This is a genomic window from Chryseobacterium luteum, assembly GCF_000737785.1.
Taxonomy (GTDB): Bacteria; Bacteroidota; Bacteroidia; order Flavobacteriales; family Weeksellaceae; genus Chryseobacterium; species Chryseobacterium luteum.
In genome coordinates, this window is sequence record NZ_JPRO01000003.1 from 173,015 (window position 1) to 230,685 (window position 57,671).

Here is a 57,671-nt window from a genome sequence, read left to right on the forward strand (position 1 = left end):
AGTATTCTATAAGGGTAGTAAAAAAAGAGACATGTCCAGATAATAGCATGTCCGGGGCCGGTGAAATTGATCCGGCAATTATATTAGGTTGGCACGAACGATATTCTGAAATTAAGGGAATGGAATTTAAGTATTTGCCTTCTATAGAAATAACAAGAGAAATTGCTCAAGAACTTTTCACAGATAGTGCTACAACTAAAACAAAGATATATCTGGGAGAAGATAATTGTGGATTGGTGTTTTTAACTGCAAATGAGAGTGAAGGGAAATATGCTATAATAAGTAATACACTCGAAAAAACTGTTTTAAATAGAGTTCAATATGATGACTGTAGAGCTAAATATAACTCAGGATTGAAATCATCACTTGATGATTATATTCGCTATAAAACTAAGGATTCTATGGCTAACAATACTAGGAGATTTATTTTGGGCAGAAAGATGTATGAAAATTTTATTAAAGCTTGTGGTAGTACTGCAAACTCTGTTATTGCTTTTTATCCCGTTATTTATCTTGAGAACGATTATTTGCAATATCCAGATGATGATGGCATATGTGTAAAGGTTAAGCATAAACATAGATTAACATTTTTGATGACATCGGAGCATCACACTAAAGAAGGAAGAGTTGCATTTCAAAAAGAATCTGTTTACGATAGAAATGGTCTTTGTCCTCCTCCTGATAATTCAAACTGCTAAATGAACTTTTTAGACTATTTATACTATATAATTATATTTATATGCTTTATTGTTTCCATGGGTTTTAGAAATCTGTGGAAACAATTTTTTTGGTTGTATTTTGGAATTACGATTCTTGTAGAGTTGATGGTCACATTTAAGGTTAATTTTATTACTACCCGGATGTATAATTATTTAGACTTATTTTGTATTTGTTTTTTTGGGTACATTTATTTCAAAGAACTTGATAATAGTAAAACCATTAAATTGATTACTATCATTAGCTGTTTGGCAGGAATATTTTTTATTTTGATTTCTACTACAAATTATTCTATTATTACTGGATTTCTTTACTCTATTTTTTTAATTTTCATTTCTATATTCTGGTTTTATATGAAAATATCGAATAAAAACAGAGAAGATAATATTTTACATCTTGCCTTTTTTTGGTTTAGCAGTTCATTATTACTGTGGGCAGTGTTTTATATTTTCAGAATGTTTCCTATGTACATTTTTGTTAAAACAGACATAGAATTTTCTTATATGCTGAAAATAACTTTCCAAATTATTACTGTTATTTCTTATTTTATTTTTCTTAAAGGTTTACTGTGTAAAAAATGAAAGAACTTCCATTTGAAATAAAATTTATATATGTTACTGCATTTATCCTAATATTAGTCTTTGCAGTATTTATAATTTTTGTTGTACTAATGTATAACAAAAAGCAGATTCTTTATTTGAGAGAAAAACAGTTAAATATTGAACACCAAAACCAACTCCTGCAAAAAGAACTAGAAAAGCAAAAATCCATAGAACAGGAACGGGAACGCATCTCCCACGACATGCATGACGATCTGGGAGCAGGTATTTCAGCATTAAAACTTCAGGCAGAATTCTTAAAACAGAAAGCGGAAGATGATGATCTGCAAAATGATATAGACGAACTTCTGAAAACCTCGGAAGAAATGAACCTTTCCATGCGCGAAATGCTCTGGAGTCTGAATTCAGGAAATGATACCCTGGGAAGTTTTATAGATTATGCCATACAATATACAGCTAACTTTCTGAAAAGAACAAAAATAGAATTCTGGTCAGAAAGCGAAGATATTGTACCAGAAACCCCGGTTTCTACAGAACTGAGGAGGAACATGTTTTTATGCTTAAAAGAGGCAGTTAATAATGCCTATAAACATAGCCGGGCAAATACATTGAGGCTTTCCTTTTTGCAGGAAAAAAATGTCTTTACAATGAAAATTTCAGATAACGGTGAAGGAATTCCTGAAGAACATCCCGAGGGAAATGGTCTCCGCAATATGAAGAGAAGAATGCAGGAACAGGAAGGTGAATGCCAGATCATAAAAGAAAGTCCGGGAACCCAAATCCTTTTTCGAACTATGGTGTAAAATCCGAAAACATCATACAGATAACGTCTATTGAATGTAAGTTGTTGTTTTCAAAAATGGAAACAATAAAAATTGCTATGGAATAATAAAAAGGATGTCATTTGTATAAGTGAAATATTATTTAAGGGTAAAATTAAACTGCAAACCTTCTGTGTCATAAAAAATACCGTAGAATTTTTATGTATTACCAAATATTAAAGCCCACTTTTTTCATCAGGTTAGTTTTTTCATTAAATTTGTGATCAAGTATAATTTTAAAAATAAACAACTTGAAGCTTTTGCGGATGGTTTAAAACTAAACAATATGAGTGCAATTTCTTTCATAGAAGCGAGACAAATTTTGGATTCCAGAGGTAATCCTACCATTGAAGTAGATGTATTTACAGAAAGCGGAGCCATGGGGCGCGCTGCCGTACCTTCAGGAGCATCTACAGGTGAACATGAAGCAGTGGAATTACGTGACGGTGGTTCAGATTATATGGGTAAAGGAGTCCTGAAAGCTGTTGAAAATGTAAAAGAAGTAATTGCAGAAAACTTAATTGGGCAGCCGGTTTTTGAGCAGAACTTTATTGATCAGATCATGATTGATCTTGACGGAACTCCAAACAAAGGAAACCTTGGTGCTAATGCAATCTTAGGAGTTTCTTTAGCCGTAGCCAGAGCAGCAGCTGCTGAATTAAGAATGCCTTTGTACAAATATGTAGGCGGTGTTAATGCTAACACCCTTCCTGTTCCTATGATGAATGTCATCAATGGAGGATCACACTCTGATGCACCTATCGCATTCCAGGAATTTATGGTGATGCCGGTAAAAGCGGATTCTTTCTCTCACGCTTTGAGAAAAGGAACTGAAATTTTCCATAACCTGAAATCTATTCTTCATTCAAGAGGTCTTTCTACAGCAGTAGGGGACGAGGGAGGTTTTGCGCCTACTTTCAAAGGAACTGAAGATGCTTTGGATACATTACTTCAGGCTATCGAAAAAGCAGGTTACAAACCTGGTGACGACATCATGCTGGCGCTTGACTGTGCCGCTTCAGAATTTTACAAAGACGGAATTTACGACTACAGAAAATTCCAGACTCCGGATGCCGCTCAGTTCTCCAGCAGCGAGCAGGTTTCTTACCTTGCTGAATTGGCTGCTAAATATCCTATCATCTCTATCGAAGACGGGATGCAGGAAAATGACTGGGAAGGATGGAAAATGCTTACTGATAAGATTGGTGACAGAGTACAGCTTGTAGGTGATGATTTATTCGTAACCAACGTAGAAAGATTATCAAGAGGAGTAAAAGAAGGTATTGCGAATTCAATCCTTGTAAAAGTAAACCAGATCGGTTCACTTTCCGAAACAATGGATGCTGTACAGATGGCTCAGAATAACAAATTTACTTCAGTGATGTCTCACAGATCCGGAGAAACTGAAGATTCTACAATTGCTGACCTGGCAGTAGCTATGAACTGTGGCCAGATCAAAACAGGATCTGCTTCAAGATCAGACAGAATGGCGAAATACAACCAATTATTAAGAATCGAAGAAGCATTGGGTGATACTGCATTTTTCCCAGGTTTAGACGCATTTAAAATCAAAAGATAATTGAATTTATAAATAACGGCAAGCGATAATTTTTGTTTGCCGTATTTTGTAATAAGTAGTATATTTAAAAAAAATAAATAAATGTCAGACAACAAAGTAATATTGAATTATGACGGTAATTCATATGAATATCCAATCGTGGATAGTACTATCGGAGACAGAGGGATTGATATTTCAAAATTAAGAGACCAAACAGGTTTGATCACTCTGGATTTAGGGTACAAAAACACAGGAGCTACTCTTAGCGACATCACTTACTTAGACGGAGATAAAGGAGAATTGTTCTACAGAGGATATCCAATTGAGCAGATTGCTGAAAAATCTAACTTCACAGAAGTAATGTACCTTTTATTAAACGGTGAATTACCTAACCAGGAGCAATTCGGTTCTTTCAACAACAACATCAAAAAATATAACTTTATAGCAGAGGAGATGAAAAAAATCATCGATGCTTTCCCTCGTTCTGCACATCCTATGGGAGTTTTATCTTCTTTAACTTCCGCTTTGACCGCTTTTAATCCAAAAGCAGTTAACGTAAACTCCAAAGAAGAAATGGACCACGCTGCAGAATTGATGATTGCTAAATTCTCTCATCTTTGCGCATGGACCTACAGAAAAACTCAGGGTCTTCCGCTTAACCACGGAGACAACAGCCTGAACTACGTAGAAAACTTCTACAAAATGGCATTCAGATTACCGAACGAAGAATTTGAAGTAAACCCGGTAATTGTAGATGCTCTTGATAAATTATTAATCCTTCACGCTGACCACGAACAAAACTGTTCCACTTCTACAGTAAGAATGGTAGGTTCTGCTCATACAGGTCTTTTTGCTTCCATCTCTGCTGGTGTTTCTGCACTTTGGGGCCCTCTTCACGGAGGAGCTAACCAGGCTGTGATCGAAATGCTTGAATTGATCGAAAAAGATGGTGGAGACGTTAATAAATGGGTTGAAAAAGCTAAAGATAAAAATGACAGCTTCCGTCTAATGGGCTTTGGACACAGAGTGTACAAAAACTTTGACCCAAGAGCGAAGATCATTAAAAAAGCAGCGGATGATATCCTTAGCGCATTGGGAATTCAGGATAAAGCTCTTGACATTGCAATGCAGTTAGAAAAAGTAGCTCTTGAAGACGAATACTTCGTAGAAAGAAAGCTATATCCGAACGTAGACTTCTATTCAGGTATTATCTACAGAGCATTAGGAATTCCTACAGAAATGTTTACAGTAATGTTTGCATTGGGAAGACTTCCGGGATGGATTTCTCAGTGGAAAGAAATGAGAATGAAAGGAGATCCTATCGGAAGACCGAGACAGGTTTACCAGGGTGCTCAAAAAAGAGATTACATCGATATTACAAACAGATAATTGCTGTTTTTATCATAAACAAAATCCCAAGGCTTGCTTTGGGATTTTTATTTTAATTGGTTGTGTCTTTTTATAAAATTGGAATCAATAATTTTATTAAATTTACTTCCATAAGTTGATCACTTTCAATAGGTTTTGGCTAAAGCCCGGAGGATAGAGATCATTGCTAAACGGACTAAAGTCCATTCCTGTTGAAAATCAGAAATAGTGATTGATAAAAGCAGTCATTATTTATCTTTATACCAAAAAATAAAAACAATTACAATGACTTTCGGACAGCAGATGTTATTTTTCTTCAGTGCGGTAGGAGCCTTTAATGGGTTGCTGCTTGGGATCTACCTTCTATTTGTCAAAAAGCTCAGATACATTCCCGATTTCTTTTTAGGCTTGATTTTATTGACTTTAAGCATCAGAGTTGGGATTTCGGTTTGTATCTATTTCTATCCGGACTGGCCGCGGATTATTCCGCACTTCGGAATGTCGGCGCTGTTTTTTACGGGTCCGGCTTTATATTATTACATTACGTCATCATTCCGGAAGGAAGAATTTGATTTAAAACAATGCAGAACATCTTTCGGTTTGTTGACGTTGGTTCTTGGGACAGTCGGACTGTTATATTTGTTCTTCCCGGTTACATGGGACAGATATTTTGGGACCTTTATTTATACGGTTTGGTCAGTATTTGTCTTACTTGCTGTCTATCAGTATTATATATATTCAAAACAGGTTCCTAAGAACCCCAATAAATTTATCCTTCCGGTACTCATCAGCAATGCAATCATTTTCCTGGCATATCAGTTAATTTCTACCGGCTGGGTACAGGTTTACTGTGCAGGCGGAAGCCTTGTCTTCTCGTTTGTGCTGTATGCCAATTTTTTAATTCTCTTCAGTAAAAAGAATGATCAGGATTCTGTAAGAGAGATTCCTAAATATACCAATAAAAAAATCTCAGAAGAACTTGCGGAAAGCTTTGTTTCAAAACTTGAACGGCTGATGGATTCCGAAGAATTATATAAAAATCCGAACCTGAAATTAAGTGATCTGGCGGCCAGGCTGAATATGTCTGCCCATCAGCTTTCCCAGTTGCTGAATGATAATCTCGGTAAAAGCTTTTCCACATACATCAATGAATACAGGATCAGCGAAGCCTGCCAGAAAATAGAAAACGGCTCCTTCCTTAAGATCGAAGAGATCGGGTATGAAGTTGGGTTTAATTCTAAGTCTACTTTCTTTTCCACGTTCAAAAAAATTAAAAATACAACACCGCTTTTGTACAAACAGTCACAAATCCCTTCTGAAGCCAGGTTTCAGAGTTCAGAATTATAATTTCGTACTGCGGAATTTAAACTTCAAAACCTTATTTTTCTTTCAGCCTGCTACTTTTGGTTTCATAAAATTTAAAATTTATGAATATCAGATTATGGATTTTCCTGTTGCTCTTATTTCTTTCCTGTTTTGGAAAAGCTCAGGAAACATTACACGGAAAGGTGTTGGATTCAGAAACTAAAAAGGCGGTTTTTCAGGCTGAAATATCTCTGTTAAACAAATCAGACCAAAGCGTCCTTCAAAAAGTTCAGACGGATTCCTTAGGCTTTTTCCAGCTGAATAATATAGCTGCTGATTCTTACTTGGTGATCCGGAAAAAGGAATATGAAACGAAAGAACTGGATAAAACCGGAGACTTTTCTTCGATTGAGCTGAAACCTGTAACTGAAAATATCTCAGAAGTGGTAATCCGTTCAGTGGCCAGAAGTATCAGGCTCAACGACGGAAATATTGTCATGAGTGTTTCCGGAAATAAAGACTTCAAAACATCAGCCAATCTTCTTGAAGTTTTAAAAAAGACACCGGGTGTTTCCATAGATCAGGAAGGTGGTATTTTTATTGGCGGAAGAATTACTCCCGCCATATTTATTGACGGAAAACCAGTCACCATGAGCAGCCAGGAACTGCAGGCCTATCTTCGTTCATTACCGCCGGAAATGGTAGAAGCTATTGAAGTGAATGCCAACCCTTCTTCAAAATATGATGCAGAATTTAAAGGAATCATCGATATCAGGCAGAAAAGAAACGGCAATCTCGGCTGGAAAGGAAATTACAACGGAAATGCATATGCCAATAAGTTCAGCTATAGGGAAAATTCTTTAAACCTTTCTTATAATACAGAAAAAACAGCCTACAGCCTGCAGGCCGGTTACAATAACGGTATTTCCACATATCGCTATAATGCAATACAGAAACTTGCCGATACCAATGTCATGCGAACCAACACATATCAGGAAGATGAAGGAAAAGTGTACAGCATTCAGGCCGGAGCAGATTTCAGGATCAATGATAAAAACAGGTTAGGTGTCAATTTAAGAGGAAATTTCAGAACCAGTGACCGGATCCGTTCAGGCTCACTGTATACCACCAATAAAGATAAATCACAGCTGATCTTTAACACCGAAAGTAAAAACCCTACCCATTATTCCCAGGAAAATTATGGGGTAACTGCAGATTATTCATTTCAAAATAAAGGTTTTAAACTGAGTTTTTTAGGGAATTATCTTTCCGTGGAAAATAAGCAGAAGGATGATTTTATCAATAAAGATAAACCTACGTCTCAACTTTTATCCTACTGGCGATCTGACCTGCTTAATAAAATTGATATCCAGACTGCACAAACCGACATTTCCCAAAAAATAGGAAATGCAGACATCGAAGCCGGAATGAAATACAGCCGTTCCAATACCCATAATAATATCCGCTACGATACGCTCTCTGTGAATGACCGTTTTACCTTTGATCCAGAACGCAGCAATATATTTTCGTACAAAGAGAAAATATGGGCAGGCTACATTTCCTACAGGCAGAAGTTTGGAAAACTTCTGGTGAATGCAGGACTGAGGTTTGAGAATACGCAGAGTATTTCGGATGCTGTTACCAAAGATTCTGTAGTTTCAAGGAATTATCTCGAATGGCTACCGTCTTTCAGTACAACATATACGTTCGATAAATCTAATGAACTGTCACTTTCGTACAGCAGAAAGATAACACGGCCTGTATTTTCCCAGCTCAATCCGTTCCGGGTTTATTTCAGCCCTCTGAATTACTGGATTGGAAATCCCTATCTGCAGCCTTCTTTTACCAGCCAGATCAAACTTACGTACCGTTATAAGAATTGGGTGACCAGTTTTATTGCGGGAAAAGAAAAAGATGTGATGACCCGTTATCCGCTTTACAACCCCAAAACCAATGTCCTGGAATACCTTGGGACCAATCTTCCTTACCGGAAATTTGCTTCCATAGAAACCAGCTTTCCTGTGAAACTGACCAAATGGTGGAACGTTACCAGCCAGATCGCTGGATACTATAACGATGAGTTCAGGCCATATCTGGATGAAGTTTTTGCTTTGAAAGTCTATAATTATGAAATAAGGGTAAATCAGGTTTTCACTTTGCCTAAAAGATATACCGTTAATCTCTTTGCAAATTATGAATCTAAAACCGGAAACAGCCTGTACATTATAAAACCCAGATATACAGTAGATCTGTCTGTGCAGAAATCATGGTTTGACAGTAAACTGAATACAAAGATCAGCTATAACAATATTTTTGATTCTTACGATCAGCGTCTGGAGTTCAGACATAAGCAGATCATGGACAACCGTTTTACGCATTGGTGGGACAGCAGCCGTCTGATCCTTTCTATCGGTTACAGCTTTGGAAGCTCAAAATATCAGGCTAAAGAACTTCAGAAAACAGAAGAAGAAAACAGGGCAAGATAAAAAGAAAACCTGCTTGTCGTAAGCAGGTTTATTGATTTTTTGATTACGGGCAGGCACAGTTTCCGCATGTCCAGATCGTACACTTTCCGTTCTCGTCCCATTCGCAGCAGTATCTTGGTCTGGTTGGACCAACACCTCCTACGATTAATTTTTGCTCGTTTCTTCCTAATTTTTGTGCATTTTTCAACACAGGATTTTTCTTGTTCATGATTTTGATTTTTTGATGTTAATAGTTAAATTTTAATTTATAATTTCATTGAAATTATATCACTAAGGTATGAATTTATTTTATAAAATCTACAGTTTTTTATTTCTTATGTAGATGAAAAATAGTCAGTTGTAGATTAATTATGCATTCGGATTCAATATGAGGCTTTAATAAACGGGAAAAAAAGGATGAGAAATAGGAGCATATTCCAGACATTAAATGCTATTAAAATCAAATTTGATGCATAAAACAAATCAAAAGTTTTCCAGATAGAGACCTTTACTTATATTTGTAGTATTGCATAAATCTTTATGAGACTAAACATTAAAAACGAAACGGGCAGGCTGAAATCAGTAGTTCTAGGCCAGCCTAATTCAATGGGAGCTGTTCCCACATTAGAGGAGAGTTATGACGCCAAGTCATATTACTCCATCGAACATAATAGGTATCCTAAAGAAGAGGATATTGTCAACGAAATGAATGCTTTTGAAGCCGTATTGAAAAAATATGACGTAGAAGTGCTTCGCCCAAGCATTATCAAAGATTATAACCAGGTTTTCGCAAGAGATGTGGCTTTTGTGATTGATGATAAAATGATCATCTCCAATGTGATTGCAGACAGGGCCGACGAGCAGGAAGCCTATAAAAAAGTGTTTGAAAAAGTGTCGTGGAGAAAGATCATCAATCTCCCGGAAACAGCACATATTGAAGGCGGTGATGTAATCGTATGGGACGATTTCCTTTTTATAGGAACCTGTTTCAGCGAAGATTACAGAAATTATAAAACCGCAAGAACGAACGAATACGCTATTGAAATCCTGAAAGAATATTTTCCGAAGAAAAGAATTATCGACCTGGAATTAAAGAAAAATGATAAAATTCCGCTTGAAGGCATCTTACACCTGGACTGTACATTCAATCCGGTAGGAAAAGACAAATGCCTGATCTATAAAAACGGGTTTGTAGATGAAAGCGATTACCGCCTGATCATCGATATTTTCGGGGAAGAAAACTGTTTCCATCTCAATGATGAAGAAATGTTTGAAATGTTCCCGAATATCTTCTCCATTTCTCCGGAAGTTATAGTATCGGACAAAACATTCACAAGAATGAACAACCACCTTAGAAACGAGTGGGGAATGACCGTAGAAGAAATTCCTTACAGGGAAATCTCTAAAATGGGAGGGCTGTTGAGGTGTTCTACAATGCCTTTGGTGAGAGAGTAGAAATGTATTAGAGTATTAGTGTAGGAGAGTGGGAGTCTTTTTTCTTGCTAAAATAAATTGTACATATGCCAACAGTTAAATTTCATCAGGATTTAAAAGTTTTTCAAAGATCTTTTGAAATGGCTATGCAGGTTTATGAACGCTCAAAATCCTTTCCTAAAGAAGAGCTCTATTCTCTTACAGATCAGATCAGAAGATCATCAAGATCAGTCTCTGCTAATATAAGTGAAGCTTGGGGGAAAAGAAAATATGAGAAATCTTTTATTGCTAAATTAACTGATTCTGAAGGTGAAGCAAGAGAAACTCAGACATGGCTTCAATTTGCTCTTGCCTGCAACTATATTAGTGAAGAAGAATTTAATAATTTAAATAATCAGTATAACCAAATCATAGGGATGTTGGTGCCAGTCTGAGAAATGGTGTTCATTTTTATCTATCACCGGCGAAGGTAAAGATGATAAAACTCTCTGACTCTAAAACCCTAAAACTCAAAACTCAGAAAATGCAAACAACAGATACCGTATTAATGATAGAGCCGATTGCATTCGGTTACAACGCTGAAACAGCAGAGAATAATTATTTTCAGGTAGAACAGAAAGGTTCTGATATTCAGTCTAAAGCTTTGGCAGAGTTCAACACTTTTGTTGGAAAACTGAGAAGCAAAGGCGTAAATGTGATCACCATAAAAGATACATTGGATCCGCATACTCCGGATTCTATTTTTCCAAATAACTGGGTAAGTTTTCATAAAGATGGTAAAGTGGTTCTATACCCTATGTTCGCTTCCAACAGAAGAGTGGAAAGAAGAGAAGATATCATTGAAAGCATCGGAAGTCAGGGATTTGAAGTGGCTGAAATTGACGACTGGTCGTTTCCTGAAACCCAGGGACACTTCCTGGAAGGAACCGGAAGCATGATCTTTGATCACGATAATAAGATAGCTTATGGCTCGGTTTCTCTGAGGCTTGACGAAGGTTTATTCAGAGAGTTTTGTGCAAAGTACGGCTTTACACCTATAATTTTTCATTCTTACCAGACTGTAGGAGCGGAAAGGCTTGCCATTTATCACACCAATGTCATGATGTGCGTGGCGGATCAATTTGTAGTCATTTGCTTAGACTGTATTGATGATGAACTGGAAAGAGAGAAAGTGATTGAAACCATCAAAAACTCAGGAAAAGAGATCATCGAAATTTCAGAAGAGCAGATGCAGCAGTTTGCCGGAAATATGCTTCAGGTTCAGAATAAAGATGGAGAGAAGTTCCTGGTGATGAGCCAGACAGCGTACCAGTCTTTGACCTCTGAGCAGGTGGCAGCCATTGAAAAATGCTGTGAAATCATTTATTCAGATCTGAATACCATCGAAGTGAATGGAGGAGGAAGCGCAAGATGTATGCTTGCTGAGGTTTTCCTTCCGAAAAAATAATATATTTACAAAAAAAATAATTGAAACCATTATCAAGCAAAGGTCTGCATATCCTTCTGACTTTGGAAACACAGTCAGAAGATTTGTTATTGAACTGCAGAAGCTTTTTGGAATATACAGAATCCATTTTAGAAACTAAAGAAGTGGAAATTGTTGGAATTACAGAGCATATTTTTGACAATCAGAGCTTCACCGCTGCTGTATGTCTTAAAGAATCCCATCTCTGCATCCATACCTGGCCGGAGTTTAAACAGCTTACATTTGATGTTTTTCTGTGCAACTATACTCAGGATAATACCAGGAAAGTGGAGCAGATTGCTGATGAAATAGTTCAGTATTTCAATGCTGAGATCATCCAAAAACACAAAATTCACCGTTAAAAAAATGTATTACGTTTGTCCCGTCTGCAAAAAAAACAATGAGCTGTCAATAGATTTTTCTGTTGAAGAATACATCTGCGATTCATGTTCTTCCCTTATTGGAAGAGAAAAAAATGCTTCACGGAAAATCATTAAAAAACCTGTTGAAAATGTAGTGCTGAAAGTCGGACAGAAGGGCACGGTTTATGGGACAGATTACTGTGTTATTAATATTGTTGTTAAAAAATATGGTGAAAATATCTTCTGGCGCGAATACACCCTGAAAGATCCATCCGGAAATAATGTATACCTGAGTGAAAGTGACGGGCATTGGGTGCTTCTCCGTCTGCTGGACTCTGAATTTAAAGACTTCAAACATTATGCAGAAACTGCTGATGGCCGGAAGTACAGATGGTACGAAACCACGCCCTGCAGTATTCATTCCGCAGCAGGTTTCTTTGAAGATAAAATAGATTTTAAACTTGCCAAATATAAAGAATTTGTCAACGGTACCGAAATGATCTCGAGGGAAGAATGTGGCAACTCAGTACAGTTCTTTAAAGGGGATCATATCTCAAAATATACAATCAGGAAAGCTTTCAGCTTAAAAGAGCTTCCCTATTATTCAGGGGTAGGAATTGTCGAGCCCTTTTTCTTTAATGTAAAACAGGGTATCAATATTATCGGAATTTCAGCCCTGTTGATCTGTCTGATCCAGCTTTATGTGGTAATGTCAAGGACCAATCAGACTATTTTTGAACAGGAAATTAAATTTGCCGATATAAATGATAAAGAACTGGTGAGCAAAAGCTTCAGCCTTTCAGGAGCTTCCGCTCCGTTAGAAGTGAATGCTTATTCAGATGTAGACAACTCCTGGGCCAATGTAGGAGTAAGCCTTGTCAATGAAAAAACCAATGAAATAGCTTATACCTCCAAAGATATAGAAAAATATTCCGGTTATGAAGGTGGGGAAAGCTGGAGCGAAGGAAGCCAGAGTGAAAAATTTAATTTTTGCGGTGTAGCGCCCGGAAGCTATCATTTCCTGATTTCTGCAGAAAAAGAAGGCGGTGCCGCAGATCCGTTCAAATCCGGGTATCAATTGCAGAATGGAGAATTTTCAGTGATTAAAAACGACCTGGGAATTTTTTATATGCGGAATAATAAAGACCAAAGCATCAGCCAATACACAGAAAAAGGAATACTGAAAAATGAAATTAGCGGAATAAACAATCTGACAGAAAAACCGCTGGAAATTAAAAAACTGGACTCTGTCCTTACCAATATGAGCCCGCAGCCCGGCTACCCGGAAAAATATGAAAAAAACAGCTCTGTAAAGATCAAGGCCGCATGGCAGCCCGTTTCGTTCTGGAATTTTGCTATTGTGATCATTTTCTCACTCATCTTTATAGGAGCCAGCCTTCTGGGAAGACGCATTTTCGAGTTCAGTAAATGGAGAAACAGTTCCAATTCACCTTACCCCACCAATTAAGCTATGGAAAAAATAACCAACTATATCAGGACCAATTGGGTACTGTTTCTTATCGGAAGCTTTTTCGTGAGCGGGTTCGTTTATCTTACTTTTACAGGAAATAAGTTCTGTGATTGTGCCAAGACAGAAACGTACCGGGACGGAACCACCAGAAACCATTCCACAGGAATAGGATTTTACAGATATTACCACAAATAAAAAATATAAACTATGGATAACATTAATCTACTGCCGATATTCAACTCCGTGCTATATTCAATTTTAGGAATAGCCATACTTCTGATCTGCTATTTTATTATCGAAAAACTGACCCCGGAAAAAACATGGCATGAGATCTCACAAAATAAAAATATAGCGTTAGCAATTGTTTTTGGAGCATTTATCATAGGAATTTCAATGATCATAAGTGCTGCGATTCATGGATAAGAAGAGGATTCCTCTTGAGCTGCTTTTAATGTTCTCGGTTTTTGTTATTGCGACCTGCGGGCTCATCTATGAACTGGTGGCCGGTGCGCTGGCAAGCTATCTTTTGGGAGATTCCGTTAAACAGTTTTCCTTCATCATCGGCGTTTATCTCTTTTCAATGGGAGTGGGGTCTTATTTTGCCAAATTCATCAAAGGAAATCTCATTGATAAATTTGTAGAGATCGAAATCCTTGTGGGAATTGTCGGTGGAGTAAGCTCAGTCGTTTTATTTATCCTTTTTAATACGCTGGCCCATTTTGAAACGGTTCTCTACCTTTTTGTTTTCTTTACCGGATGTCTGGTAGGAGTGGAAATTCCGCTGCTGATGAATATCCTTAAAGACAGGATCGGGTTCAAGGACTTGGTTTCAAACGTTTTTGCCTTTGACTATATTGGAGCATTACTGGCCTCAATACTGTTTCCTCTCGTGCTTATTCCGAATCTGGGAATTGTAAAAACCCCTCTTTTTTTCGGACTGATCAATGTTTCTATCGCCATATTCTTATGTTTTTATATTAAAAAAGAACTTTCAAAGCCGCTTTCCTTAAAGATAAAATCAATCGGGGCTTTTACATTTCTTCTCGGCCTGTTTATTTTCTCAGATAAAATTTTATCCTATTCAGAAGAGAAACTCTACGGCGAAAATGTGGTCTATACCAAAAGCTCGCCCTACCAGAGAATTGTTCTCACGAGAAATAACCATGAATTTCGGCTGTATCTGAATAACAACCTTCAGTTTTCCTCCACAGATGAATACCGCTATCATGAAGCGTTGGTACATCCGGCGATGTCTATGGCAAAAAACATTGGGAATGTTCTGATCTTAGGTGGTGGAGACGGTTTTGCTGCGCGTGAAGTACTGAAATACAAAGACGTAAAAAATATTACCCTTGTTGACCTGGACGGGGAAATGACCCATTTCTTCAAAACCAATGAAACCATGCGTACCTTGAACCAGAGTTCTTTATCTGATCCCAAAGTCAGGATCATCAACAAAGATGCTTACGTCTGGGTCAAAGAAAACAGGCAGAAGTTCAATGTGATTATCATTGATTTTCCTGACCCTTCCAATTACAGTTTAGGAAAGCTCTATTCATTACAGTTTTACAAAGAATTGGAAAGACTGACTGATTCCGGTACTAAAATTGTCGTTCAGACCACATCGCCGTATTTTGCCCCGAAATCTTTTTGGTGCATCGAAAAAACGATCAATCAGATATTTCCATTTACCACAGCATACCATACCTATGTGCCTTCCTTTGGAGAATGGGGATTTTCAATGGCTTCATTTGAACCGGTCAATAATAAAATCTACAGAAAGATTCCCAATTTAAAATATTACGATTATAATTTTTCTCAGCTTTCTTATTTCAGCAAAGACATGAAAGTGAATGATGTAGAAGTTAACCGTCTGGATAACCAGATATTAGTCCGTTATTTCGATGAAGAGTGGGGAAAAGTACAGTAGGAAAGATTTTCTTACAACAGTTTTTCTGGGCAGTCTTATGCTTCCTTTTCTGCAGTACTGTGGAAAAAAAGCAAGGACTCTGTTACTTAAAATCACCGGAACCAATCATGTCCTCGGACATAGACTGTGGGCTAAAGATTTTCCGGAATTCTCAGAAGAGATCCATACAAAATATCTCATTGTCGGAGGTGGAATCTCCGGACTTTCTGCATGCAGGTTTTTAAGCCAGAATAATCAAAATGATTATCTTCTGCTTGAAATGGAGAACAGGTTAGGCGGAAATTCTTCAAACGGCCAGAATCAATTTTCAAAATTTCCTTTGGGAGCACATTATCTTCCCCTCCCGAACAAAGAAAATGCCGAACTCATTGAATTTTTACGGGACTGTGGAATCTACCGGGGAGATGATGAAAACGGAGAGCCTGTTCTGGACGAATACCAGATGACTTTTCCACAGCAGGAAAGATTGTTTTACAAAAATGTATGGCAAAACGATATCGTTCCTCAGAAAGGGATTGATATAAAAACACAGAAAGAATTTGACCGTTTCTTTAAAACAATGGATGATTTCCGCCGGAAAAAAGATAGTCATGAAAAATACTGGTTTGCTATTCCCGTCCATGACTCAAGCAGAGAAAATGATGCTTTAAAACTGGAAAAGATCCTTTTTAAGGATTGGCTTAAAGAGCATCACTATACATCGGAAGAATTGCTTTGGCTGCTGGATTATTCCTGCAGAGACGATTACGGATTAGGAATTGATTATGTTTCTGCCTGGGCAGGAATCCATTATTTTGCGGGAAGAAAAAACAACTGGAGCCGGAAATATAAAGATCAGGTCTTCACATGGCCGGAGGGAAATGCAAGGCTGGCCAAACATCTTTCAAAATTTACGAACGGAAAACATAAGTCCGGTCATTTGGTTTTTGAAGTTAATATAAATGATAAAGTTGAGGTTTTAAGCTTTGATAGCATTCAAAAAAAGACAGTGAAAATCACTGCTGAGAAAATGCTGTTTGCAGGCCCTCAATTTGTTGCCGTAAAAATTTTCAGCAGTAAAAAAGCATCATCATTCAATTATGTTCCTTGGCTTCTGACGACCATTACGTTAAAGAATGAATTTGGAGGAGATGAAGAGCTGGCCTGGGATAATGTTATCTACGGTTCTGCGGGACTGGGTTATATTTTTGACCAGCACCAGAACATTGAGCAGATCATGGGAGAAAAAGTAATCACTTATTACAGGAGTTTTTCAGGTAGTGACTGTAAAAAAGCAAGACGCCAGCTGTATTCCATGAAAGGAAGTGAACTTAAAACCTTAGTTTTAGATGATTTAAAGAAAGCCCATCCGCTGATAGAAGATTTTATTTTAGAAATGGAATTTCACAAAATAGGTCATGCAATGATAGCTCCGGTTCCGGGCCAGATTTTTGGTGAAGAAACCCAAAAGGCAAAAGAGCCTATTGACGGGAAAGTTTTCTTTGCGCATACGGATCTTTCGGGAATTTCTATTTTTGAAGAAGCTTTTTATCAGGGACTGAGAACAGCAGAACAGATGATATGAAACAGCCCTGGATACATAATGCAAAAACAGACTGGTGGTTTATTCTATCCCCGCCTTTCCTGATCCTGCTTGTTATTTTTCTTTTTCAGAAACAGATTCAGGGGCTTGAAAATAATTATTCTTTTTACACCTGGCTTTTTCTTATTGTTTTTATAGATGTGGCGCACGTTTATTCCACTTTATTCAAAACCTATTTCGTAAAGGGAGAAGTGCAGAAGAGGAAACTTCTGTATTGGGGAATTCCTGCCTTAAGTTGGATTTTAGGTATTGCCCTTTTCCAGTTTGGGAGCCTGGTATTCTGGTCAGCCCTTGCATTGGCGGCCGTTTTTCATTTTATCCGGCAACAGTACGGTTTTATGAGGATTTATGCCCGTTTTGAACCCAATAACTGGAACAAAAAAATAGATGAGATTGCCGTTTATTCTGCTACAGTTTATCCTATGCTGTATTGGTTTAAGACCCCGCGTGCTTTTACATGGTTTGTAGAAAATGAATTTGACTGGCTTAAAAATCTGCCGGATTACACCAGACTCATTACTGTAATTTATGCTGTCATATTGACCGTCTGGATTTTAAAAACCGTTTTTGAAGTCTTTAAAACAGGGAAATTCAATATTCCAAAAACTGCTCTGATAGCGGGGACTTATCTTTCGTGGTACTTCGGAATCGTATATTTCAACAATGACCTTGTTTTTACTTTTTTGAATGTTATTTCGCACGGGATTCCATACATTGCACTGGTCTACATCCGGGAGATTCGGCAGAAAGAAAAACATCAGCTGGAGAGGCTTTCTGTTTTTAAATCAGTCCTCGGAATATTTCTGTTTATCGGGGTGATCCTCGGATTCGCATTCTTCGAAGAGGTCCTGTGGGAGGTCCTGGTGTGGAATGAACATTTTTCATTGGATTTCCATATTTCCGAAAACGTCCTTCAGTTTTTGGTTCCCATGCTGGTTGTTCCTCAGCTTTCTCATTATCTCCTTGATGGTTTTATTTGGAAGAAACCAAAAAAAGTTAGCTAAATTTGTCGTTAAGCAAAAAATTATGAAGATGCAGCAGTACTTTTTATCATTCGCTGTTCTGTTGGGAATATTCGTTGGTGCCCAGCAGAAAACATTCTGTAACCCGATTAACATCGATTATGGCTACACACCGTTTGAAGTTTTCTCAAAGCAGGGGAAACACCGTGCTACAGCCGATCCTGTGATTGTTAATTTTAAAAATAAATTATTCCTTTTCTCCACCAATCAGGAAGGATACTGGTACAGTGATGATATGCTGGACTGGAAATTTGTGAAGAGAAAATTCCTGAGAGACAATAAATACATCCACGATCTGAATGCTCCGGCAGTCTGGGCCATGAAAGATACCCTGTATGTTTACGGATCCACCTGGGAACAGGATTTCCCGATCTGGAAAAGTACCAATCCTACCAAAGACGACTGGAAAATTGCGGTTGATACTTTAAAAGTTGGAGCCTGGGATCCCGCATTCCATTATGATGAGGATAAAAATAAACTGTATCTGTACTGGGGATCCAGCAACGAATGGCCGCTGCTGGGAACCGAAGTGAAGGTTAAAAACTTACAGTCAGAAGGTTTTACAAAACCAATTATAAGACTGAAGCCTGAGGATCACGGTTGGGAAAGGTTCGGGGAATATAATGACAATGTTTTCCTTCAGCCGTTTGTAGAAGGAGCATGGATGACCAAACATAACGGGAAATATTATATGCAGTACGGAGCTCCCGCCACAGAATTCAGCGGATATTCTGACGGAGTGTATGTCAGCAAAAATCCGCTGGAAGGTTTTGAGTACCAGCAGCACAATCCGTTTTCTTACAAACCCGGCGGTTTTGCGAGAGGAGCGGGACACGGCGCTACTTTTGAAGACAATTACAAAAACTGGTGGCACGTCTCAACGATTTTTATTTCCACTAAAAATAATTTTGAACGAAGACTGGGGATCTGGCCTGCAGGATTTGATAAAGATGATGTAATGTATACCAATACAGCTTACGGAGATTATCCTACCTACCTTCCGCAGTATGCACAGGGTAAAGATTTTTCAAAAGGGCTTTTTGCAGGCTGGATGCTGCTGAATTATAACAAACCCGTTCAGGTGTCGTCTACTTTAGGCGGCTATCAGCCGAATTTAGCAGTAGATGAAGATATTAAAACCTACTGGAGCGCAAAAACAGGTAATTCAGGAGAATGGTTCCAGACGGATCTTGGGGAGATTTCCACCATCAATGCCATTCAGATCAATTATGCAGACCAGGATGCCGAATTTATGGGTAAAACGCTGGGCAAAATGCATCAGTACAAAATTTATGGATCGAATGACGGAAAGAAATGGAATGTTGTCGTGGATAAGAGTAAGAATACCAAAGATGTTCCCCACGATTATGTAGAGCTTGAAAAACCGGTCAAAGCAAGATTCCTGAAAATGGAAAACCTGAAAATGCCTACCGGGAAATTTGCACTGAGCGGTTTCAGAGTCTTCGGAAAAGGAGCGGGAGAAAAGCCAAAGAAAGTGGAAGGATTTGTTCCTTTAAGAGCTGATCCTAAAAAATACGGTGAGAGAAGAAGCATCTGGATGAAATGGCAGCAGAACCAGGATGCAGACGGATATGTGATCTATTGGGGGAAATCTCCGGATAAATTATACGGAAGCATTATGGTATACGGAAAAAATGAATATTTCTTTACCGGAGCTGACCGAACTGATTCTTACTATTTCCAGATCGAAGCCTTCAATGCAAACGGAGTTTCGGAAAGAACGGAGATTGTAAAATCTGAATAAAATAATGAGAGTAAAAAGAGCTTAACCATCGGATCGGATCATAAATATGCGATATCTGTCCACAATCTGCGCGAGTTTCTAGTGTGCAAAGACGCAGTTCTGCAATTTGATTTTGAGGTAAAATTATTTTATATCTGAATAAAAAATAAAACGCTTTGAAATTTTCGGAGCGTTTATTTTTTACCAGTTTTTTTCAGAAAAGCAGCAATTTTATTAATCAGGAACTCATTATTCGGGGCTTTGTCCCAATCCAGATGACCTCCGTTGAATTCATAAGTTACATGTTGTACCTTATTTTGAATCAGAACAGAATCTAATTTTCTTTTCTGAGATAAAGGAATAACCTGATCTCTGTTTCCATAGTAGGAAAGAGTAGGAGCAGAAGAGGAATCAATCCAGCTTACTGGACTTGCCAATGAGGTTTTAGACATTCCTGCGGGAACAGCTTTGGCATCCACCAGAAAGTTTTTCACAAATGAATAATCCTGATAGGTTTCAAATCCGGGATCAGAAAGGTCAGACGGCCCTACAATATTCACAACAGCCTTTACTTTTCTCTGAGTATCGAAATGGTAGGCATACATCATCGATAAATGGGCACCGGCACTGTTCCCGAGAACGACCAGCCGGGGGCGGTATTTCAGTTTTTTTTCTAAATAGGTGACTGCCTTTTCAATATCATCCGTCTGGTTGGGAATGCCGTTACGCGTTGAGGTGGCAAGCCTGTAATTGATATTGGCAAAAATATGATCCGGAAATTTCTGCATCATGGAAAGGGTAAAGAAAGTAAGCTGGGATTTATCTCCGCCCCTCCAGCCGCCGCCATGGGCAATGATAAAAACGTCCGTTTTTTTTGAATTTTTGTGACGGGGCAGATAAAAGTCCATCACCTGTCCGGGATCACCTCCGTAATGGATGTTTTCCTCTTTGTCAAAGCTGATGTCTTTACCCAGTGTGACTTTCTTTTCTTTACAGCCGGAAATAAGAAATACAGCAACTAAGCATTTAAAAATAATGATCAAATAATTTCTCATTAATAAAATGGAGGTTAAAGATTAGACTTTCATGAATTCAAGATAAGCAATATAAACCATAATTTTCATCCGGTTTGCGACTTATATTTTTAATGACAAACCGTGAGCTAAAATCATAGTTGTGGAGTTATCCGGGTTCATCTTTCGTATGATTTTAATCAATAATGGAATTATTATTTTTACTTAGTATAAATAAAGCGATAGATTTGCATTTGAAAAAAATTACTGAATGAAATTTATAGCTACAGCAGTCTTCCTTTTCGGAGGTTTAGGATGGGCCCTTGCCCAGAATTTTGGGAATATTTCCGGAGTTCTCAGGCAGCACAACGGAGAAGTTCTTCGTGAAGCAACCGTAGAATTGGTAGAAACCAATAAGCATACCCTTACCGATCAGGACGGGAAATTCAGTTTTGAACATCTTACCGATGGTGATTATCATATCAGGATTCAGGTGATAGGCTCGGCAGAGAAGACCATTGAAGTGAAGGTTGTACAGAATGAGCCTGTTATGGTCAATTACCAGTTTGAGAAAGAAAATATTTCCGCGATACAGGAAATCACACTTTCCAGCAATATCAATAAGTTTTCTAAAAAGGAAAGCCCTTATGTATCGAAGCTTCCATTAAAAAATATGGAAACACCGCAGGTTTATATCAGCGTTCCCAAGGAACTTATCCAGGAGCAGATTGCAGTGAATTTAGGAAGTATCTCAAAAAATATTCCGGGTGCAGGTATTCCTATGCTGGCCAATCAGGGACGTGTGACTTTTCTTTCCCGCGGATTTACAACTGAGCCTATGGTGAGAAATGGGATCTCGGGCTTCGCTTATACAACCATTGATCCTGCCAATCTTGAAAAGGTGGAAGCTATAAAAGGACCTTCAGCTACTTTATTCGGATCGAATCTTTCTACTTACGGAGGCTTATTCAACAGGGTGACGAAAAAACCATTTAACGGTTTCGGAGGTGAAGTGTCTTATACCGCAGGAAGCTGGAATTACAACCGGGTTGCAATGGATGTGAATACTGCTGTCAATAGTGATAAAACCATTCTTTTCAGATTAAATGGTGCGGCTACTTTTCAAAAAAGTTTTCAGGACCTGGGTTTCAGCAATGCACTTTCTGTTGCACCGTCAGTTTCCTATCAGATCAATGATAGGCTGTCCCTTCTATTTGATATAGAGTATGGGCATGAAAAGGCAACATCGGTTGTAAGATTCAATCCTTTTTTAGGAAGCAATAAAGTACAGTCTATTGCAGATATGGGATTTCCTTATAACAGATTATTCGGAAGCAACGCGATTCCCTATGAAACCGAAATGATGAATATTTTTGCACAGATGAATTATAAAATTTCGGATAACTGGACTTCACAGACGCTTGTATCGCGTGCAAAATCCACCATCGACGGATATATCACCGCTATCAACGGAGCTTCTGATACAACGGCCCGTTTACAGGTAATGAAAGGGAATACAAATTTTATTGCGACCAATATCCAGCAGAACTTTATCGGGGATTTTCAGATCTCAGGGCACAGAAACAGAATCATTGTGGGGCTGGATTATTACAATAATGCAAACAGTTTTGACAGGGTAACGGTAAATGGTGCACCTTTCGACTTTACCGGAAATGCTCCTTATGCTGTAAACCAGGCTGCGATTGATAATCTTGTCGCATCCGGAACTCCAAGACTGGAAAAAAACGGAGATAACAGCTATGCTGTTTACGTATCGGATGTTTTCAATATTACAGACCGGTTTCTGGCTATGGTAAGTTTAAGGGCAGACCGTTATCAGAATATGGGAGTTACGAATATTGCTCAGAATGTAACTACAGGAGATTACTGGCAGACCAATTTTTCTCCGAAATTCGGACTGGTCTATGAAGTGGTAAAGGATAAGGTTTCAGTTTTTGGAAATTATATGAACGGGTTTACCAATAAAGGAGGTTCTGATATTTCAGGGAACACCTTTAAACCTGAGCAGGCTAATCAAAAAGAATTTGGGGTAAAAGGAGATCTTTTCGGGCATAAATTGGTGGGAACCATCAGTTATTATGATATTGATGTTAAAAATATGGTGCGTCAGGATCCTGTTAATAATTTATTCTCAATTCAGGACGGAGGCCAGAGAAGCAAAGGTTTCGAGTTGGAGCTTACCGCCAATCCGGTGAAAGGATTCAATATTATTGCCGGATATGCCTATAATGACAGCAAAATGACCAAAGCCGATGATAAAATCAATGGTCTTCGTCCTGCGCTTTCCGGGCCGTCTAACCTCTATAACCTTTGGATGAGCTATCAGATCATGAACGGAGAATGGAAAGGACTGGGAATCGGTTTTGGAGGAAATAAAGGAAATCATTCTTTCCAAACGAATACAACAGCTGCAAAAGTGATCATCCCTGCTTACACTACTTTGGATGCAACATTGTTTTATGATCACAAAAACTTCAGAGCCGGGATCAAAGTCAATAATTTAACCAATGAAAAGACTTGGTCTGTAAGATTAACGCCACAAAATCCTACACAGGTTTTGGGAAGTATTGCCTATAAATTTTAAATTCCTTTGTGGAATAAATATCTTTTTTTGATTTCGTTATAAAACTGGTTTTCAAAGGAAAAGTAAAACCCACCGGAAATACCGGTGGGTTACCACAAAAATAATTGAATATGAAGAAAGATGTTTTTTATCTTGTTCTGCTCTTGATGGCATCGGATGCGCCTTCGATGTCTCTTGCTTTTTTCACTTTCTGATTTCCGAAGTTATAGGTTATACTGAAAGTCATCCCTCTTCTGTACTGATCGTTTCTGACATAGTTGTAGTTCCCTGTTGACTGGGAATCTTCGATCTCTACAATATTTGTTTTCAATACATCATTCACGTTAAGAGCAAAGGTCCAGTCGTTCCAGTTTTTTTTGATGCTCAGATCCAGGCTCATCAGGTTTTTCAGCATTCCCAGCTCGATCTGCTGCTTATCCACAAAGAAATAATTGACACCCAGGAACCATGTTTTCTTTTTGTCTAAACGGATGGTGTTATTCGTTTGGATCACCATACTTGTCGATTTTGTCTTATTGGTATAAGTGTCAAAAACCTGCCCGGTAGTTGGATCCGTATTCAATGTTCCGTTATTGATATTGTGCTGAATCCCAATATTAAAATTCATTGTTAAATACTGCTTGAAAAATGTTTTTTGCATCCCAAGCATAACGGACATTTCCTGCTTGTCTCCGAAATTGGTTCTGATATAAGCTAATTGTCTGTATCTGACATTATCTCTTATAATCTCTCTCTGCAAAGGAACCTGGGTAATGATATCTTTAAAATAAGAGTGGTTTAAGATCAGAAAGTATGAACTTTTAAACATATAAGTCAATTCCTGGTTGTAGGTAGAAGATGACTTTACGAATGGATTGTTCTGGGTATAATTATCCTGGGTAAGGATGTTTTTCACAGGGTTTAATTCCCAGAAGCTCGGTCTTCGCATTCTGCTCGAAAAGGCATAGGAAATATTGTTCTTATTATTAATGGCATAATTGAAGCTCAGATAAGGCAGAATATTGTTATAGTTTTGTTCAATCTCCTGGTATTGTTGGTTTTCAGTGTTTTGAGGGTTGTCTGAAGTTCCCAAGCTTCTGGTGATTTCATATCGTGCTCCCACTTTTCCTGAAAGCTTATCAGAAAATTTCTTTTCAAGCGTTAAATAAACCCCGTAAATGCTTTCATCATAGATAAAATGATTAAAATCCGGTTTTGAAGCTACAAGGTTTCCTTTTTTGTCATATGAATAAGTATAGTTCTTAGTATCGTTATCTGTTTTGGTTTTATTGAAATTTCCACCCACAGAAGCTGTAAAATCATTCTTAAACTTCCGGATATAATCTACCGTTCCTGAAAAATTGTTGATAACCTGCGGAATTTCCTGGGTGATTTTTTGGCCTAATTGTGTAAAATCATTTGATATTCCCGGAACTAAAGTCCTGTTGTCAGAAAACTGCGATCTTCTGTAGTTCAGGTAGGCTGCATTCACATTTAACTTGCTTCCCAGAGAATCTGTTTTTAATTCATAATTTAGATTTACTGAATTGTTGTAATAATGAGCGTCTTCTCTGTTCTCAGATTTATTGTATTCAATTGATTTTAAACTGCCGTCGGTATTGTAATTTCTTAATGTATTCAGTAGATCTACTGTAGAATCATTACTTTTATTGTACCATGAATTCCAGGTAAGCGCCAGGTTACTGTTATCCGTTAACTGATAATCGAAATTTAAATATCCTCCAAGATTTTTGTTCGGATCAATGATATCACCAACAGATTCATTAGAGATTAAGCTTGTTCCGTTCCTTAAAACATAAGACTGGGCCTGAATATTCTCTCCTGTAAAAATATTACCGCTGATTCCCAGTTTATCTTTTCTGTAGTTCAGAGAAAGTGAGGCGCTGGAACCGTTATATTTGTTCTGCATATTACTCATCCTCATGTTTCCGTTCAGTCCGTCGCTCATTTTTTTCTTCATCACGATATTGATGATTCCGTCTGAAGATTCTACCTGGTATTCACTGCCCGGAACAGTGATGACCTCAATTTTCTGGATGTTTTCTGCAGGTGTGCTCTTAAGAAGCTGTACCAGGGATTCCGCATCCATATTAGTTTTTCTTCCGTTGATATAGATCAGGGCATTATTCTTTCCGGCAATCTTTAACGTTTTATCATCGGTTGAAGATAAAAGAGGCGTCTGCTTCAGGAGATCAAAAGTAGTATTTCCTTTGGCAACCGGAGAAGCTGCAACATCGTATACAAAACGGTCACTCTGTTTTTTAAAGACCTGCTTCGTAATCGTGATGCCTTCTATGGATTTTGCTTTTACCGTATCGGATTTTTTTTCCTGGGCAAAAATTACGCTTCCTGACATAGCTGCCGCCAGTATAATTATCTTTTTCATGTTTATTCTTATTTAAGTGCCGCTGTGAAACGGTAGTGGTTGTTGTTTTATTTTTGTGGTAGAAATTAAGTCCTTGATTTTATAGCATCGTTAGCCGATTTCATTTCTCTTGCTTTTTTCAGTTTCTGGTTCCCGAAGTTGTACGTTACCCCGATATTCAGAATTCTTGGATATTCGAAGTTCATAACATTATTGTAGCTTCCGTTAGGCTGTATTCCCTGGATACTGTTATAATTCTGGTTGAATACATCATACACTTCCGCTACAAAGGTCCAGTCGCCCATAATTTTCTTTAGGCTCACATCGAAGCTTTGTCTTACCCCAAGAGTTCCGCTTTCTATTTTCACTTTGCTGCCGTAGTAGTAATTCACTCCTAAGAACCAATCCTTATTGGAAGAAAGACGGATATTGTTGTTGATATTAGCGGATATATTGAAGTTTTTGAAATTGATTATATAAGGTCTAACAACTTCTGTATATAATGGATCAGGAACTGTCGTAGGATCTTCCAATACTTTCCCCTTGTAAATGTTATATCCTAAATTCACAGAATAGTTGGTTGTCCAGATCTCTTTGAACCATGATTTATTCATTCCTAAGGTCAGACCGAACTGTTTGTTATTCCCATAATTAGTTCTGATGTATCTTAAAAATTTAGTGGTAACTAATTTTGTTGCCCCGTTAGGGCCGTATATGATATTTCCTTTCTTATCTTTTTCAGGTCCTGTGATCGTTCCTTGAAGCGGTATTTGGTTTGAAGCGTCCTCTACATAATTGAAACTAAGGTTGGCAAAAAATGCATTCTTGTACATGTAATTTATTTCCTGGTTATAAAACTTGGAAGCTAGTACGAATGGGTTATTCTGCGTATAATTATTCGGAGTGAAATAGGTTCTCGAAGGATTCAGTTCCCAGAATCTCGGTCTTCTGATTCTGCTGGAGAAACTGTAGGTAAGATTATGATCTGCGTTGATGGCATAATTCAGATTAAGATAGGGCAGAAGGTTATTATAGTTTCTGTCAAAACTTGTTTTTTCCAGGATTTCACCGCTGCTTTTGGTCATTTCATAACGGGCTCCTATTTTTCCTGAAAGTTTTTCACTCAGCTTTCTTTCATAAGTCAGATAAGCCCCAAATATTCTTTCCTTATAAATAAAGTGATTCGTCTGGTTAATGTCATTCACAAAACTGTTGTCTACCAGAACATCCTGTCTTGTATCATTGTCGGTATTTGTGTTGTTGTAACTTACTCCCATCAGCCAGGTATGGCCTTTGGCCGTTTTTTTAAGATAGTCGATGTTGGCAGCATAGTTGTTGATGATCTGAGGTACCGACTGTCTCAATGCGCTGTAAATGCTGTTCTCATCAATATCAGAACTATTCGTTAGAGGATAGCTTTTGTTGATGCTCATTTTATTCCTGTTAAACGATAAATAAGATACATTGGAGGTAAGCTTGCTTCCGATAGAATCCATTTTTATTTCATAATTCAAATTGAAAGAATGGTTTCTGGTCTGTGCATTTTCATGATTCACCGTTCTGTTTTTCAGAACACCGTTTTCCCAGTTTGTCACATCCAGAATAGAGTTGAAGCTTTTATTATACCTCCCGTTATATGTAAACCCTAAACTGTGATTCTTATTGATCTCATAATCAATATTAATGCTTCCGCCTAGATTTTTATTAGGATCATCATTGTAACCTAAAGATTCATTTCTGAAGGTAGAGTCTCCATTAGACAGTGTATATCTTTCTCTGCCTGTCCAGCTTCCCGTATTGAAGTTTGAGTTTACAGACCATTTGTTTTTTCTGAAATTAAATGAAGCGCCTGCGGAAGGATTATTATAGTAGGCCTGCTCATTATTCATTTTCAGTGTTCCGTTGTAGCCGTCATTTTTCTTCTTTTTCATCACAATATTGATGACCCCTTCATTCGATTCTACCTGGAATTCACTTCCCGGAGTGGTGATCACTTCAATTTTCTGGATATCTTCAGATGGAGTTCCTTTCAGCATTTCAATCAGGGCCTCGGCATCCATATTGGTTTTTTTATTGTTGATGTAGATCACCACATCAGATTTTCCCATGATCTTCAATGATTTTCCGTCTATGCTGGAGATCATTGGAGTCTGCTTCAAAAGATTGAATGTATTGGTTCCCTTGGCAATCGGGGAAGAGGCTACATCGTAGATGAAACGGTCACTTTGTTTTTTGAAAACCTGCTTCCTGATATTGACTGCTTCAATGTTTTTTATTTTCAGAGTATCTTTTGTCTGCTGGGCAGCTGCCAGTCCGCTGAAAAATAGGGCGGCAATTAAAATCTGAGCTTTCATGATCATTATTTTTTTAGTGGTTTAATAGCTTGTATCTGTTATTATCTAACATTGCAAAGATATATAATAAAAACAGTATCATGCAATACAAAGTACTTAAAATATTTTAATTGTTAATTTAACTTTCTGATTTTCAGTTGGTAAAATTTTGAATTAAAAATTCAACCTCTTTTAACTTTCTATATAATTAGACAATTGAACATCAAAGTTTATTACATCACAGATTAAAATTTGATCAGATTTAAAAAACAGGTAATGAAATTTAATAAAAAAGCAGTCAAATCTGTTTTGCGATTACTTTAGTATAAACTGAAAATTATTAGCATATGAAAGAAAAGTACTTACTATTAAACGTGTTATTGTTAATGTTTTCATTATAAAAATGAAACTTATTTAAGAGATGAATAATCACAATTCAACCTTGAATCTGATTTTAATTTTAGAAGTGCAGTACAAAGAAACTTACGCCTGATACACAATGCGTAGTTGTTGAGGTGATTAATTTCGGAGCGGTAAGAACATAGATTTTACTGTCAACGGAATTTATACTGATACAAGCGGAAGTCATACCTTCCCATCAACAGGATATTTAATGAGAGATCTCTAATTATTTGTCAATTACAGCTTAAAAAAGGACCGAAATGGTCCTTATTGTATGTTATATTGTTATTCTCGGTCGAAGCGGGCCAGTTTTTTGTCTATCCAAATAGTGGCAAAAGGGAAAAACGCGGCAATTAAAGAGAAGACACTGTCTTCATCATCCCAGGTGTATATTTTTCTTATGGAAGGCAGAAACAGCAGGTAAAGTGTAAAAAACAATCCGTGAATACTGCCAATAGTACTGATATATACGATTGGGAAAACACCTTCCGGATCCGTACGTATCCAGGTCATTGCCGTAAATAGAAAAAACCATGAAACAGCTTCAGCCAAACAGATTTGCTTAAACCATCTGATAATTTTTTCCTGAGGATATTTTGAGAAATATTTTTCGATAAATTCCATGCCGTAAAGTATAATTGATGAATTATAAGTGACTCGTTCGAGCCTGAGCCCTAATTCCTAAAACCTATTTTCTGAATCGCAAAATTACTTATAAAAACTGCTTCCGTCCAAATATTCAAAAACTTCCGGCGGAAGCATTGGACGTACATTTTTCCCTTCCTTAATCATATTTCTGATCTCGGTGGCAGAAAGCTCGATGACCGGAGCTTTGATCATGGAAATATTCTCATGCTGTAAATATTCCGAATCTTTCTTTTCCCCTTCAAAAACCCTTGGGTAAACAATAATATGGTGATTTTTAATCAGGATATCGGAGTTTTTCCATTTGTGAAGGCTGTCAAGATTATCCTCACCCATGATCAGGCTGAAAGAGTAATCAGGATGCTTTTCATGAAGATAAGTAAGCGTGTCAATAGTATAGCTGGGCTTGGGAAGTGAAAACTCCACATTGGAAGCTCTCATTTTCGGGTAACTTTTTACGGCAAGCTGTACCATATCCAGTCGGTTATGATCTTTCAGTAAAGATTTTTTATCCTTAAAAGGGTTCTGCGGGCTTACCACAAACCACAGTTCATCCATGTCGGAATTTTCCAGAATGTAATTCGCCAGAATTAAATGTCCAATATGTATCGGATTGAAAGACCCGAAAAATAAGCCGATTTTTTTCATTGATTGTTAAGATAGATGATAGGTAACAGGTAGCAGCTACGGCTAATCCCTGAACTTCACATCCTTTATATTCAAATAATGCGTTACATTTCCTTTCCAGTGGTTTTCCTCTAAAGTGAAGGCAAGATCGAAATTTTTATTTTTAAAATCTTCCGCATGCTGTCCAAGTTTGAAGCCTACACATTCAATATTTCTGCCGGTAGATTCCTGCTTGATGTAAAACTTCAGGTGGTTGTTGTCTTTCCCCATTGTTTTTACATAGCCGGCCAGCTTCTGGTTCGTCAGTGTAAGAATAGGTTTCATATTATGGGGACCGAACGGAGCCAGCTTTCTGTGGAAATTAATGAAGTCCCTGTTGATCTCATCGACTTTAATTTCAGAATCAATGGTGATGGAAGGTTCCTGCTGGTGTTCCTGGATCTTTTCGGAGACTATTTTCTCAAATTTTATTTTGAAAGCCTCAAATTTATCCTTTTCCATGGAAAGTCCTGCAGCAGCATGATGCCCGCCGAACTTCAGGAAATATTCAGAGCACATATCAAGTGCTTCATGCACATCAAAATCAGAAACGGATCTCGCAGACGCCACCATTTCCCCATTATTACCGTCAGTGAATACAAGAGTTGGTTTGTAATACGTTTCGATAAGTCTTGATGCTACAATACCGATCACTCCTTTGTTCCATTCAGGATGATAAACAATGGTGGAATGCTTCGTTTGCTGCTGTGATTCTACAATCTGGTTCAAAGCAGAAAGGGTGGAATTCATATCAAGTTCACGCCTTTCATCATTAAGATCCATAATGTCGCTGACAATCTGGTTGGCATGTTTCAGGTTATCGGAAACCATAAGTTCTACTGCTGCTTTTCCCTGTGAAATTCTTCCTGCGGCATTAATTTTCGGAGCGATTTCAAAAACAATGTTTGAAATTTCAAAGTGAGACAGCTTATCTTCAGGAATCAGCAGTCTTAATCCAAGATTTCTTGTTTTTCTCAGCACTTTTAATCCCATTTTAGCCAGGACCCTGTTTTCTCCGGTCATGGAAACAATATCTGCCGCTATGGAAATGGCCAGCAGGTCTGTAAGCTCAAATAATTCAGCTTCAGGAATTTTATAGATCGTATTCAGTCCCTGGCAGAGTTTGAAGCCCACACCACATCCTGAAAGTTCTTTAAAAGGATATCTGCAGTCGTTTCTCTTCGGATCCAGAACAGCTACCGCGTTGGGAATCTCATCACCCGGAAGGTGATGGTCGCAGATAATAAAATCAATCCCCTTGTCCTGGGCGTATTTGATCATGTCGGTAGCTTTGATACCGCAGTCCAGGGCAATGATCAGCGAAAAACCGTTTGCTTTGGCAAAATCAATACCTTCGGTAGAAATTCCGTATCCTTCAGAATTCCTGTCTGGAATATAATAATCTAAATATTTTTTCTCAACAATTTTGCTGAGGTATAGGTACATCAAAGCGACAGCCGTAGTTCCGTCTACATCATAATCTCCGTAAACCAGTATTTTTTCACCATTTTCAATTGCAGTTGCAATGCGTTCTACGGCTTTCTGCATATCTGCCATTAAAAACGGGCTGTGTATATCGTTGAGGTTGGGTTTAAAGAATTCTCTGGCCTTTTGATAATTGTCAATTCCTCTTAAAACGAGGAGTTTAGATTCAAAAGTACCAAAACCAAGTGACGAACTTAATCTGTCCACAACTTCCTCATCGGGCTCGGGCTTGTAAATCCATTTCTGACTCATTTCACAAAAATAAGGAAAAAAAATAGCATTCTGAAATGATTAAGGATGAACTTGATCTGCTGATTGTTGAAAAAAAAATTATATCTTCGCGGTCCAAATTAAAAATGATTATGAGAAAAATTACTCTATGCCTTCTATTCTTAGGGGCCATGAATGCTGTATCAGCACAGAAAATTAACCTTGGAAAAGCTGCAGGTATTGTTTCGAAAGGAGCAAAAGCCCTTACGTTTACCAATGAAGATGCCGTGAAACTGTCAAAAGAATCCGTTGACTGGATGGACAAGAACAACCCTGTTGCAGGTCCTAAAGATCCTTATACGGTAAGACTTAACAGGCTTTTCGGAAAGCACAAATCCCAGGACGGGCTTGCTTTGAACTATAAAGTTTACAAAGTAAAAGATATCAATGCTTTTGCTTGTGCAGACGGAAGTGTTCGTGTGTTTTCTTCATTAATGGATATCATGACGGATGATGAAATATTAGCAGTAATCGGGCATGAGATAGGACACGTAAAAAATCAGGACACGAAAGACGCTATTAAATCTGCTTATCTTAAGGCAGCTGCACTGGATGCGGCATCATCTGCTTCAGGAACAGTGGCAGCGTTGAATGACAGCCAGATAGGACAGATGGCCAATGCTTTCCTGGATGCTTCACACAGCAAAAAACAGGAATCTGAAGCGGATACGTATTCTTATGATTTCATGAAAGCTAATAAGTACAATGTAGTAGGAGCGTATACTGCATTCAAAAAGCTGGCTTTGCTTTCGGAAGGAAGTACTCAGACTGGTTTTCAGAAAATGTTCAACTCTCACCCTGACAGCGAAAAAAGAGCTCAGGCGATTAAGAAGAGAGCAGAAAAAGATGGTTTATGGAAAGATCCGGGAACGGTAAGTATTCCTAAAACGAAGCTTACAAAATAATTCAATCTTCATTTAAAATAGAAATTCCTCAAAGTTGTCTTTGAGGAATTTCTTTTATACTGAATTTTAATGTGATCTTAAAAAATTAAGAATACATTTTTTCTCTGATTTCTTTTACTTTTTTGTCAGCAAGATATTCATCGTACGTCATTTCTCTGTCGATGATTCCTGTTGGCGTAAGCTCGATAATCCTGTTACAGACTGTCTGAAGCATTTCATGGTCATGAGATGACAATAAAAGATTTCCTTTGAAGTTAGACAACGAGTTGTTCAATGTTGTGATACTTTCCAGGTCTAAGTGGTTAGTAGGCTCATCAAGCAAAAGAACGTTGGCTTTCTGAAGCATCATTCTGCTGAACATACATCTCATTTTTTCACCTCCTGAAAGTACTTTACAGGATTTTAAAGCCTCATCACCTGAAAACAGCATTCTTCCCAGGAATCCTCTTACAAATTCTTCGTGACGCTCTTCATCATTTTTAGTGAATTGTCTCAACCAGTCTACCAGGCTGATATCTTCCTGGAAGAATTTAGTATTATCTAAAGGCATATGAGACTGGTTAGTTGTAACGCCCCAATTAACACTTCCTTTATCTGCCTCGGTATTTCCTGCCAGGATTTCGAAAAATTCTGTGATGGCTAAAGAGTTTTTAGAAAGTACAGCTACCTTATCTCCTTTTTTAAGGTTAAGATCGATGTTGGAGAACAATAATTCTCCGTCTTTGGTTTTTTCAAGACCTTTTACATCCAGGATCTGATCTCCGGCTTCTCTTTCCATTTCGAAAATAATCGCAGGATATCTTCTTGATGATGGTTTAATATCATCAATGTTTAATTTATCGATCATTTTCTTTCTTGCAGTTGCCTGTTTAGCTTTTGCAACGTTTGAACTAAATCTCGCGATGAAATCCTGAAGCTCTTTTTTCTTCTCCTCAGCTTTCTTGTTAGCCTGGGCTCTTTGTCTTGTTGCCAATTGAGAAGCCTGATACCAGAAAGAGTAGTTACCTGTATAAAGATTTAATTTAGCATAATCCAAATCTCCGATGTGCGTACACACCGTATCTAAGAAGTGACGGTCGTGAGATACAACAATTACGGTATTTTCATAATCTGCAAGGAAATTTTCCAACCAGGCAATCGTTTCGATGTCAAGGTCATTCGTAGGTTCATCCAGGATCAATACATCAGGATTTCCGAAAAGAGCCTGGGCCAAAAGAACTTTTACTTTGTCCTGATTTTCCAGTTCGCTCATCATCTGCCAATGCATACCGTCTTTGATTCCTACGTTAGAAAGCATGGTCTGAGCATCAGATTCTGAGTTCCAGCCTCCCATTTCATCGTAAACTACACCAAGTTCACCTGCTTTGATACCGTCTTCATCAGAGAAATCCTCTTTGGCGTACAAAGCGTCCATCTCTTCTTTTATTTCAAATAATTTTGTATTTCCTCTTAAAACAGTTTCCAGAACAGTATATTGATCGTATGCAAAGTGATCCTGCTCCAAAACTGACATTCTTTTCCCTGGTTCCAGAGATACATGTCCTGTCGTTGGATCCTGCTTTCCTGTTAATATTTTAAGGAATGTAGACTTTCCTGCACCATTTGCCCCGATGATTCCGTAGCAGTTTCCTTTCGTAAACATGATGTTTACATCATCAAAAAGAATTCTTTTCCCGAATTGTAAAGATAAGTTAGATACTGTTAACATATAGTTTTGTAAATTTGGCGCAAAAATACGAAAAGAATTTGGGTATTTCGTAATAATGTAATAGTCAAGTTTTTAAATATGGGGTATTTTTTCTATATTTCATAAACGAAATAATAAAGAAGCGTCCTGAAGGGACGATTTAATGAAAGATTGAGGCATAAACCCGGTCTATATAACCACGAATTTTACAAATGAAGATCGAAAAAACAGTAAGTATATTAAACAGAAGAGCCCGTTTTGAATATGAAATCCTTGAAGAATTTGAAGCAGGGATGGTTTTGACGGGTACAGAAATAAAATCTTTACGCTCATCCAAAGCATCTATTACAGAATCCTTCTGTCAGTTTATTGACGGGGAGTTATACATTATTAATATGATGATTGATGAGTATAAACTGGGAACTTTTTACAATCACAAAACAAAAAGGGAACGGAAATTGCTGTTGCACAAAAAAGAATTGCAGAAACTTGAAAAAAAGTTAAAGGATGCCGGTAACACAATTATACCTCTTAAATTATATATCACGGACAAGGGTAAAGCCAAGGTGCTGATTTCGCTTGCCAGAGGGAAAAAACTCTTTGATAAAAGGGAAGCAATAAAAGATAGAGAAAATAAACGTAACCTGGACAGAATATTAAAGAAAAGTTAAAAATCATTCAAAAAACTTTGTATATAAAGAAAAATTATATTTATTTTGCATTATCAATTATTTAATCATTTAATTCTATGAAAAATCTAAAATTAGGAATTTCAGCATTGGCGCTTACTGTTGCCTCTACTGTCTTTGCGCAGACTACCAATAATCCGTGGTTAATCGGAGTTGGTGCTCATGCGGAAAACCATAAGGCAGCACAGACGCAATTCGGTAACACGTTCTCTGCTAATAATTTAACGAAGACGATGTTCAATATGAACAACTTCTCTATTACGCCTCCATTATCTAAATTAACAGTTGCTAGAAACATCGGTAAAGGTTTAGTTATCGACTGGCAGACTTCCGTAGGTAATGTAGATAATAAGAGATTCAACATGGGAAAAGAGTTTTTCCTAATGACAGGTCTTGGTTTCCAGGCTAAAGCAGCTGGTCTTCTATGGAATGAAGAATCTTGGTTCGATCCATATTTGAGAGTTGGTGCTAACTACCTAAGACATGATTATACTGCTCTTACTTTCCCAAGAAACGATTACAAAGGTGAATCTGTTTCTAACGGAGATGGTGGTAACGAAAACGGTAAAGCTAACCACTTTACAGTTTCTACAGGTGCTGGTGCTAACTTCTGGGTAACTAAGAACTTCGGTCTTGGTGTTCAGGGAGATTATGTATCAACTCCGGGAGATAAATCTACAGTTGCTAACTTCTGGCAAGCTTCTGCATCAATCTTATTCAGATTCGGTAACAGAGATAGAGATAAGGATGGTATCTTAGATAAAGACGATTTATGTCCGGATACACCAGGTTTACCAGAATTCCAGGGATGTCCTGATACTGACGGTGACGGTGTTCCAGATAAAGACGATCAATGTCCAGAAGTAGCTGGTCCGGTTGAAAACAACGGTTGTCCTTGGCCAGATACAGATGGTGACGGTGTTATCGATAAAGATGATGCTTGTCCTACAGTAGCAGGTCCTGCTGAAAACAACGGTTGTCCTTGGCCAGATACAGACGGTGACGGAATCTTAGATAAAGATGACGCTTGTCCTACAGTTCCAGGTCTTCCAGAATACAACGGATGTCCTAAGCCTAAGAAACAAACTGCTATTGAAACAACAGAAGCTCTTAAAGGTATCTTCTTTGACTTCAATAAAGCGACTATCAGACCAGAATCTAGCGCAAAACTAGACAATGCTGCTAAAATCATCAAAACTGACGGTGGTAACTACCTAGTTGAAGGTCAAACAGATGCTAAAGGATCTGCTGATTACAACTTGAAATTATCTAGAGAAAGAGCTGCTTCAGTAGTTGCTGCTTTAGAAGTTAGAGGTGTAGATACTAACGCTCTTAAATCAATCGGTGTTGGTGAAACTAAAGCTACAGTTTCTGATAAAGCTTCTGATGCAGAAAGACAAGCTGACAGAAAAGTTGTTGTAACTGCTGTTGAAGATGCTAACGAGTGGAATGCAATCTCTAAGAAAGATTACGTAGATGCTCCAGTTAAGAAAAAGGCAGTAGCTAAGAAAAAAGCTCCGGCTAAGAAAAAAGCTTCAGCTAAAAAGAAAAAATAATTAATTTTTCTAAATAATAAATACCTCCAATTCTTTGGGGGTATTTTTTTTTTGTTGACTTTTAGTTAATTTTGTTGAAAATTTAAAAAATAAAATGGGAAGAGCATTTGAATATAGAAAAGCTTCTAAAATGGCCCGATGGGATAAAATGGCCAAGACTTTCTCTAAAATCGGTAAAGATATAGCGCTGGCCGTAAAAGCCGGAGGAACGGATCCTGAAGCTAACCCTGCTTTAAGAAGATGTATCCAGAATGCCAAGGGTGCAAACATGCCCAAAGACAACGTAGAAAGAGCCATCAAAAAAGCAAGTGGTGCCGATGCGGAAAACTATGAAGAAATTACTTACGAAGGATACGGACAGGGAGGCGTTGCTTTCTTTGTTGAATGTACAACCAACAATACCACAAGAACCGTAGCCAATGTAAGGGCTATTTTCAATAAGTTTGATGGTAACCTCGGTAAGAATGGTGAATTAGCTTTTATCTTCGATAGAAAAGGAATTTTCAGTCTGGATTTATCCCAGGTCAAAATGGATTGGGACGATTTTGAAATGGAAATGATTGATGGTGGTGCTGAAGATGTGGAAAAAGATGAGGATGAAGTAATGATTACAACGGCTTTTGAAGATTTCGGTTCATTGTCGCATAAATTGGATGAATTGGGAATTGAAGCAAAAAGCGCAGAACTTCAGAGAATTCCGAACAACACCAAAGAAGTAAACGAAGAGCAGTTCAAAGCCAATATGAAAATGCTTGAGCGTTTTGAAGAAGATGATGATGTACAGAACGTTTACCATAATATGGAAATTACAGACGATCTGATGAACTCACTGTAAAAAATAATATAGCATTCATATACAGTTAATTTTCAATTAGTTTCTTTGTATAAAACTATGAAAAGAGACGTTGAGTTAGTTGTGATATCGGATGTTCATTTGGGAACTTATGGATGTAAGGCTAAAGAGCTGTTACGGTATCTCAATTCTATACAGCCCAAAACATTAGTTTTGAACGGTGATATTATTGATATCTGGCAGTTTAAAAAGTCTTACTTCCCTAAACCTCATCTGAAAGTGATCAAAAAAATCCTTTCACTGGCTACTAAAAATACACAGGTCTATTATATTACAGGCAATCACGATGAAATGTTCCGTAAGTTTACGGATTTTGAATTGGGAAAACTGAAGGTCTGCAATAAGATATGTCTTGATATTGATCAGAAGAAGACCTGGATATTTCATGGAGATGTTTTTGATGCATCTGTTCAACATTCCAAATGGATCGCGAAACTGGGCGGAAAAGGTTATGATCTTCTGATTGTCATCAATAATCTTGTCAATTGGTTTTTAGAGAAAATGGGCAAAGAGAAATATTCATTTTCCAAAAAAATCAAAAATAATGTAAAAAAAGCGGTTAAATATATCGGGGATTTTGAACTGACTGCTTCCGAATTGGCTATTGATAACCATTATGATTATGTGATCTGCGGACATATCCACCAGCCCCAGATCCGTGAAGTCATTACTAAAAAAGGATCATGTACTTATCTGAATTCCGGAGACTGGATCGAAAACCTGTCAGCTCTCGAATACCACGATAAGGAATGGAAAATATTTTATTATGACGATCACAAAGATTCACTTAAAGACGACGAAGCAGAAGAGATCCAGGAGATGGACAACTCTGAACTTCTGAAAATAGTAACTAATTTTTCTTAAATGAAAGTACTGTATGCATTTCAAGGGACAGGAAACGGACATGTTGCCAGAGCGCAGGAAATTATTCCTATCCTCAAAAAATATGCTTCAGTTGACACATTGATCAGTGGTCACCAGTCACAGTTAAAAGCTGATTTTGACATTAACTTTCAATACAAAGGCATTTCCCTTCTTTATAACAAAACGGGCGGTTTATCCTACCGCAAAACATTTACTGAAAATAAATTTCTGGAAGCTCTAAAAACAATCCGCGAACTGGAGCTTTTCCAATATGATCTGATCATCAATGATTATGAACCTCTGACAGGATGGGCCGGGAAACTGAAAAAATTACCCATGATTGAACTGAGTCATCAGGCTTCTATGAGTTTTGCCGAAACACCGAAACCTGAAAAGAAAGATTTTCTGGGTGAGTTGATCCTGAAATATTACGTTCCCAGCGAAAGAAAAATCGGGTTTCATTTTGAAAATTATCATCCTCAGATCAAGAAACCTGTGATCAGGCATAAGATCCGAAACCTTAATCCGGATAAGAAAGGGTATTACCTTGTTTATCTTCCCAGTTTTGCAGATGAGAATATCATAAAGGTTTTACAGGAGATTCCTGTACAGTGGAAAGTGTTTTCAAAACACAGCAAAGTACAGGTTAAAGTAAAAAATGTAGAAGTTTTCCCTATCGACGAAGTTCAGTACCTGAAATACTTTGAAAGCTGCGACGGCATCTTATGCAATGCAGGCTTTGAAACCCCGGCAGAAGCACTTTTCCTGGATAAAAAACTGTTTGTGATTCCTATTCATAATCAATATGAACAGGAATGTAATGCCAGTGCCTTGGATCTTATGGGAATCCCTAATTCTAAAGTATTAAACCTTCAGGAGATCACGCAATGGGTTGCTTCAGATCATCACTTAAAAGTAGATTATCCGGATGATATTGAGGAAATTCTGGTCAATGAGGTTTTAATTCTTTAAAAAAACATCATCCACATCACTCATTCTGGTCATGACAGCTCTTGCGTAAGAACAGTGGGGATATACTTTCCAGCTGTTTTCTCTGGCAAATTTTATAGCTTCCTCAACCAGGTATTTTCCCATTCCCCGGCCTTCAAATTCCGGATGTACCAGCACAAAAGAAATGATAAATTTATTTTCTTCCGGGAAAATAGTATATGTCAGTCTTCCAACTTCTTTTATTTCATTGTTCAGTGTAATTACGCCACCGTTTCCTGATTTATTGTTTTCAAATCTCATAATTCAAAGCTTTGCTTTAAAGATACAAAAATTGCACCGTCGGATAATTGCTATTGTAAATAGTGAATTGGAAATGGTGAATTTGCGTTGCAGTCAATTTTTTAATTCGACAAAATTTAAATGAGCGGTTAGCCAGAATAAGATAAAATTCACCATTCACAATTGAAAGCAACGACTAATTATCTTTCCCTGTATAGTAATTGTAGTCTTTGATCACTACATTGATAAACTGTCTTTCAGTCATCTTTTTCGAATCTATATCCAGCTTTAAGATGCTTTTGATCTTATCCGAAAGTTTGCTGATGATCTGGCGGTCGTCTGATTTCAGAGCTTTGGTATAATTATCCTTGATGATCCGCATATCATTATCACTTAACGCAATGACCTGAGGAAATGACGGAACATAGCCCTCATTAATATTTTCCAGGATGGTATGGGAGATATTGATATTGTTTTTTAAAGAAATCACTGCTGTACCGGAAGCAATATCGCCCAGACGCTGGTTGTTTTTAGAAACGATCATAGAAATGAGACCTATTACACCCACTGCTGAAGTATCGATCAGCCTGAACATCCACCGGATCAGATAATCGCCGAAACTCGCCTGGTAGCCGTCAATTTTTACTACGCGGATCTTCATGAGTTTTTTCCCAGGGGTCTGGCCTTCCATAAGGCTTTCCAGGACAACAGGATAAATATAAACCGGAAATGTAAGAACAATATAAACAGCCATAACAGACCATTGATCCAGTCCTGCCAGTAAATATCCAAGATCAAAAATGTTGAAGAAAAGATAGAATACAATCACCACATAAGCAACCTTTATCAAAAGATCGATAATGAAAGCGAGCATTCTTTCCCCAAGACTTGCAATATTAAAGTTAATATTTACATTTTGTGAGGTATTTATCGCAATTTGAGACATAATTTTTATTATTTTAGCCTTACAATTATGAGAGAAGTTTATTTCATTAAACAAAATAAAGAAAAATGGTTGGGAATCGAACAGGTTATTCAAGGGAAAATAAAAAAAAATCCTGATGACCTGTCTTCGTTGTATATCAATCTCATCAATGATCTTTCATTTGCGCAGACCTATTATCCTAAAAGTAATACAACAGTATATCTCAATCATCTGTCTTCCCAGATATTCCAGAAAATCTATAAAACCAAAAGAGTGGAGGAGAACCGACTGATTTATTTCTTCAGAACAGAAGTTCCTCTATTGGTATATCAGTACCGGAGATATCTTTTATATGCTTTTCTGTTCTTCATCCTGTTTACTTCAATCGGTGTGCTTTCCGGGGCGTATGATAAAGATTTTGCCAATATTATCCTTGGAGAAGACTACGTAAACGAAACCATAGAGAATATTAAAAAAGGGAATGCAGTAGGGGTTTATCAGAGCGGTTCTACATGGGGAAGCACCATCGGAATCATTTTTAATAATATTGGAGTGGGGGCGAAGCTCTATATCTACGGAATCTCCGGAGGGGTGGGAACCCTGTTTGCCCTGCTTTCCAACAGCGTTATGCTGGGGTCCTTCCAATATTTTTTCTATGATTACGGAGCTTTGAAAGACAGTGCGAGAGGAATCTGGCTTCACGGGGTTTTCGAAATCTTTGCAATGGTCGTAGAGGCCATGTGTGGTCTCATCCTGGGAGCGAGTATTCTGTTCCCGAAGACCTTTTCAAGGTTTAATTCCTTTAAAAGTGGTTTTAAAGACTCTTTTAAAATTTTCCTAAGTACTATTCCGTTTACCATTTGTGCAGGAATTATCGAAGGTTATGTGACAAGACATGCCTTGAAAATGCCGCTGGTGATCAATCTGGCCATAATAATCAGTTCACTTGCCATTATAGGATTTTACTACTTTGTTTATCCGTCGGTGGTTCATAAAAAAATTAATAATCACAACAATCATGCAGTTTTATAAAAAAAGAGAATTTGGAGCATTCATCAGTGACAGTTTTAATTTTTTCAAATTATACGGAAAAAATTATTTAAAAAACTATATCCTGATCAACGGGCTGCTGTTAATTTTAACGGTTGCCGTGGTGATTTTTGGCTTTAGAGAAATCTTGGGACAGCTTATCGGTTCCAATGTCAGTGGGGAAAGCTACTATTTTGAAAGGTATTTTTCAGAAAATGCAGGAATGCTGATCTCTGCCGGAATACTGGTTTTTGTACTCTTTGTCATTTTGGGAATAGTCAACTATCTGTACCCCGTTTTCTATATGAAAAGGATTGCGGAAGGAGCCCAGAAGGTAAAAGCAGATGAGATCCTGGGTGACTTTAAAAGAAATGCGGGAAGAATTGTTAAAATGTGTATAGGAATGATGTTTATCGTATTCCCTATAGTGATGATTCTGGTGGGATTTTCCTATTTATTGATGCTGATTATCATTGGCTTTTTCCTGATGCTGCTTGTTTATCCTACAGCTTTCAATGTTTCGTCATTTCTGATGTATGATTATTTTAATACGAAAAGAGGCTTTATAGAAAGCTTGAGTTACTCTATAAGATCCCAGTTTTCCTACCCGAACGGGAGCGAAAAATCCCCATACTGGAAATATTGGGGAGGATCTATTATCATGTTCATCATTATGTACATGATTACTTCAGTATTTACATTTATTCCGATGTTCTTTGTTTACGGGTCACTTTTAACATCCACTCCCAATGGAAATCTTGAAGAAAATCCGTTCACAGGAACAGCGGGAATTATTTTCTTTATATTCTATGGAATATCAATGCTTGTATCATTATTTCTTTCCAATCTGATGTATATCAATACAGGACTGATGTATTATGACAGCAGGACAGATCTTCACCAGAAAGCTGAACTTGAAGAAATAGAAACCATCGGTATTAATGAATAAATTCCTTTTTTTTCTGCTGCTTTTTTTCTCCATTGTTCCTGTTCATGCGCAGGATGACGATGGAAGCGGTACGGTGGAAGATTATATCGTAGATTCTCTGCAAACGGGACATTACAGAAATATGCTCCGTGCAGATTCTGTGCTCATCCTGAAGCCTGTTTCGGAAAATACGGTTTATCCAAAAAAGTTCAGGGAAAATCTTCAGTCCAGATACAAAGGAAATGAATTTGATTATTCGGTTTCCAAGCCGCGGGAATCTTTCTTCCAGAAACTTATGAGGAGGATAGATAAGATCTTTCAGAGCATTTTCGGAGAAACGGCGTTTACAAATTCTGCAAAGATTACAACCATTCTTATCCGCCTTTTTGCTATTATTCTGGTAGGATTTCTTCTTTATTTCATCATTAAATATTTAATGGGGAAAGACGGAAACCTTTTCTTCGGTAAGAAAAACAAAAAAGTAGACATCAATGCAGAAGAGCTTCATGAAAATATCCACGAGATTAATTTTCCTGAGAGCATTGCGAAATTTGAAAGGGAAGAAGATTACCGTTCTGCAGTCCGTTACCAGTTCCTGTTTATCCTTAAAAAGCTGAGTGATAAAAAACTGATCAACTGGAATCCTGAAAAAACGAATAAAGACTATGCTGTAGAACTCAAAGACGCAAACCTGAAAGATGAATTTACCGGGCTTGCTTATATTTTCGATTATGTTTGGTACGGAGAGTTCAGCATTAACGAAAAGAATTACCTGAAATTTAAAAACCGATATCAGTCATTTAAACTGTAATTAAACCATTAAACCATGAAAAAAACCTTCAAAATATATGCTGTGATATTCATCGTTGTGATGGTTATTCTGGCGTTGCTTGAAGTCAATAAAAAAGAAACGACAAACTGGCGCAAAAATTTTGATATTAATGAGAAATCTCCTTTCGGCCTGTTCGTTTTTAATAATGAAGCAAAAGATCTCTTTAAAAATAATCTGAAAAAAACCGAACAGGCACCTTATGAATATTATAGCCAGCGGAAAAAGGCCCCACACAATATCATCGTTATAGAAAAAGATCTGGATAAGGAATCCTGGAAGAAAATCCTGGACCAGGTATCAAACGGTTCAGATGCCATGATCTTAATGAGCCGTGTTCCGAAAGATATCTCGGACAGTATCGGCTATCACAGTGCTGATATTTCTTTTGCCGAAGAAAATGTGCTGAAGCTTACAGATAAAACATATCAGAATGATTTTATTAAATTAGATAAATTCCCGTCGGGCAGAGGATTCTCATACATCAATCCTAAAGTGGAAGTGCTGGGAAAAACAGTGGAAAAAAACAACTCGGATCAGGCTAATTTTATTAAGGTTAGCTTTGGGAAAGGAACCATCTATGTACACAGTGAACCGCTTTTCCTCACCAATTATTATCTTTTAAAACCTGGGAGCTTAAAATATACACAGGATGTTTTTTCGTATCTTCAGGATAGGGAAACGATCTGGTTTGTGGAGAATGATACCAAAGTGTCACGTTTCTTCATGAGATTTGTCCTTTCTAATCCTGCATTGAAGTATGCCTGGTGGGTATTTTTAGGCGGACTTGTGCTGTTTATTTTCTTTAATGCGAAAAGAAAGCAGCGGATAGTACCTGTTGAAGAGCCACTGAAAAATAGTTCGGTAGATTTTGTGAAAAGTATTGGAAATCTTTATCTTCAGGAAGGAAATTTTCATGATATGATGGCTAAAAAAGCCCAGTATTTTCTTAATAAAATAAGAATGGACCTGCTGATCGATACCCAGAATCTGGATGCGGAATTTGCTAAAAAGCTTCATTTAAAAACAGGAAAGCCAATCGAAATGATTGATGAAGCCATAGATCTGATCAGAAAAGGGCAGGATCCTTATGCAGGTGTGATGAAAGAAGATCTCGTGAGAATGAACAAACTTCTTGATGAGATCCTTAAATAAATAATATACCAATCCGGTAATAATGTACAGGATAAAAACAGAATAGGCAGAAATACAGGCTAACGAAAAATCTGCTGACTGTTAAATCTTTACATTGTTTTACTGAAAAAAATATAATTATGGAAAACCTTGAAAACCAGAATTTAGAAAAACAAAGTTCTATAAATTTAAATAAAAACGAAGACCAGTTTCAATCGAGAATTGATATGATTGAGCTGCGTGCCAGCTTAGATAAAGTAAAAGCTGAAATAGCCAAAGTTATTGTAGGGCAGGAAAGCATGGTCGAGCATCTTATTGCGGCCCTTTTATCCAACGGACACGTATTGATTGAAGGTGTTCCGGGGGTGGCAAAAACCATTACCGCCAAGCTTCTTTCAAAAACTATTGACGTGGCTTTCAGCAGGATCCAGTTTACGCCGGATCTTATGCCTTCTGATATCCTGGGAACCTCTGTTTTCAATGTGAAAAACTCTGAATTTGAATTTAAAAAAGGACCTATATTTTCAAGTTTTATATTAATTGATGAAATCAACAGGTCCCCGGCGAAAACCCAGGCTGCGCTTTTTGAGGTAATGGAAGAAAGACAGATTACTATGGACGGTATCCGTTATATTATGGACGAACCATTCCTGGTCGTGGCCACCCAGAATCCTATAGAACACGAAGGAACTTACAGGCTTCCCGAAGCACAGCTGGACCGTTTTCTGTTCAAAATTAATGTAGGTTATCCTAATCTGGAACAGGAGATTGCCATCATAAGAAATCAGCACGAAAGTAAAAAAGAAGACAAGACAGAAGGTGTAAACCGTGTTATTACCGCAGAACAGCTGAAAAGCTATCAGAAACTGGTAAAAGAGATCATCATAGAATCTCAGCTGATGGAATATATTGCTAAAATTATAGTTAATACACGGGAGAACCAGTTCTTATACCTGGGTGCTTCCCCAAGAGCATCCTTGGCCCTGCTTACGGCTTCCAAATCTTTTGCGGCACTCAGAGGAAGAGACTTTGTAACACCTGAAGATATCAAAGAGGCAAGTTACGCAGTATTAAGGCATAGAGTGATCGTTTCCCCGGAAAGAGAGATGGAAGGCCTTACAGCAGATGAAATTATACGTCAGATTTTAGAAGGAATAGAGATTCCCAGATAGGTTGCAGATAGCAGGTAAAAGGTTGCAGGTAAAAGGTGATAGAGGTCCGGTTGACCAACTAGCAACAATAATCTAATCATGATATAAAATATTATTTATGGCCAATTTTAAGGAGCTTTTAGTCTGGCAGAAATCTATTGATTTCGTTACAGATGTTTATGGGATTACAGGATCTTTTCCAAAAGATGAAATGTATGGACTCATTTCACAAATCAGAAGAGCTTCAGTTTCTATACCATCCAATATTGCTGAAGGAAATTCCAGAAGAAGTAAGCCTGATTATTTGCAGTTTCTGAAAATAGCCAGAGGAAGTTGTGCTGAAGTGGAAACTCAATTAATTATCTCCAGAAATCTTAATTATTTAAACGAACAGGATCATCAAAAATTAAATCAGGGTATCGTAGAAATCTCAAAAATGCTGAATGGCTTAATAAATTCTCTACAATAAGTTTAACCATCAGCCTGCAGCCTATAATCTGCTACCTGCCACCTTATAAAAATGAAAAACTTATACATCAATACACGATTTTTCTTTTCACTCATCGGAGTGGGGGTCGTGTATGTCCTTGCATTCTTCTTTCCGGTTATGATGTGGGCGGCTCACATTCTACTGCTGCTGTGTTTTCTTGCGGTAATGGTGGATTATCTTTTATTGTTCAATCAAAAGAATGCAGTACTGGCCCAGCGGATACTTCCGGAAAAACTGTCCAACGGGGATGAAAATTTTGTAAAAATCGATATTAAAAATAATTACAGCTTTAAGATCAGTACCAAGATCATTGATGAGATTCCGTTTCAGTTTCAGAAAAGAGATTTTTTAATTGAAAAAAATATTGAATCAGGCAGAAATACCTATTTCCAGTATGGCCTGGAGCCCAAGGAAAGAGGAGAATACAGCTTTGGAAACCTGAATGTATATGCTTCTTCACCATTGGGATTGGTCTCAAAGAGGTTTAATTTCCAGAAAGATGCTATGCTGCCTGCCTATCCGTCCTTTGTACACCTCAGAAAATATGAGCTGATGGCACTGCAAAGCGAATTTATGATGGGCGGAATCAAAAAGATAAGAAAACTTGGCCATACCATGGAATTTGAGCAGATCAAAGAATATGTTCCCGGGGATGATATCAGAACGATCAACTGGAAAGCCACCTCTAAGACGAACCGATTGATGGTTAATCAGTTTCAGGACGAAAAATCACAGCGTATCTTTATTCTGATTGATAAAGGAAGGACGATGAAAATGCCTTTCAATGGGCTGAGCCTGCTTGATTACTCGATCAATGCGGCTATGGCTCTGTCTCACATTATCCTGAAGAAAGGCGATCGTGCCGGAATGATGACCTTCTCCAAAAAGACTGAGAATAAAATCGCGGCTGAAAATAAATCCGGTCAGCTGAAAAAGATCTCAGAAGCACTGTATAATATTAAAACCGATTTTTTTGAAAGTGATTTCAACCGCCTGTACCAGGATGTAAAATATTCTCTGAACCAGAGAAGCCTTGTCCTGCTTTTTACCAATTTTGAAACCCTCGACGGACTAAACCGCCAGTTGAAATACCTTCGTGGTATTGCCAAAAACCACCTGTTGGTGGTTGTGTTTTTCAAAAATTCGGAACTACAGACCCTTATCCATAAAAACCCTGAAAGCATGCAGGAAATTTATGATGAAATTATCGCTGAGAAATTTGAGTTTGAAAAGAAACTGATCATCCAGGAACTTCGGAAATATGGAATCTATACAGTATATACTCTTCCGGAGAATTTAAATATTGACGTTATCAATAAATATCTTGAGATAAAAGCGAGAGGAATTTTATAATTTTGCTTTACTAATAAGTCCGGGTCCGGTCATTCTGAACGGAGCCGAAGAATTTTACAAAACTTGAAAATGAAAATAACACTCAACAGAATAAACGACGATTTCTTATTTGAATGTACCAATTCCCAGGGGAATTCAATACTTTTGGACAATACTTCACAACCTGGAGCTAAAGGCGTTTCTCCTATGGAAAGCGTACTGATGGCCGTAGCCGGATGCAGTGGAATAGACGTGGTATCCATTCTGAAAAAGCAGCGTCAGGAAATTACAGGTTTTCAGGCAGAAGTGGAAGGAGAAAGAATTCCCGTAGATGATGCAAAGCCATTTAAATCTATCATGGTAAAATTTCTTTTACAGGGAAATATAGATCCTAAAAAAGCATTGAAAGCAGCCCAACTGTCTTTTGAAAAATACTGTTCCGTATCAAAAACTCTGGAACCAAATGTAGAGATTGGGTACGAAGTTTTCGTCAATGGAGATAAAGTTTAATCTTCTTAACTGATGATAAGAGGCCGGCCCTTTGGGCCGGCCTCTGCATTTTATATAGTGAGTCTCGATTTCATAAGCTTGGCAACCGTTGCCGTCCACCCTGTCTGATGAGAAGCTCCTACACCGCGGCCGTTATCGCCGTGGAAATATTCAAAGAAAGTAATATAATCCTTAAAATGTTCATCGTAATTAAACTTGGCATTTCCTCCATTGAAAGGTCTCTGTCCGTCTTCATCCTTTAAAAATAACGAGCATAGCCTTCTGCTGATATTCTGTGCCACTTCATCCAGATTTTTCTTGTCACCGCTTCCAGTCGGCAATTCTACTTTCATGCTGTTTCCATAATAAAAATGGAATCTCTGCAAGCTCTCAACAATCAAAAAGTTAATCGGAAACCAGATCGGACCCCGCCAGTTGCTGTTCCCTCCAAACATTCGGCTGTCACTTTCCGCAGGAGTATAATACACTACATTTTCGGTTCCGTGGACAGAAAAAACAAAAGGATTTTCCTCATATACTTTCGACATCGCCCTGATTCCGTAATCACTTAAAAATTCTTTCTCATCCAGCATTCTTGATAAAACTTTTGTGAGACGGGTTTTACGCAGAATACTCATCAGGTGTTTTCTCCCGTGGCCTTCTTCTTCCCAATGAGAAACAAGTTTTGTTAGTTCAGGCTTATTTTTTAAGATCCATTCCATCCTTGCAGTGAAATTAGGCATCTTATCCAGCAAATGGTGATCAATAATCTCCACCGCAAACATCGGAATTAATCCAACAATACTTCTCAATTTTAATGAAACACTGTCCCCGTTTCCAAGCTGTAATACGTCATAGAAAAACCCGTCTTCCTCATTCCAAAGGCCTTTTGTGCCTTCACCCAGATTTTCCATGGCTTCAGCAATATACAGATAATGTTCAAAAAACTTAATGGCCATATCTTCATAAACCTGGTAATACTGAGCCAGTTCCATCGCAATACGCATCATATTTAAGGCATACATTGCCATCCAGCTGGTTCCGTCGGCCTGTTCCAGATGCTGGCCGTCTTTTAAAATCATATTCCGGTCAAAAGCACCAATATTATCGAGCCCCAGGAAACCTCCTCCAAAAATATTTTTTCCGTTTTTATCTTTTCTATTGACCCACCATGTGAAATTCAGAAGCAGTTTCTGGAAAACTTTTTCTAAAAATAAAAGATCGGGTTTGCCGTTTTGTTTTTCATCAATTTTAAAAACCCTGAAACACGACCATGCATGAACAGGCGGGTTTACATCACTCAGATTCCATTCGTATGCAGGAAGCTGCCCGTTCGGATGCATATACCATTCTTTCGTTAACAAAAGAAGCTGTCCTTTCGCAAATTCTGCATCAATAATTGAAAACGGCACACAATGGAAAGCCAGATCCCAGGTTGCATACCAAGGATATTCCCATTTATCGGGCATTGAAATAATATCTTTATTATGAAGATGGTTCCACTCGGTATTTCTTACATAATTATTAAAATCTCTCGGAGCTTCAAAATTGGGATCGCCTTTGAGCCATTTTCCGACATTGTAATGATAGAATTGTTTATTCCAAAGCAACCCTGCAAAAGCCTGTCTTTGAACATTTTTTTCATCATCACTCGCTACATCATTCTGAATTTCATCATAAAACTCATTTGCTTCATTAATTCTTGATTTCAATATTTCGTCAAAATCCTGGAAAGGCTCATCCGAATCATTCGGCGACAATCTGAAATCGAAAGTTTTGGACTGCTCACCTTCAATAATGTCATCAATTAAAAAAGAAGCTTTTGTTCCCGCTTTCCCCGGATTTACAGTATTGCTCCTGTAGATTATATAATCATTGATTCCATCTTTAAAATAGGTATTTCCCGGATAAGGAGCTCCGTATAATTTTGGAGTGTTGGTTTCATTTTCGCAAAAAACACTTTCTGTATTACTGTTTCTTGAATAAAACTTTTTAATGGAAACACTGTCGTGATGTATATCAATACAACCTTCAGAAGAAGCATTGATCTGTCCTTTATATGTATTATAACCCCATTTCCAGTTGTTTCTGAACCAAACAGTTGGCGCGATGACAATCGGAGCATCAATTTTACTTCTGTTGCAAACCGTAACGCGGACCAAAATATCATTATGATCCGCTTTGGCATATTCAATGAAAATATCGAAATATTCATCGTCATCAAAAATTCCGGTATCAATGATTTCATATTCCGGTTCTTTTTTGCTCCGTCTCGCATTTTCAGCACAAATATCATCGTAAGGAAAGGCATTGATCGGATATTTGTACACCATTTTCATGTAGCTGTGAGTTGGTGTATTATCCAGATAATAAAAAATTTCTTTGATGTCTTCCCCATGATTTCCCTGAGGATTGCTCAATCCAAAAAAACGCTCTTTCACCATCTTATCCTTCTTGTTCCAAAACGAAAGTGCAAAACAGAAAAGCTGCTTCACATCGGATATTCCCCCGATTCCTTCTTCGCCCCAACGGTAAGCGCTGCTTTCGGCATTATTATGACTGGCGAAATTCCACGCATCGCCGTTTGAACTGTAGTCTTCACGCACATTTCCCCATTGTCGGTTGCTTACGTAAGGTCCCCAGTTTTTCCAGTTATTATCTTGTAATCTTTGTTTTTCGGCATTCATATTTCACCATTTTTCATTACGAAGGTAGTTTTTTTGAAAAAAATTCCAACATGTAAAGTTTGAATAATATTTAATATTGCTTAAAAAAGCGTGTATTTATCGGTGTTTGTTGTATTAAATTAAATTTTTATAAATATTTAAAAGAAAAGCTATATCTTTGCAACATTCGATCATTCACATATTGAAAATGTTATCAAGAAAGGTTGAGGGATAGACCCTGTGAAACCTTAGCAACCCTTTGTGCAAGCGAAGAAGGTGCTACGTTCTACCAAATAATTTTATTTTGGACAGATAACTTACTGAAGTTCTTTTCAGCCATTTCCCGTGGCATTTTCAAATTGTATTATCAAAAAGTATAATAGAATTGAAAGCAGAACTAAAACATATTAATTTTTCGTATCAAACCAATTCCAGCAAGGAATATCATATCCCGTTGAGCTACCAGCTTTTCGGGAAAGACCTGTTTTCTGCACCCATCATTTTAGTTAATCATGCTTTGACCGGAAATTCAGATGTTTCGGGAGAAAAAGGATGGTGGAAACAACTGATCGGTGAAAATCAGGTGATTGATACGAACAAGTACACAGTTCTGTGCTTCAATATTCCCGGAAACGGATTTGATGATTTTTTAATTGATGAATATGAAGATTTTACACCTTCAGATATCGCAAATATCTTTTTAAAAGGGCTGGAAATTTTAAATATAAAAAAATTGTACGCGATTATCGGGGGTTCTCTGGGAGGTGGAATCGGCTGGGAAATGCTGGTTCAACATCCAAATCTTGCCGGAATTTTCATTCCTGTTGCCTGCGATTTTAAAACTCATGACTGGCTTCATGCCCAATGTCTGGTTCAGAAATTTTTATTAAACGGAAATGATCAACCATTACAAAAAGCCAGAATTCATGCGATGTTGTGTTACAGGACACCTCAATCTTTAAACGACAGATTTCAAAACAGATACAATCAGGAAAAACAGAGCTTAGAATCGGAAGACTGGCTTATTTACCACGGAAATAAATTAAACGAAAGATTTAGTTTAAAATCCTATAAGCTGATGAATCATTTATTAATGAACATTAATGCAGAAGAAATGCAACTGGAAAAAATCGAGGCACGAATGCACATGATCTCCGTTGATACAGATTTATTCTTTCCCGCTTCTGAAATCCGAATGTGCTTTGAAAAGCTTAAAGAGAAAAAGGAAAATGTTTTCTATCACGAGATCAAATCAATTCATGGGCACGATGCCTTTTTAATGGAATATGAACAATTAAATAACATCATTAAAAATATTTTGTAGAATGAAAAATGCTAACGAAATAAAATTTTTAAAAAACAGATCAATCATCAAATTTGAAGGAGAAGATTTCTTAGGCGAAATCGGGATTGACGGACGAATTTTTAAAGCGCTTACTTTGGCGCGCATCAGTGTGGGAGTAATTTCTCAGCAGGCCATCGAAAACGGGCTTTCAATTTTAGTACAGGAGGCCGATTCCGAAAAAGCGGTCAATTGTCTGATTGACGAATTTGAAGCAGAAAGAAAATCGGGAAAGGTTTCTCAGATTTACAGTATAAATAACGTTTCTGTATTGGGCTTTGTTACGGAAGATTTCAACAAAGTTCTGGCAGAATTAGCAAGAAATAACGTTTTTCCGTTACTTTTAAATCAAGTGGCAAGTGAGGGGCGTGTAAATATAGTGGTGACTTCTTCGCAAGACGAAAAAGCGAAAAATATCATCGAATCTGAAATTTCTAAAAAGCCGAAAACGGTTCATTTGGCAATCATCGGACACGGAAATGTCGGAAAAACTTTGATCGATCAGGTTTTACGGTCATCGGAAGAAATCAGAAGACGTAAAAAAATAGATTTAAAAGTGGTTGCCGTTGCCAATTCAAGAAAAATAGCTTTTAACAAAAAAGGTTTTGACAGCAATTGGAATGATGAGGTTTTGGTGGCAGAAAGTCCGTCAGATGTTCAGGAATTAATCAAATTCTCAAAAGAAAATCAACTGGAAAACTTGATCGTTGTTGATAATACGGCGAGCAAAGATTTTGTTCACAACTATCATACGTTGGCAGAAAACGGTTTCGATTTGGTGTCTTCCAATAAGATTTTCAACACGCTTCCAATTGAAGAATACCGTAAACTAAGATATACGTTGAATAAAAATAACAGACGTTATCTCTACGAAACTAATGTTGGAGCAGGTTTGCCGTTAATTGATACGATAAAACTATTACATCTTTCAGGAGAAAATATCACGAGAATTAAAGGCGTTTTCTCTGGAACTTTGAGCTATGTTTTCAATAATTTTTCCTTGAGAAACGATAAATTTTCAACAGTCATCAATGAAGCTTTAGAAAAAGGATACACAGAGCCGGATCCAAGAGAGGATTTATCTGGAAATGACGTTGCCAGAAAGCTGTTGATTTTAGCGAGAGAATTGGACCTAATTAATGAATTTGATGATATCAATATTCAAAATCTTGTGCCTGAAAGTTTAAGTTCAATTTCTAAACCGGAATTTCTTTCCAGACTGGAAGAATTAGATGAAGAATATCAAAAAATCAAAGAAAATCAGGAGCTGGATCATGTTTTAAGGTATGTCGGAGATCTTCACGGAGATTTGCAGAAAGACAAAGGCGAACTTGATGTAAAATTGATTTCCGTTCCCGTAACTTCCGCTTTAGGTCAATTAAAAGGTTCAGATTCAATTTTTGAAATCTATACCGAAAGTTATGGAGAACACCCGATTGTGATTATGGGAGCCGGGGCCGGAGCGCAGGTTACCGCAAGAGGCGTTTTCGGAGATATTTTAAGAGTAAGCGAAACGAAATAAATTATTCATCAAACCTTCAAGGTTTCAAAAACCTTGAAGGTTTAAATAGTAAAAAAAATGGAAAACGAAAATTTCGAAACATTAGCCATAAGAACACAAACCGAAAGAACTCAGTTTGACGAGCATTCAACGCCTTTGTATCTTACCTCCAGCTTTATTTTTCAGGATGCGGAAGATATGAGAGCGAGTTTTGCGGAAGAAAAATCAAAGAATTTATACAGTCGGTTTTCAAACCCGAATGTCACGGAATTTACAGATAAAATCGCAAAAATGGAAGGCGCAGAAGCGGGTTATGCTTTTGCAACAGGAATGGCGGCCATTTATTCAACGTTTGCAGCTTTGTTAAATGCAGGAGATCATATCGTAAGCTGCCAGTCGGTTTTCGGATCTACACATACCTTATTTACAAAATATTTCCCGAAATGGAATATTGAAACCACCTATTTCAAAGCCGAAGACGCAGAAAATATTGAACAATATATTCAGCCGAACACAAAAATCTTATATCTTGAAACACCGACAAATCCGGCAATTGAGATTTTAGATTTAGAATTTTTCGGAAATATCGCTAAAAAGCATAATTTAATCTTTGTTGTAGATAACTGCTTTGCAACACCTTACCTTCAGCAGCCCATTAAATATGGTGCAGATATTGTTGTACATTCTGCAACGAAACTGATTGACGGACAAGGACGGGTTTTGGGTGGAGTAGCGGTTGGAAGAGAAGATTTAATTCGTGAAATTTATCTTTTCGCGAGAAATACAGGGCCTGCTATGTCACCTTTCAATGCTTGGGTATTGTCAAAAAGCCTGGAAACATTAGCAATTCGTGTTGAAAGACATTGCGAAAATGCCTTAAAAGTTGCCGCGTTTTTAGAAAATCATCCCAATGTAGAATTGGTGAAATATCCATTCTTAAAATCTCATCCAAGCTACGAGATTGCGAAAAAACAAATGAAGTTAGGCGGAAATATAGTCGCTTTCGAAATCAAAGGCGGAATTGAAGGCGGTAGAAAATTTTTAGATAAAATAAAAATGTGTTCACTTTCTGCCAACCTTGGCGATACAAGAACGATTGTAACGCACCCTGCATCTACAACCCATTCAAAATTAACGGACGAAGAAAGAAATGAAGTAGGCATTACAGCGGGTCTCGTTCGTTGTTCGGTAGGTTTGGAGAATGTGGATGATATTATTACAGATTTAAAACAGGCATTGGATTAAAATAATTTGGGCAGCTATTTCCGCCTTCCGCTCCCGCTTTTTTTGTTTCGCTTTGCTACACAAAAAAGAGCTCCGCTCAAGTCGGGCTGCAATGAACCCGAAGGGTTCAACAACGATAGCCATAGGTGAAACCTGTGGGAAAATAAAACAAAAAATAAATGAAAAATTCAGAACAATTATACAAGGCATTATCCGAGAGAATTTTAATTCTTGACGGAGCCATGGGAACGATGCTTCAACGATACAAATTCGAGGAAGAAGATTACCGTGGCGAGCGTTTCAAAGATTGGGAACATCCCGTAAAAGGAAATAACGACCTGCTTTCTTTGACGCAGCCTCATGCGATCGAAGAAGTTCACAAAAAATATTTGGAAGCAGGAGCAGATATTATTGAGACCAACACCTTTTCAGGAACTACCATCGCAATGGCAGATTACCACATGGAAGAATTGGTTTACGAACTGAATTATGAATCTGCAAAAATCGCAAGAAAAGCCTGTGACGAATTTACAGCTAAAAACCCCGACAAGCCAAGATTTGTCGCAGGATCGATCGGTCCCACAAACAGAACAGCAAGCTTGAGTCCTGATGTAAACGATCCGGGTTATCGTGCCATTACTTTTGATGAATTGAAAATTGCCTACAAACAGCAATCAGAAGCTTTGTTAGACGGAGGTTCGGATATTTTATTGGTTGAAACGGTTTTTGACACACTCAACGCAAAAGCTGCATTATTCGCCATTGATGAAATTCAGGATGAAAGAGGAATTAAAATCCCGATCATGGTTTCAGGAACAATTACCGATGCTTCAGGAAGAACGTTGAGCGGACAAACAGCAGAAGCATTTTTGATCTCAGTTTCCCATTTGAATTTATTGAGTGTAGGTTTCAATTGTGCACTGGGAGCCAATCAGTTGACACCCTATTTGGAAACGTTGGCACATAATTCCGAGTTTCATGTTTCGGCTTATCCGAATGCAGGTCTTCCAAACGCTTTCGGAAAATATGACGAAACACCTGAAGATATGGCAAGTCAGATTAAAGAATACGTAGAAAAAGGATTGATCAATATTATCGGAGGTTGCTGCGGGACAACTCCAGATCATATCAAAGCTATTGCTGATCTGGTCGAGAAGTACGAGCCAAGAAAAGTTATATTTAGTTTTTAGTGTTTGGTATTTAGATTGTTACAACGATTTATGAGCTTTCAGGATTTTAAAAAATTAGATGTTTGGTTGTTTGCAAGAAAATTAACCAATTCAGTCTACACCATAACAAAAGAGTTTCCTAGTAGTGAGCAGTTTGGCTTAATAAATCAAATGAGAAGATGTGCTGTTTCCATTACTTCAAATATTGCAGAAGGTTGTGGTAGAAATACATCAAAAGGAACTTTAGTTTTTTTATACATATCACAAGGTTCTCTTTTCGAATTGGAAACTCAGCTATACATTGCGTTTGATCAAAATTATATTGATGAAACTTTTTTTATTAAAATTGATGAAGAAATCCAGACATCCAAAAAGCTGTTGAACGGATTTATTAATTATTTCAAAAAACAAGAAGATGGAAAATAGAGACGAGATACTAAACACCCAATACCAAACACAAAACACCAAGTACCTGCGATTATCGGGGCTTGAACCTTTGATTATAACTCCGGAAAGTAATTTCATCAACGTTGGTGAAAGGACAAACGTTGCGGGTTCCAAAAAGTTTTTAAGATTAATTAAAGAAGAGAAATTTTCTGAAGCGTTAGATATTGCCCGTCACCAGGTTGAAGGCGGTGCGCAGATTCTTGATGTAAATTTTGATGACGGATTGATTGACGGAAAAGCTTCCATGATAAAATTCCTGAACTTAATTGCTTCAGAGCCGGATATTTCCAGAATTCCGATCATGATTGATTCCTCAAAATGGGAGATTTTAGAGGCCGGACTTCAGGTGGTTCAGGGAAAATCTGTCGTGAATTCCATCAGTTTAAAAGGAGGTGAAGAAGAATTTATCAAGCAGGCAAAAGCAATCAAAAGATATGGTGCAGCAGTCATTGTAATGGCTTTTGATGAAGACGGACAAGCCGATAATTACGATCGCAGACTTGAAATTTCAAAACGTTCTTATGATATTTTGGTGAACCAGGTTGGTTTTCCGGCAGAAGATATCATTTTTGATTTAAATATTTTTCCTGTCGCAACAGGAATGGACGAGCACAGAAGAAATGCAATCGACTTCATTGAGGCAACAAGATGGGTTCGGCAAAACCTTCCGTACGCATCTGTGAGCGGTGGCGTGAGTAATGTTTCGTTCTCTTTCCGTGGAAATGATACCGTAAGAGAAGCAATGCACTCGGTTTTCCTTTACCACGCAATTCAGGCGGGAATGAATATCGGAATTGTAAACCCTGCCATGTTGGAGGTTTATGATGAAATTAATAAAGAATTATTAGGCCTTGTAGAAGATGTAATTCTCGATAAAAGAGAAGACGCAACGGAAAGGCTTTTAGATTATTCCGAAAAACATAAATCTGTTAAAAAAGAGTTTGTTGAAGAACTTGAATGGCGGACCAGACCTTTACAGGAAAGAATCACGCACGCTTTGGTAAAAGGAATCGACCGTTTTATCGAAGAAGATGTGGAAGAAGCAAGATTACAGTCTGCAAAACCTTTACATGTTATTGAAGTTAATTTAATGACCGGAATGGGCGTTGTCGGAGACTTATTCGGAAGCGGAAAAATGTTCCTGCCACAAGTTGTAAAATCAGCAAGGGTAATGAAAAAGGCGGTCGCCTATTTACAGCCGTTTATTGAAGCTGAAAAAGATGGTACACGACCTGCCAACGGAAAAATTTTAATGGCAACGGTAAAAGGTGATGTTCACGATATCGGTAAAAATATTGTGAGCGTTGTGCTGGGTTGTAACAATTATGAAATTGTTGATTTGGGAGTGATGGTTCCGGCTGAAAAAATTATTCAGGCAGCAATTGACCATAATGTTGATGTAATTGGGTTAAGCGGTTTAATTACGCCAAGTCTGGACGAAATGGTGTATATCGCGTCAGAATTAGAACGTCAGAACCTTAATTTTCCTTTATTAATCGGCGGTGCAACGACTTCAAAAGCGCATACTGCGGTAAAAATAGATTTAAAATATAAAAATGCGGTTGTTCATGTAAATGACGCTTCACGAGCGGTAAATGTGGTGAGTTCATTGCTTGGTGACAGAAATAAAGAATATGTTGATG

General features: G+C 37.7%; 49 protein-coding genes and 1 riboswitch (2 of these 50 running past the window's edge). Of the genes, 38 read left to right on the forward strand and 11 right to left on the reverse strand.

The window, feature by feature from the left end:
- From IX38_RS06065 to IX38_RS06095, 6 genes are all read left to right on the forward strand, one after another.
- Positions 1 to 698 carry the 3' portion of a hypothetical protein gene (locus IX38_RS06065; RefSeq protein ID WP_034702891.1) on the forward strand. 199 nt of this gene lie to the left of the window's left edge, so the window shows 698 of its 897 coding nt (coding positions 200-897); its start codon lies beyond the left edge, outside the window; the stop codon is at positions 696 to 698.
- Between the two features lie 689 nt (positions 699 to 1,387).
- A complete protein-coding gene (locus IX38_RS06075; RefSeq protein WP_228377916.1) occupies positions 1,388 to 2,080 on the forward strand; it encodes a sensor histidine kinase in 693 nt (230 codons plus the stop codon).
- Positions 2,081 to 2,384: 304 nt separating this feature from the next.
- Positions 2,385 to 3,677: a phosphopyruvate hydratase gene (eno, locus tag IX38_RS06080; RefSeq protein ID WP_034703140.1), complete on the forward strand. Its 1,293-nt coding sequence runs from the start codon at positions 2,385 to 2,387 to the stop codon at positions 3,675 to 3,677.
- 81 nt (positions 3,678 to 3,758) lie between these two features.
- Positions 3,759 to 5,045: a citrate synthase gene (locus IX38_RS06085; RefSeq protein WP_034702895.1), complete on the forward strand. Its 1,287-nt coding sequence runs from the start codon at positions 3,759 to 3,761 to the stop codon at positions 5,043 to 5,045.
- 264 nt (positions 5,046 to 5,309) lie between these two features.
- Positions 5,310 to 6,371 (forward strand): helix-turn-helix domain-containing protein, encoded by a 1,062-nt coding sequence (locus tag IX38_RS06090; protein WP_034702897.1) that lies wholly within the window; start codon positions 5,310 to 5,312, stop codon positions 6,369 to 6,371.
- 80 nt (positions 6,372 to 6,451) lie between these two features.
- On the forward strand, positions 6,452 to 8,815 hold the full coding sequence (locus IX38_RS06095; RefSeq protein ID WP_084680220.1) for a TonB-dependent receptor domain-containing protein: 2,364 nt from the start codon (positions 6,452 to 6,454) through the stop codon (positions 8,813 to 8,815).
- A gap of 43 nt (positions 8,816 to 8,858) precedes the next feature.
- On the opposite strand, the gene IX38_RS22895 is transcribed toward IX38_RS06095, so the two are convergent.
- Positions 8,859 to 9,023 carry a hypothetical protein gene (locus IX38_RS22895; protein ID WP_165570706.1) on the reverse strand — a complete coding sequence of 55 codons (165 nt, stop codon included), beginning with the start codon at positions 9,021 to 9,023 and terminating at the stop codon, positions 8,859 to 8,861.
- A gap of 311 nt (positions 9,024 to 9,334) precedes the next feature.
- Here IX38_RS22895 and IX38_RS06100 point away from each other — a divergent pair, with 311 nt between their 5' ends.
- From IX38_RS06100 to IX38_RS06150, 11 genes are all read left to right on the forward strand, one after another.
- On the forward strand, positions 9,335 to 10,249 hold the full coding sequence (locus IX38_RS06100; protein ID WP_034702899.1) for a dimethylarginine dimethylaminohydrolase family protein: 915 nt from the start codon (positions 9,335 to 9,337) through the stop codon (positions 10,247 to 10,249).
- A gap of 65 nt (positions 10,250 to 10,314) precedes the next feature.
- Positions 10,315 to 10,662, forward strand: coding sequence for a four helix bundle protein (locus IX38_RS06105; protein ID WP_034702900.1), 348 nt, complete (start codon positions 10,315 to 10,317; stop codon positions 10,660 to 10,662).
- An 89-nt stretch (positions 10,663 to 10,751) separates the two neighbouring features.
- Positions 10,752 to 11,675, forward strand: a complete 924-nt coding sequence (ctlX, locus tag IX38_RS06110) for a citrulline utilization hydrolase CtlX (protein WP_034703143.1) — start codon at positions 10,752 to 10,754, stop codon at positions 11,673 to 11,675.
- Positions 11,676 to 11,695: 20 nt separating this feature from the next.
- The gene (locus tag IX38_RS06115; protein WP_034702901.1) at positions 11,696 to 12,055 is read left to right on the forward strand and encodes an S-adenosylmethionine decarboxylase family protein; all 360 of its coding nucleotides are present in this window, start codon (positions 11,696 to 11,698) and stop codon (positions 12,053 to 12,055) included.
- A gap of 4 nt (positions 12,056 to 12,059) precedes the next feature.
- Positions 12,060 to 13,523: a DUF4178 domain-containing protein gene (locus IX38_RS06120; protein ID WP_034703145.1), complete on the forward strand. Its 1,464-nt coding sequence runs from the start codon at positions 12,060 to 12,062 to the stop codon at positions 13,521 to 13,523.
- A 3-nt stretch (positions 13,524 to 13,526) separates the two neighbouring features.
- Positions 13,527 to 13,721 (forward strand): hypothetical protein, encoded by a 195-nt coding sequence (locus tag IX38_RS06125; protein ID WP_228377917.1) that lies wholly within the window; start codon positions 13,527 to 13,529, stop codon positions 13,719 to 13,721.
- 12 nt (positions 13,722 to 13,733) lie between these two features.
- Entirely contained in the window at positions 13,734 to 13,949 is a 216-nt protein-coding gene (locus tag IX38_RS06130) for a DUF350 domain-containing protein (RefSeq protein WP_034702902.1), read from the forward strand.
- On the forward strand, positions 13,942 to 15,456 hold the full coding sequence (locus tag IX38_RS06135) for a polyamine aminopropyltransferase (RefSeq protein ID WP_034702903.1): 1,515 nt from the start codon (positions 13,942 to 13,944) through the stop codon (positions 15,454 to 15,456). The genes IX38_RS06130 and IX38_RS06135 overlap by 8 nt, the downstream gene beginning before the upstream one ends.
- Positions 15,431 to 17,020 (forward strand): NAD(P)/FAD-dependent oxidoreductase, encoded by a 1,590-nt coding sequence (locus IX38_RS06140; protein ID WP_051884520.1) that lies wholly within the window; start codon positions 15,431 to 15,433, stop codon positions 17,018 to 17,020. The genes IX38_RS06135 and IX38_RS06140 overlap by 26 nt, the downstream gene beginning before the upstream one ends.
- The gene (locus IX38_RS06145; RefSeq protein ID WP_034702905.1) at positions 17,017 to 18,042 is read left to right on the forward strand and encodes a hypothetical protein; all 1,026 of its coding nucleotides are present in this window, start codon (positions 17,017 to 17,019) and stop codon (positions 18,040 to 18,042) included. The genes IX38_RS06140 and IX38_RS06145 overlap by 4 nt, the downstream gene beginning before the upstream one ends.
- Positions 18,043 to 18,070: 28 nt before the next feature.
- A complete protein-coding gene (locus IX38_RS06150) occupies positions 18,071 to 19,825 on the forward strand; it encodes a discoidin domain-containing protein (RefSeq protein ID WP_034703150.1) in 1,755 nt (584 codons plus the stop codon).
- Positions 19,826 to 19,998: 173 nt separating this feature from the next.
- Here IX38_RS06150 and IX38_RS06155 read toward each other — a convergent pair whose 3' ends face one another.
- Complete coding sequence (locus IX38_RS06155; RefSeq protein WP_034702907.1) at positions 19,999 to 20,859, reverse strand: alpha/beta hydrolase; 861 nt, start codon at positions 20,857 to 20,859, stop codon at positions 19,999 to 20,001.
- A 229-nt stretch (positions 20,860 to 21,088) separates the two neighbouring features.
- Between IX38_RS06155 and IX38_RS06160 the strand changes: the two genes are divergently transcribed.
- Complete coding sequence (locus IX38_RS06160; RefSeq protein WP_034702910.1) at positions 21,089 to 23,422, forward strand: TonB-dependent siderophore receptor; 2,334 nt, start codon at positions 21,089 to 21,091, stop codon at positions 23,420 to 23,422.
- Positions 23,423 to 23,549: 127 nt separating this feature from the next.
- Here IX38_RS06160 and IX38_RS06165 read toward each other — a convergent pair whose 3' ends face one another.
- From IX38_RS06165 to recJ, 5 genes are all read right to left on the reverse strand, one after another.
- Positions 23,550 to 25,808: a TonB-dependent receptor domain-containing protein gene (locus tag IX38_RS06165; RefSeq protein WP_034702912.1), complete on the reverse strand. Its 2,259-nt coding sequence runs from the start codon at positions 25,806 to 25,808 to the stop codon at positions 23,550 to 23,552.
- Between the two features lie 65 nt (positions 25,809 to 25,873).
- The gene (locus tag IX38_RS06170; RefSeq protein WP_034703152.1) at positions 25,874 to 28,141 is read right to left on the reverse strand and encodes an outer membrane beta-barrel family protein; all 2,268 of its coding nucleotides are present in this window, start codon (positions 28,139 to 28,141) and stop codon (positions 25,874 to 25,876) included.
- Positions 28,142 to 28,807: 666 nt separating this feature from the next.
- The gene (locus IX38_RS06175) at positions 28,808 to 29,146 is read right to left on the reverse strand and encodes a DUF3817 domain-containing protein (protein WP_034702913.1); all 339 of its coding nucleotides are present in this window, start codon (positions 29,144 to 29,146) and stop codon (positions 28,808 to 28,810) included.
- A gap of 84 nt (positions 29,147 to 29,230) precedes the next feature.
- Complete coding sequence (nadD, locus tag IX38_RS06180) at positions 29,231 to 29,815, reverse strand: nicotinate (nicotinamide) nucleotide adenylyltransferase (RefSeq protein ID WP_034702915.1); 585 nt, start codon at positions 29,813 to 29,815, stop codon at positions 29,231 to 29,233.
- A 42-nt stretch (positions 29,816 to 29,857) separates the two neighbouring features.
- Positions 29,858 to 31,570, reverse strand: coding sequence for a single-stranded-DNA-specific exonuclease RecJ (gene recJ, locus IX38_RS06185; protein WP_034702916.1), 1,713 nt, complete (start codon positions 31,568 to 31,570; stop codon positions 29,858 to 29,860).
- A gap of 110 nt (positions 31,571 to 31,680) precedes the next feature.
- Here recJ and IX38_RS06190 point away from each other — a divergent pair, with 110 nt between their 5' ends.
- On the forward strand, positions 31,681 to 32,493 hold the full coding sequence (locus tag IX38_RS06190; protein WP_034703153.1) for a M48 family metallopeptidase: 813 nt from the start codon (positions 31,681 to 31,683) through the stop codon (positions 32,491 to 32,493).
- A gap of 85 nt (positions 32,494 to 32,578) precedes the next feature.
- Here IX38_RS06190 and IX38_RS06195 read toward each other — a convergent pair whose 3' ends face one another.
- Positions 32,579 to 34,201: an ABC-F family ATP-binding cassette domain-containing protein gene (locus tag IX38_RS06195; RefSeq protein WP_034702918.1), complete on the reverse strand. Its 1,623-nt coding sequence runs from the start codon at positions 34,199 to 34,201 to the stop codon at positions 32,579 to 32,581.
- 191 nt (positions 34,202 to 34,392) lie between these two features.
- Between IX38_RS06195 and smpB the strand changes: the two genes are divergently transcribed.
- The 5 genes from smpB to IX38_RS06220 all read left to right on the forward strand — a co-directional run bounded on the left by smpB (position 34,393) and on the right by IX38_RS06220 (position 39,114).
- The gene (gene smpB, locus IX38_RS06200; protein ID WP_034702920.1) at positions 34,393 to 34,851 is read left to right on the forward strand and encodes an SsrA-binding protein SmpB; all 459 of its coding nucleotides are present in this window, start codon (positions 34,393 to 34,395) and stop codon (positions 34,849 to 34,851) included.
- A 77-nt stretch (positions 34,852 to 34,928) separates the two neighbouring features.
- Positions 34,929 to 36,425, forward strand: coding sequence for an OmpA family protein (locus IX38_RS06205; RefSeq protein WP_034702921.1), 1,497 nt, complete (start codon positions 34,929 to 34,931; stop codon positions 36,423 to 36,425).
- Between the two features lie 94 nt (positions 36,426 to 36,519).
- Positions 36,520 to 37,260, forward strand: coding sequence for a YebC/PmpR family DNA-binding transcriptional regulator (locus tag IX38_RS06210; protein WP_034702924.1), 741 nt, complete (start codon positions 36,520 to 36,522; stop codon positions 37,258 to 37,260).
- A gap of 57 nt (positions 37,261 to 37,317) precedes the next feature.
- Positions 37,318 to 38,142, forward strand: a complete 825-nt coding sequence (locus tag IX38_RS06215) for a UDP-2,3-diacylglucosamine diphosphatase (RefSeq protein WP_034702926.1) — start codon at positions 37,318 to 37,320, stop codon at positions 38,140 to 38,142.
- Positions 38,143 to 39,114 (forward strand): glycosyltransferase family protein, encoded by a 972-nt coding sequence (locus IX38_RS06220; protein WP_034702928.1) that lies wholly within the window; start codon positions 38,143 to 38,145, stop codon positions 39,112 to 39,114.
- On the opposite strand, the gene IX38_RS06225 is transcribed toward IX38_RS06220, so the two are convergent.
- Both IX38_RS06225 and IX38_RS06230 read right to left on the reverse strand, forming a co-directional pair.
- Entirely contained in the window at positions 39,103 to 39,393 is a 291-nt protein-coding gene (locus IX38_RS06225) for a GNAT family N-acetyltransferase (RefSeq protein ID WP_034702931.1), read from the reverse strand. The genes IX38_RS06220 and IX38_RS06225 overlap by 12 nt on opposite strands.
- Before the next feature lie 175 nt (positions 39,394 to 39,568).
- Entirely contained in the window at positions 39,569 to 40,318 is a 750-nt protein-coding gene (locus IX38_RS06230; RefSeq protein ID WP_034702932.1) for an RDD family protein, read from the reverse strand.
- Positions 40,319 to 40,345: 27 nt separating this feature from the next.
- Here IX38_RS06230 and IX38_RS06235 point away from each other — a divergent pair, with 27 nt between their 5' ends.
- The 8 genes from IX38_RS06235 to IX38_RS06270 all read left to right on the forward strand — a co-directional run bounded on the left by IX38_RS06235 (position 40,346) and on the right by IX38_RS06270 (position 47,700).
- Positions 40,346 to 41,329, forward strand: a complete 984-nt coding sequence (locus tag IX38_RS06235) for a stage II sporulation protein M (protein WP_034703154.1) — start codon at positions 40,346 to 40,348, stop codon at positions 41,327 to 41,329.
- Positions 41,316 to 42,275, forward strand: a complete 960-nt coding sequence (locus tag IX38_RS06240; RefSeq protein WP_228377918.1) for a DUF4013 domain-containing protein — start codon at positions 41,316 to 41,318, stop codon at positions 42,273 to 42,275. The genes IX38_RS06235 and IX38_RS06240 overlap by 14 nt, the downstream gene beginning before the upstream one ends.
- Positions 42,268 to 43,065, forward strand: a complete 798-nt coding sequence (locus IX38_RS06245) for a hypothetical protein (RefSeq protein WP_034702934.1) — start codon at positions 42,268 to 42,270, stop codon at positions 43,063 to 43,065. The genes IX38_RS06240 and IX38_RS06245 overlap by 8 nt, the downstream gene beginning before the upstream one ends.
- Positions 43,066 to 43,080: 15 nt before the next feature.
- The gene (locus tag IX38_RS06250; protein WP_034702936.1) at positions 43,081 to 44,238 is read left to right on the forward strand and encodes a hypothetical protein; all 1,158 of its coding nucleotides are present in this window, start codon (positions 43,081 to 43,083) and stop codon (positions 44,236 to 44,238) included.
- A 119-nt stretch (positions 44,239 to 44,357) separates the two neighbouring features.
- Positions 44,358 to 45,389 carry an AAA family ATPase gene (locus tag IX38_RS06255; RefSeq protein ID WP_034702937.1) on the forward strand — a complete coding sequence of 344 codons (1,032 nt, stop codon included), beginning with the start codon at positions 44,358 to 44,360 and terminating at the stop codon, positions 45,387 to 45,389.
- A gap of 97 nt (positions 45,390 to 45,486) precedes the next feature.
- On the forward strand, positions 45,487 to 45,837 hold the full coding sequence (locus IX38_RS06260; RefSeq protein WP_034702939.1) for a four helix bundle protein: 351 nt from the start codon (positions 45,487 to 45,489) through the stop codon (positions 45,835 to 45,837).
- 51 nt (positions 45,838 to 45,888) lie between these two features.
- Positions 45,889 to 47,211 carry a DUF58 domain-containing protein gene (locus IX38_RS06265; RefSeq protein WP_034702941.1) on the forward strand — a complete coding sequence of 441 codons (1,323 nt, stop codon included), beginning with the start codon at positions 45,889 to 45,891 and terminating at the stop codon, positions 47,209 to 47,211.
- 69 nt (positions 47,212 to 47,280) lie between these two features.
- Entirely contained in the window at positions 47,281 to 47,700 is a 420-nt protein-coding gene (locus tag IX38_RS06270) for an OsmC family protein (RefSeq protein ID WP_034702943.1), read from the forward strand.
- A gap of 50 nt (positions 47,701 to 47,750) precedes the next feature.
- On the opposite strand, the gene IX38_RS06275 is transcribed toward IX38_RS06270, so the two are convergent.
- Positions 47,751 to 50,366 carry an MGH1-like glycoside hydrolase domain-containing protein gene (locus tag IX38_RS06275; RefSeq protein ID WP_034702945.1) on the reverse strand — a complete coding sequence of 872 codons (2,616 nt, stop codon included), beginning with the start codon at positions 50,364 to 50,366 and terminating at the stop codon, positions 47,751 to 47,753.
- 187 nt (positions 50,367 to 50,553) lie between these two features.
- Positions 50,554 to 50,664, forward strand: a riboswitch (SAM riboswitch).
- Between the two features lie 66 nt (positions 50,665 to 50,730).
- Here IX38_RS06275 and IX38_RS06280 point away from each other — a divergent pair.
- The 6 genes from IX38_RS06280 to metH all read left to right on the forward strand — a co-directional run.
- A complete protein-coding gene (locus IX38_RS06280) occupies positions 50,731 to 51,669 on the forward strand; it encodes an alpha/beta fold hydrolase (protein ID WP_034702947.1) in 939 nt (312 codons plus the stop codon).
- Position 51,670: 1 nt separating this feature from the next.
- Positions 51,671 to 53,209 (forward strand): ACT domain-containing protein, encoded by a 1,539-nt coding sequence (locus tag IX38_RS06285; RefSeq protein WP_034702949.1) that lies wholly within the window; start codon positions 51,671 to 51,673, stop codon positions 53,207 to 53,209.
- Between the two features lie 57 nt (positions 53,210 to 53,266).
- The gene (locus tag IX38_RS06290) at positions 53,267 to 54,433 is read left to right on the forward strand and encodes an O-succinylhomoserine sulfhydrylase (protein ID WP_034702951.1); all 1,167 of its coding nucleotides are present in this window, start codon (positions 53,267 to 53,269) and stop codon (positions 54,431 to 54,433) included.
- Positions 54,434 to 54,591: 158 nt separating this feature from the next.
- Positions 54,592 to 55,602 carry a homocysteine S-methyltransferase family protein gene (locus IX38_RS06295; RefSeq protein WP_034702953.1) on the forward strand — a complete coding sequence of 337 codons (1,011 nt, stop codon included), beginning with the start codon at positions 54,592 to 54,594 and terminating at the stop codon, positions 55,600 to 55,602.
- Positions 55,603 to 55,632: 30 nt separating this feature from the next.
- Positions 55,633 to 56,007 carry a four helix bundle protein gene (locus IX38_RS06300; RefSeq protein ID WP_034702956.1) on the forward strand — a complete coding sequence of 125 codons (375 nt, stop codon included), beginning with the start codon at positions 55,633 to 55,635 and terminating at the stop codon, positions 56,005 to 56,007.
- Positions 55,997 to 57,671 carry the 5' portion of a methionine synthase gene (metH, locus tag IX38_RS06305; RefSeq protein ID WP_051884522.1) on the forward strand. 1,034 nt of this gene lie beyond the right edge of the window, so 1,675 of the gene's 2,709 nt are visible here — the first part of the coding sequence; the start codon lies at positions 55,997 to 55,999; its stop codon lies off the right edge, out of view. The genes IX38_RS06300 and metH overlap by 11 nt, the downstream gene beginning before the upstream one ends.

Excerpts from the sequence above, each read along its gene's own strand:
- IX38_RS06075 (WP_228377916.1), top strand. The coding sequence starts at position 1,388 with ATGTATAACAAAAAGCAGATTCTTTATTTGAGAGAAAAACAGTTAAAT.
- eno (WP_034703140.1), top strand. The coding sequence starts at position 2,385 with ATGAGTGCAATTTCTTTCATAGAAGCGAGACAAATTTTGGATTCCAGA.
- IX38_RS06085 (WP_034702895.1), top strand. The coding sequence starts at position 3,759 with ATGTCAGACAACAAAGTAATATTGAATTATGACGGTAATTCATATGAA.
- IX38_RS06090 (WP_034702897.1), top strand. The coding sequence starts at position 5,310 with ATGACTTTCGGACAGCAGATGTTATTTTTCTTCAGTGCGGTAGGAGCC.
- IX38_RS06095 (WP_084680220.1), top strand. The coding sequence starts at position 6,452 with ATGAATATCAGATTATGGATTTTCCTGTTGCTCTTATTTCTTTCCTGT.
- IX38_RS22895 (WP_165570706.1), bottom strand. The coding sequence starts at position 9,023 with ATGAACAAGAAAAATCCTGTGTTGAAAAATGCACAAAAATTAGGAAGA.
- IX38_RS06100 (WP_034702899.1), top strand. The coding sequence starts at position 9,335 with ATGAGACTAAACATTAAAAACGAAACGGGCAGGCTGAAATCAGTAGTT.
- IX38_RS06105 (WP_034702900.1), top strand. The coding sequence starts at position 10,315 with ATGCCAACAGTTAAATTTCATCAGGATTTAAAAGTTTTTCAAAGATCT.
- ctlX (WP_034703143.1), top strand. The coding sequence starts at position 10,752 with ATGCAAACAACAGATACCGTATTAATGATAGAGCCGATTGCATTCGGT.
- IX38_RS06120 (WP_034703145.1), top strand. The coding sequence starts at position 12,060 with ATGTATTACGTTTGTCCCGTCTGCAAAAAAAACAATGAGCTGTCAATA.
- IX38_RS06125 (WP_228377917.1), top strand. The coding sequence starts at position 13,527 with ATGGAAAAAATAACCAACTATATCAGGACCAATTGGGTACTGTTTCTT.
- IX38_RS06130 (WP_034702902.1), top strand. The coding sequence starts at position 13,734 with ATGGATAACATTAATCTACTGCCGATATTCAACTCCGTGCTATATTCA.
- IX38_RS06135 (WP_034702903.1), top strand. The coding sequence starts at position 13,942 with ATGGATAAGAAGAGGATTCCTCTTGAGCTGCTTTTAATGTTCTCGGTT.
- IX38_RS06140 (WP_051884520.1), top strand. The coding sequence starts at position 15,431 with ATGAAGAGTGGGGAAAAGTACAGTAGGAAAGATTTTCTTACAACAGTT.
- IX38_RS06145 (WP_034702905.1), top strand. The coding sequence starts at position 17,017 with ATGAAACAGCCCTGGATACATAATGCAAAAACAGACTGGTGGTTTATT.
- IX38_RS06150 (WP_034703150.1), top strand. The coding sequence starts at position 18,071 with ATGCAGCAGTACTTTTTATCATTCGCTGTTCTGTTGGGAATATTCGTT.
- IX38_RS06155 (WP_034702907.1), bottom strand. The coding sequence starts at position 20,859 with ATGAGAAATTATTTGATCATTATTTTTAAATGCTTAGTTGCTGTATTT.
- IX38_RS06160 (WP_034702910.1), top strand. The coding sequence starts at position 21,089 with ATGAAATTTATAGCTACAGCAGTCTTCCTTTTCGGAGGTTTAGGATGG.
- IX38_RS06165 (WP_034702912.1), bottom strand. The coding sequence starts at position 25,808 with ATGAAAAAGATAATTATACTGGCGGCAGCTATGTCAGGAAGCGTAATT.
- IX38_RS06170 (WP_034703152.1), bottom strand. The coding sequence starts at position 28,141 with ATGAAAGCTCAGATTTTAATTGCCGCCCTATTTTTCAGCGGACTGGCA.
- IX38_RS06175 (WP_034702913.1), bottom strand. The coding sequence starts at position 29,146 with ATGGAATTTATCGAAAAATATTTCTCAAAATATCCTCAGGAAAAAATT.
- nadD (WP_034702915.1), bottom strand. The coding sequence starts at position 29,815 with ATGAAAAAAATCGGCTTATTTTTCGGGTCTTTCAATCCGATACATATT.
- recJ (WP_034702916.1), bottom strand. The coding sequence starts at position 31,570 with ATGAGTCAGAAATGGATTTACAAGCCCGAGCCCGATGAGGAAGTTGTG.
- IX38_RS06190 (WP_034703153.1), top strand. The coding sequence starts at position 31,681 with ATGAGAAAAATTACTCTATGCCTTCTATTCTTAGGGGCCATGAATGCT.
- IX38_RS06195 (WP_034702918.1), bottom strand. The coding sequence starts at position 34,201 with ATGTTAACAGTATCTAACTTATCTTTACAATTCGGGAAAAGAATTCTT.
- smpB (WP_034702920.1), top strand. The coding sequence starts at position 34,393 with ATGAAGATCGAAAAAACAGTAAGTATATTAAACAGAAGAGCCCGTTTT.
- IX38_RS06205 (WP_034702921.1), top strand. The coding sequence starts at position 34,929 with ATGAAAAATCTAAAATTAGGAATTTCAGCATTGGCGCTTACTGTTGCC.
- IX38_RS06210 (WP_034702924.1), top strand. The coding sequence starts at position 36,520 with ATGGGAAGAGCATTTGAATATAGAAAAGCTTCTAAAATGGCCCGATGG.
- IX38_RS06215 (WP_034702926.1), top strand. The coding sequence starts at position 37,318 with ATGAAAAGAGACGTTGAGTTAGTTGTGATATCGGATGTTCATTTGGGA.
- IX38_RS06220 (WP_034702928.1), top strand. The coding sequence starts at position 38,143 with ATGAAAGTACTGTATGCATTTCAAGGGACAGGAAACGGACATGTTGCC.
- IX38_RS06225 (WP_034702931.1), bottom strand. The coding sequence starts at position 39,393 with ATGAGATTTGAAAACAATAAATCAGGAAACGGTGGCGTAATTACACTG.
- IX38_RS06230 (WP_034702932.1), bottom strand. The coding sequence starts at position 40,318 with ATGTCTCAAATTGCGATAAATACCTCACAAAATGTAAATATTAACTTT.
- IX38_RS06235 (WP_034703154.1), top strand. The coding sequence starts at position 40,346 with ATGAGAGAAGTTTATTTCATTAAACAAAATAAAGAAAAATGGTTGGGA.
- IX38_RS06240 (WP_228377918.1), top strand. The coding sequence starts at position 41,316 with ATGCAGTTTTATAAAAAAAGAGAATTTGGAGCATTCATCAGTGACAGT.
- IX38_RS06245 (WP_034702934.1), top strand. The coding sequence starts at position 42,268 with ATGAATAAATTCCTTTTTTTTCTGCTGCTTTTTTTCTCCATTGTTCCT.
- IX38_RS06250 (WP_034702936.1), top strand. The coding sequence starts at position 43,081 with ATGAAAAAAACCTTCAAAATATATGCTGTGATATTCATCGTTGTGATG.
- IX38_RS06255 (WP_034702937.1), top strand. The coding sequence starts at position 44,358 with ATGGAAAACCTTGAAAACCAGAATTTAGAAAAACAAAGTTCTATAAAT.
- IX38_RS06260 (WP_034702939.1), top strand. The coding sequence starts at position 45,487 with ATGGCCAATTTTAAGGAGCTTTTAGTCTGGCAGAAATCTATTGATTTC.
- IX38_RS06265 (WP_034702941.1), top strand. The coding sequence starts at position 45,889 with ATGAAAAACTTATACATCAATACACGATTTTTCTTTTCACTCATCGGA.
- IX38_RS06270 (WP_034702943.1), top strand. The coding sequence starts at position 47,281 with ATGAAAATAACACTCAACAGAATAAACGACGATTTCTTATTTGAATGT.
- IX38_RS06275 (WP_034702945.1), bottom strand. The coding sequence starts at position 50,366 with ATGAATGCCGAAAAACAAAGATTACAAGATAATAACTGGAAAAACTGG.
- IX38_RS06285 (WP_034702949.1), top strand. The coding sequence starts at position 51,671 with ATGAAAAATGCTAACGAAATAAAATTTTTAAAAAACAGATCAATCATC.
- IX38_RS06290 (WP_034702951.1), top strand. The coding sequence starts at position 53,267 with ATGGAAAACGAAAATTTCGAAACATTAGCCATAAGAACACAAACCGAA.
- IX38_RS06295 (WP_034702953.1), top strand. The coding sequence starts at position 54,592 with ATGAAAAATTCAGAACAATTATACAAGGCATTATCCGAGAGAATTTTA.
- IX38_RS06300 (WP_034702956.1), top strand. The coding sequence starts at position 55,633 with ATGAGCTTTCAGGATTTTAAAAAATTAGATGTTTGGTTGTTTGCAAGA.